Source organism: Streptomyces sp. NPDC004788 (genome assembly GCF_053601115.1).
Window position 1 is genome coordinate 1 of the sequence record NZ_JBSGBF010000005.1, and the last position, 55,491, is coordinate 55,491.

The following is a 55,491-nucleotide window of genomic DNA, read 5'->3' on the forward strand; positions in this document are numbered from 1 at the left end:
CCGCGCGGGGGGGGGGCGGGGGCCGCGCCGCGCCTCCCGTTAACACCTCTTTCCTCTGGGCTCGGGCTGGGGCCCCGCTCCCGGGTTCGCACGAACCGGGGAGCGGGCCCCTTCACCTGTCCGGAGTCCGGCTGGTCCGGATGCCCGGACCCGTCCGGCTGGGCGTCCATCCGGCTGGGCGTCCATCCGGTTGGGCGTCGGTCCGGCTGGGTCCCGGTCCGGCTGGGCGTCGGTCCGGCTACGCGTCGAACTTGGTGTCCCGGCCGACCTTCTCCCAGGCGTCCAGGTCCGCCCGGACCTGGTCCAGGTGGGCGTAGAGCGTGTCGATCGAGTCGTCGCCGAGCGCGAGGCGCAGCGGCGTCTCGTCGGCGTTCAGCGCCGCGAGGACGGCCGCCGCGGCCTTCGCCGGGTCGCCGGCCTGGCCGCCGTCGCCGCCCTCGACGAAGGCGCGGGTGGCCCCGACCGTGTCGGCGTAGTCGGCGATGGTGTCGGTGCTGAGGCTCTTGCCGCTGCCGAAGAGGGACGTGCGGAAGGCGCCCGGCTCGACGATCAGGACGCGGATGCCGAGCGGGCCGACCTCGGCGGCCAGCGCCTCGGACATGCCCTCCAGGGCGAACTTCGTCGCGCTGTAGGCGCCGAAGCCGGCCATCGACATCTGGCCGCCGACGCTGCTGAGCTGCACGATCGCGCCGGAGCGGCGGGCCCGCATGTGGGGCAGGACGGCCCGGGTGAGGGCGGCGGGACCGAAGACGTGGACGTCGAAGAGCGAGCGCAGCTCGGCGTCGCCGGTCTCCTCGACCGAACCGACGTGGGTGCGGCCCGCGTTGTTGACCAGGACGTCGATGCGGCCGTGCCGCTCGGCGACCTCGGCCACCACGCGGTCGATCGCGGCCGTGTCCGTGACGTCGAGGGTGACGGCCTCGACCTGGTCGGGGTGGGCGGCGACCAGCTCGTCCAGGGTGCCGGCGCGGCGCGCGGCGGCGACCACGACGTCCCCGGCGCCGACCGCCGCCTCGACGAAGGCGCGTCCGAAGCCGCTGTTGGCGCCGGTGATCAGCCAGACCTTGCTCATGTTCGTTGATTCCCCTCGTTCGTTGTGCAACTAGCGTGCGCCTGAAGGGCGTTGCCCGTCCAAGATCCCTCGTGATAGCCCATGGTTATGGATGTGAACGGGCACGTGGACGTGAGTCGGCTCCTGGACGCGCACGGGGTCGTGGACGTGCACGGGCGGGATCTGCGCTACTTCCTCGCCGTCGCCGAGGAGCTCCACTTCACGCGCGCCGCCGAGCGGATGTACGTCTCGCAGCCGGCGCTCAGCAAGCAGATCCGGGCGCTGGAGCGCCAGCTCGGCGCCCCGCTCTTCGACCGAGACCGGCACGGCGTCCGCCTCACCGAGGCCGGTACGGCGCTGCTGCCGCACGCCCGCGCCGTGCTCACCGCCTGGACGGAGGGCCACGCCGCGGTACGGGCCGCCCGGGAGGCCGCGGACGGCACCCTGGTCGTCGGGATGAGCACCAGCCCGGGCCGCGGCGGCCTGCTGCCCGCGATCCGCTCCCGCTTCACCGCGGCCCACCCGCGGGCCCGCACCCGGCTGCGCCAGGTCGGCTGGGAGGACCCGACGGCCGGGCTCGCCGACGGCTCCAGCGACGTGGCCTTCGTCTGGCTGCCGCTCACCGGCGCCGAGCGCTTCCGCTGGATCGTCGTCGCCACCGAACCCCGCCTCGTCGCCCTCCCCGCCGACCACCCGCTCGCCGCCCGCGACCGCCTCGCCTTCGCCGACCTCCTCGACGAGCCCTTCCTCGCCCTCCCGCCCACCGGCCCCGAGCTCCGCGACTACTGGCTCGCCCTCGACGCCCGCGCCGGCCGCCCCCCGGTGGTCGGCGCCGAGGTCGCCAGCGCCGACGAGACGTACGAGGCCCTCGTCGGCGGCCTCGGCATCTGCCTGGTCGCCACCGGCAACGCCCCGCTCCTCGCCCGCGACGGCGTCGTCACCCGCCCCGTCGACGGCATCTCCCCGTCCCGCTTCGCCCTCGCCTGGCGCGCCGACGACCCCCGCGGGCTGGTCCAGGACTACGCGAGGGCGGTGGCGGAAGTGGCGGGAGCGGTGGCGGCGGGGACGGGGCCGGGAGCGGTGGCGGTGGGGACGGGGCCGGGAGCGGTGGCGGCGGCCGAGCCCGCCTAGGTGTGCTGTCCGGCGGGCTACTCGCGGACGAACTCCCCCGGCTCGCCGTCCGCGCTCATGCCGTAGACCTGGAGCAGCTCCTTGCCCTGGTAGTGGGCGATCCGGAGGTTGCTGGAGCCCTCCTCCACACACTCCGGGTCCCAGCTGTCCGGGTCGCGGGTCTGCGGGCCGACGACGAGGAGGCCGCCGACGCCGCCGACGAGCGCGGTGGCGGTGCAGTGGACGTCCTCGGAGGTCAGGTTGCCGTCCTTGTCGGTGCGCGGGTAGATCTGCTCGAAGCGGACCAGCGGGGCGCCGACCGGGCCCTGGGTGACGGTGACGCGGTAGCTCCAGCGGTCGGGCTCGGGCTGAGTGACGGTGGCCGGGTTCTGCTTCCAGGTGCCGAGGAGGGCGGCGGGGACGACGCTCGCGCCGGACGCGGTCCGCTGGAAGGTGGCCTTGGCGACGCCGGAGCTCCATTCGACGACGTCGTTCGAGCGCAGCCGGAGGGTCTGGCGGGCGGCCGGGGTGCAGCGCTGGGCGGGGACGCTCGCGGTGACCTCGGCCTCGCCGAGGACCAGTTCGGTGTCGGTGGCGGAGACGAGGGCGGCCCGGCCCATGCACAGCTGCTCGCCGGTGACATGGGTGTAGACGGCCGTCCGGGCGCCCGCGGGGCCTTGGGTGATCTCGATGCGGCTGGTCTCGTAGGGGGCGTCGGCCGAGCCCCGGAGGACGCCTTCCCAGGCGCCCACGAACGCGGCCGGGACGATCCCGGCGGCCCGGGCCGAACCGGTGCCCGCGCTCGCCCCCGTACCGCCGCGGGCCTTGCCGTCCGGTCCGGCGGTGCCCGGGGCGGGCCAGTAGGCGTACGCGAGTCCCGCCGCCGCGGCGGCGACGGCGAGCGCGGTCGCGGCGGCGAGCAGCTTCTTGCGGCGGCGCCGGGGTGCGGCGGGAGCCGGGGTGGGGGCCGGGGTGGGGGCCTCGGCGGGCGGCTGGGGGCCCTGGTCCTCGGTGTCGAGGAGCCGGGCGGCGTGGCGGCCGAGCCGGGCCAGGACGTCGGCGGGCAGCCACGGGTCGGTGACCTGGAGCGTGTCGACGAGTTCGGTCGCCGAGGGGCGCGCGGCCGGGTCCTTGGCGAGACAGGCCCGGATCAGGCCGGCGAGCTCGGGCGCGAGGTCCGTGAGGTCGGGCTCGTCGTGGGCGATGCGGAACATGGTGGCGTGCACCCCGCTGTCGGCGCCGCCGAACGGCGAGCGCCCGGTCGCCGCGTACACGAGCACCGAGCCCAGGCAGAACACGTCGGAGGCGGGCGTGAGCTTCTCGCCGCGGACCTGCTCGGGCGACATGAAGCCGGGCGAGCCGACGACCGCGCCGGTGCTGGTCAGGCCGCCGTCGGTGACGGTGTCGAGGGCGCGCGCGATGCCGAAGTCGATGATCTGCGGTCCGTCGACGGTGAGCAGCACGTTGGACGGCTTGAGGTCGCGGTGGACCAGGCCGGCGGCGTGGATGTGGGTGAGGGCCTGGGCGAGCCCGGCGGCGAGGGTGCGCACGCTGGCGGGCGGCAGCGGCCCGTACTCGTCGGCCACGACCGTACGCAGCGAGGGCCCGGGTACGTATCCGACGGCCACCCACGGCAGCTCGGCCCCGGTGTCCGAGCCGAGCACGGGCGCGGTACCGGTGCCGCCGACCTTCTCCAGGGCGGCGACCTCGCGGGCGAACCGCAGCCGGAACTCCTCCTGCGCGGCGAGCTCCGGATGCACGACCTTCACCGCGACCGCCCGGCCGCCCGCCGACCGGCCCAGGTACACCCGGCCCATGCCGCCGGTGCCGAGCCGTCCGATCAGCCGGAAAGGCCCTATGACGACCGGGTCTTGCGTGCTCAAGGGATCCACGAGGTCAGAGCATGCCAGAGCCGGATTCGGCGCGGAGCGGTACGGGGCGGTGCGGACCTCGGCTAACAGTCCGGTTCCCCCGAGCCTCCTTCACCTGTTGCCGGGGGTGGCGGGCCTGGGTCTAATGGCGACGAGGGGGCTGCCGCAGGAGGAAAAACCCCATGCGTGTCGTCGAAGTGACCGCCTACGGCGGACCCGAGGTCCTGAGGATGGCCCGCCGCCCCGAGCCCGAGCCCGGGGACGTGCCCGGCAAGGTCCGGGTCCGGTTGAAGGCGGCCGGTGTGGCCGTCGCGGACATGAGGATCCGCGCGGGTTACTACGCCGACGAGCTGGAGCCGCTGCGGCCCCCGTTCGTCCTCGGCACGGACTTCGCCGGCCGGCTCCTCGATCCCGCGCCCGGCCCGGCGGGCACCCTTCCGGCCGGTACCCGGGTGGCCGGCTTCGTGCCCTGGTTCACCGAGCGGACGGGCGAGGGCACCTACGCGGAGGTCATCCGGGTCGACCCGGAGTGGCTGGCGCCGATCGCGGACGACATCGACTTCACCCAGGCGGCCTCCGTCCCCCTGGCCGCCGTCACCGCCCAGCAGGGCCTCGGCGTGCTCGACCTCCCCCCGGGCTCGACGCTCCTCGTCACCGGCGCCAGCGGCGTCGTGGGCCGCTTCGCCGTCCAGTTCGCCTCGGCGGCCGGCCTGGAGGTCGTCGCCGTCGCCCATGAGGGCGACGAGAGCGAGCTCAAGGTCCTGGGTGCCAAGCACTGCGTCACCCGCGGCGAACCCGTCGACGTCCTCAACCAGCTCCTCGCGACCGTCCCCGACCGCGTCGACGGAGTCTTCGACGGCTCCCTCGTCGGCAGCCCGGTCCTCCCCGCAGTCAAGGACGGCGGCGTCTTCGTCGCCCTCGCGAAGGACCGCACCCCCGTCTCCGAACGCGGCATCCGCGTCGAGACCGTCTTCGGCCGTCCCGACCCCGTCGAGCTGGCCGCCATCTTCCAGATGGTCGCCGACCGGCGGCTCATCACCCGTGTGGCCGACGTCATGCCCCTCGAAGAGGTCGCCGAGGCCCACCGCCGCGCGGAGGCGGGCCGCCGCCCCGGGCGGATCATCCTGATGATCTGAGCCGGCCTCGGGCCGCCTCGTGCGGACGATCCGCCCGGTCCAGGGCTACTTCGCGAAGTAGCCCTGGACGTCGGCTATGACGTCGACCGAGCCGGCGTGGTTGTAGAGAGTGATCCGGCCGTCCTTGACGGGCACGACCACCAGGTTGGACACGGTCTTCCCGGCGGGCACGTTCAGGTTCGAGACGCCGGGGCGCGCTGTGCCGTACGGATAGGCGGACAGGTACGTGCCCGCGGTCACGTTCGTCGCGGTCAGGTTGAGCACGACCGCGGTGACGTCGGAGCTGGTGACACCGCCCCTGCTCGCGACGGGCAGGTCGAACGTCTGGCCCGCTCCGAGCTTGAACGTGCCGAGGACGGGGTCCGAGCGGCTGTCCAGGAGCCGGGCCGGGGTCAGCGGCTCGAACCACGAGCCGGGACCGTCCACGTAGTAACCCTGCACGTCGGCGATCAGATCGACCGCGCCCGCGTTGTTGTACAGGTGCACCTTGCCGTCGACCACCGGGGCGACGACGAGGTTCGACACGGTCTCCCCGGCCGACGGGTTCAGGAGCGACGTCCCGGACCACGAGGTGAGACCGCCCTGCGGGACGACGGCCACGGTGGTGGCGGTCGCCGGGTCGGTCGCGGTCACGTTCAGCACGACCGACTTCGCCCCGGTGGGCACTCCGCCGCGGCCGGCCACGGTCAGCGACAGCGTCCGGTGCCCAGGGAGCTTCGCCTTCGGCGCGCCCAGTCCACTGCGGGTGTCGAGCAGCCGCGCAGGGCTCAGCGGCTGGTACAGATCGCCCGCGTCGGGAGCGTAGTAGCCCTGGACGTCGGCGATCAGATCGACGGTGCCGGAGTTGTTGTAGAAGGTGACCTTCCCGTCCTTCACCGGGACGACGACCATGTTCGGCACGGTCTTCCCGGCCGGCACGTTCAGGTTCGACGCGGTCGGCCGCGTCGTGCCGTACGGGTAGGCCGTGACGTATGTGCCCGCGGTCGCGTTCGTCGCGGTCAGGTTGACGACCACGGCGGTGACGCCGGTGGCCGGGACCCCGCCCCGGCCGGTGACGGGCAGTGAGACGGTGCCCTGGGGGCCCACCTTGGCCTTGGGAACGCCGGTCCCGGTGCGGGTGTCCATGAGACGCGACGGAGTGACGCTCCGGTACGCCTCGGTGGCGGTGCGGACCGAGTTGACCAGGCCGGCCTCGCCGATGACGCTGCCGTCCGGCCCCACGCCGTCGGCCGGCTTGGCGGCCAGGGTCCACCGGTAGACGCTGTTGGGCATCGGGTTGCCCGCCGCGTCACGGCCGTTCCACTTGGGCGCGATGACCCCGCGTGCCGGCCCGCCGCTCGCCACCTCGTACGTCGTGCCCGTGTCGCGGTTCCGCGCGCGCAGCGTCCACGAGGCCACCGGCTTGTTGAAGGTGATCGACACCAACGGGGCGGCGGGCGCGGCGCCGTCGACGGTCTTCTGGTCCCGGTAGTCCACGTAGCCGAGACGCTGGGTGGCGACGCCCGAGGGAACGAGGTGCACCTGCTCCTGGGCGTCGACGTAGGCGACACCACCGCCGAAGCGGTCCACGCTCCAGCGGACGTGCCGCTGCGAGACCCCGCTGTCGGGAAGCTCTCCGACCACCCGGCTGACAGGCTGAGCGGGGTCGAGTCCGGTCAGGACGAGCGTGCCTGCGGCCTTGTCGTGGGTGACGACGAATCCGTCGCCGAGCAGCGCCTCGCCGGCGGGCACGCGCTGCGAGGTGCGCTTCTGGAGGTCGTAGGCGCCGGCCGGACCGTCCGGACCACAGTTCCAGTACAGCCAGCGCTGGCTGGCCTGAAGTTCCTGCGGGACGCAGGGGGCCACGTTGTCGTACGAGGTGCTGTACCAGCCCGAGACCGTCCGCGTGCTGATCCGGCCCGGCACGGTGCGATCGGCCCTGAAGAGGACGGAGCCCCACAGCGCGGCGGCCGGGGCCTGACCGAGCGCGTGGCTTCCGCTCTCGGTCGCGTCGTAGGCCACGAGCGCGCTGTCGGGATCGCGGAAGAGCAGCTGGTTCGGGGCGGCTTCGAGGAGGCGGCTGCCCCGTGCGGGGGAGACGAGCCTTCTGTCGCCGGGACGTCCGACGTCGTACTGCTCGACGACGTCCACACCGCGCAGATGGGCGGCGAAGCGGCCGTCGCCCAGGTCCTGCAGGCGTGGGTCGCAGTCCGTGTCGTTGACGGCGCAGTCCGGGAGTGGTCCGAGGAACGCAGTGCGCTTGTCGAACTCCGCGCTGCCGACCCCGCCGGAGCGGAGGTAGGCCCGGTTGCTCTCGTCGCTGTCGTCGACGACGGCCAGCTCGCCCTGGGCCAGCGCGATGCCACGGATCCTGGCGGGCAGCGGTGCGAACCGCTTCACGAGCGTCACCGTCGCCTTGCCGTCGGTGCCGGCGGTGATGCGGCGGACGCCCCAGTCGTCGGCGCCGGAGCCACCGATGACGACGGCGGTGCCGTCGGAGCCGGTGGAGACCCCACCGGTCGACCTGCCGACGAGCAGGACGGCATCGCCGCCGCCGATCGGCTTGGCCCACACCTGGTTCTGGACATCGGTGTAGAGCAGCTGGTCGCCGACCACGGCGGCATTGTCGAAGTGGAACGTGCCCTCGCCCAGGTCCACGGTGACGGGCGGAGCGGAGAGATCGGCCCGGGAAAGGAGCGTGATCTTGTTCGTGGTGGCCACGGCGGCCGGGTCCCGCAGGGCGATGTACTTCGACGAGACCGCCATCGGGTACAGCTCCGGCGTCGGCGTGGCGAGCTGGGCGACCTTGCCGGTCTCCTTGTCGACCAGCGCGACCCGGGTGGACTTCCCGTCGGGTGCCTCGTCGGTCATGACGAGGTACGTGCCGTCGTAGTCGAACGGCACGCCCGGGAAGGCGGCCCCGTCCGCGTCGGTGACGAGCACGTCCCGGGTGGAACCGTCGGCCCGAGCGGTCAGCAGATGGGTTTCGACGGTGTACGTGCCCGTGCCGTCGGGCTGGGCGGCCGTCTTGTGGCCGACGACCGTCGAGCCGAAGACCTTCACGGAGTCGAGGCCGTCCGGCACGGCGACCTTCTGCGAAGTGCCGTCCGCGTGACGGAGCTCGACCTCACCTGCTCGCAGATAGGCGAGGGTGTCGCTGCCGGTGGCCTGGACGGAGGTCCACGGCGTGCTCGGTTCCGTGACCGCGACGGAGCTGCCGTTCGCGTAGCGGGTCCACTGGACGCCCTTGAGGCCCTCTTCGGTGTGGAAGACGCCCTCGGCGCCCGCTCCGTCGAGCCCCCGGAAGCGGGACTGCTCGGCGAGGTAGGGCGTGCCGCCGCGCGGTGTGGCCTTGAAGGCGGCCGGTAGGACCGTCTCCTGCGTCATCGGTGTGTCGGCCGCCGGTGCGGCCATGGCCAGCGGCGTCAGACCGCCGACGGAAAGTGTCAGACCCATCGCGGCGGCGAACGCGCCCCGCGCCAGGGTGTGGCGAGTCACTGAAGTCCCTCCCCGTGTCCCAGACCCTGCCGTGCCCCCCACCGCAGGGTGGGCCGGAGCCTACAAGCGCTTGCAGGCTCCGGCCCGCAGATTCCTTCCGGTTCCTACTCCGCGTAGAAACCCTGCACGTCAGCGACCAGATCGGTCGTGCCGCCGTGGTTGTAGAACGTCACCTTGCCGTCCTTCACGGGGACGATCACCAGGTTGGAGACCGTCGCACCGGCCGGCACGTTGAGGTTCGACGCGCCCGGACGGGCGGTGCCGTACGGGTAGGCCGTGATGTAGGTGCCCGCCGTGGCGTTGGTGGCGGTCACGTTGAGCACGACGGCCGTGGCGCCGGTCGCGGGTATGCCGGCCTGGCCGGCGACGGTCAGGGTGACCGTACGGCCGGCGCCGATCTTGGCCTTGGCGACGCCGGTGCCGGTGCGGGTGTCCATGACCCGGGCCGGGGTCAGCGCCTCGTGGAGGGAGCCCACCTGGGCGCTGGTGTAGTAGCCGGCCACGTCGGCGATGAGGTCGAGGGAGCCGGCGTGGTTGTAGAGGTCGATGCCACCGTCCTTGACGGGGACGACCACCAGGTTCGAACGGGTCTCGCCCTTGCCGGGGTTGAGGTGCGAGCCGACCACCGGGGCGCCGGTGGGCAGGGCGGTGACGAAGGTGCCGGAGGTGCCGCCGGTGGCCGTGAGGTTCAGGACCACGGCGGTCACGTCGGCGCCGCCCACGGCCGTGCCCGCGAAGGACAGGTGGGTGCGCGAGCCGGCCTGGACCCGGGCCTTGGGCGCGCCGAGGCCCGTGCGGGTGTCGAGGGCCCGCCACGGGGCCATCGGGCGGAACAGGGCGCCGTTGTCGTCCCACAGCGTGTGCGAACCGGCGAGGTCGGCGATGAGGTCGACCGTGCCCGCGTGGTTGTAGAAGACGGCCTTGCCGCGCTCCACCGGGACGATCACCAGATTGGAGACGGTCTTTCCGGCGGGCACGTTGAGGTTGGACGCGGTGCCGCGCTCGGTGCCGTCCGCGTAGGCGGAGACGAAGGTGCCCGATGTCGCGTTCGTCGCGGTGACGTGCAGGGCCACGGACGTGGTCGTGTACACGTTGATACCCGGGACGTTCGACAGGTCAAGCGTGATCGTTCCCCTGGGGCCGACCTTCCCGCGGGGCACGCCGGTGCCGTCGCGGGTGTCCAGCACGCGCCGGGGCGGCAGGCTGGTGAAGGAGCTGTGTGCCGGTGAGGCGCCGCCGCGCAGGACGGTGCTGCCGGTCAGCTTCACCTCGGCTCCCGTGGCGCCGTCCGGCCGGGTGCTGAGGGCCCAGGTGTACTCGCCGTTGGGCAGCAGCGTGCCGGCCTTGTCCTTGCCGTCCCAGGTCGGGCGCAGCCAGCGCCCGTCCGCGCCGGAGGCCAGCTCGCTGACCTTGCCGGTGCGGGTGTGGCGGGCCGTCAGGATCCAGCCGCCGAAGGGCCGGGACGGCACCAGGGAGGTGAGCACGGTCGGGTGCTCGGTGTCCCGGGCGTGGACGACCGGGGCGTCCTCCCGGGACAGGACGGACAGCGGCTGGGGCGCGATGCCGCTGGGGACTATGTGGATCTGTTCCTCGGCGTCGGCGTAGGCGAGGTGGCCGCCGAACTTGTCGACGGTCCAGCGGACGCGGCGCTGGGAGGTGCCCGTGTCGGGAAGGTCGCCCACGACGCGGTCGGCGGGACCGTCGGCCGCGGCGCCGGTGAGGACGAGCTTGCCGGCGGCCTTGTCGTGGGTGACGACGTAGCCGTCGCCGAGCAGGGCCTCGCCGGACGGGACGGACCGGGAGGTCTTGGCCGTACGGTCGTAGACCCCGGCGGGCCCGTTCGCGCCGCATGACCAGTAGAGCCAGCGGCCGGCGGCCTGGAGCTCCTCGGGCACGCAGTCGGCGCCGGTGTTCAGGGACTCGACGGCCTTGCCCGTCTTCAGGTCCTTCGCGGCGACCTCGCCCTTCTCGGCGCCGGCGCTCCACAGCCACGAGCCCCACAGGGCGGACGCGACCGGCGCGCGCTCCTCCAGGACCTGGGTGTGCGCGTCGTCCACGCCGAGGAGCAGGACGCGCTGCTTGGTCCCCGTCGGCTTGGTGGTGTCCACGACCAGATAGGGGCCGCTGAGGTCGCGGATGCGGGACGAGCCGCCCAGGTAGGCGGAGAGGAACCCGCCCTGCTCCCAGCCCTGCACGACGGCGTAGGCGTCGCTGCCCCCGATGTGGCTCAGATAGCGGCCGTCCCCGGTGGGCCAGTACTGCTCACAGGCCGCGTCGCCCGCAGGGCAGGCGTCCACGATTCCCGCCTTGGCGGACCGCTCGCCGACCGTGAGGGGGCCGCTCGTGCTGAGTTCGCGGGCCCAGGACTGCCGGTTGGCCGACCACTCGTCGCTGTGGTCGACGACCTTCAGCTGCCCGTGGTCGAGGGCGAGCCGCTCGACGGGCACGACCGCGCCGGAGGTCTCCCGATGTGTCGGCGGGACGACCACCTCCTGCGGCACCGTCGGCCCTTCGGTCGCCGTGGCCGGTGCGGCGAGCGGGATCAACCCGCCTGTGGATACTGCGAGTCCGAGCGCGGCGACGGTCGCCCTCCGCGCGAGGGCATGACGAACCACCTGGTTCCCTCCCCGTTTCCCCCGGGCACCCTGGGGCCCTCCGCGGGCCCGGGTCCCCTGGTGTTGCTGTGCTTGCCTGTTGCAGCTGCTGGTCTTCTGCAACGTCCCCCATTGCAGGAGAACGGAGCGTAACAGCGAGTGCGGACACTCAGCCCGCCGGTTTCCTGGGCCGTCAGGCGATCAGGCGTCAGGCGTCAGGCGTCAGGCGTCAGGCGGCCAGGCGGCCAGGCGGTGAGGCGGTCAGGCGGTGAGGCCGTCAGGCGGTCAGCGCTGCGAGCTCCGCGTTGGCCCGCTCGGTCACCAGCGCGAGCACGCGGCCGGCGGCGGCGAGGTCCTCGGTGGGTATGCCGCCCCAGACCCGGGCCGAGACGGGGGCGCTCTCCGCGGCGAGGGTGGCGAGCAGCTCGCGACCCGCGTCCGTCGGGAGGAGGTGGGCGCCGTCGGTGACGAGCAGCTTCCGGGCCTCCAGCTCGTCGAGGGTGGTGCGGATGTCTGCCGGGTCGGCCTTGAGGGAGCCCCTGACCTGGGCGATGAGCTCGTCCGCCGTCTGCGGGGCGTCGGCCGTGACGGCGGCGCGCAGGGCGATCTGCTGCTGGAACGTGGCGCCGTGCCGGCCCAGGACATGTTCCAGGACGCCACGGGCGGCGTAGTGGGCCAGGCCGAGCGCGCGGGCATCGGCGAGGGGAGCGGCGGCCGGGGCGGCGGTGGCGCTGATGGCGCCGGCGGCGTTGACGGCATCGGTGTGCACGGGCATGCTCATTCACTCCTCTAACGTTCAGGCGACTAACGTTTGTGCCACTAACGACAGTAGATCGTTCGTGCCACTAACGCAAGGGGTAATCTGCACCGCATGAGCGAGACTCCCGAGCACCCCGAGACCCCCGAGACCCCCGAGATGCCCGAGGTCACCGACCTCCCCGACCGCCTGCGCGGCCTGCCCAGCCGCCTGCTCGCGCTCACCTCGGCCCGCGCCGACCGCGTGGTGAGCGAGCGTCTCGCCGCCGAGGACGCCCGCAAATGGCACTACGCGGCGCTCGCCTCACTCGCCGAGTACGGCCCCACCAGCCAGGCCGGCCTCAGCCGTCGCACCGGCATCTACCGCAGCGACCTCGTCGCCGTCATGAACGAGCTGGAGGCACAGGGGCACGTCGCCCGCACCCCCGACCCGGCCGACCGCCGCCGCAACGTCGTGACGATCACCTCGCAGGGCCGCCGGCACCTCCGGCGCCTCGACGAGATCCTCGCCGACGCGCAGGACGAGTTGATGGCCCCGCTGTCGGTCGCGGAACGGTCCCTGCTCGTCAGCCTGTTGGAGCGGATGCTCGCGCGCTGAGCCTCAGCTTCCGCCGTCGAACAGCGCGATCAGAAGGCCCCCCAGCGCGGCGACCGGGATCCCGAAGGCCGCGCAGAACTTCAGCACGCCGGTCTCCGAACGGTACTTCGCCAGCACCGTCTTCTCCGTCCCGAGCATCGCCCGGCCGGGCCGGCGCGGGTCGTACACGACCGTCGCCACCGACCCCACCGGCTCCGGCTCGGTCACCTGGAGCTCGTAGAACTCACCACTGCGGCCGCCGTCCACGTGGATCCGGTAGTGCACCCGGAACTTCCGGTTCATCCAGTCGTGGTGGTACGACACCGCGTCGCCCTGCACGCCGTGCCGCACCAGCGCGCGCAGCTTCAGCCACAGCACGAGGTTGCCGGTCACGGCGATCAGAGCGAACAGCCCGATGACGACGAGCAGCGCGCCTATGACGGCGAGGGCCCTGTCCATCAGTTGCCGCCGCTGCCGTCGCTGTACGAGGACGTGAACCAGCTCGGAGTGGACTCGCTCATGATCGTTCTCCCGCCAACCGCTCGATGAGCGCCAGTGATTCGCGAACACTCAGGGTCTGTGCTCGGATCTTCGCACAGCGCTGGGCGTCTGTACTCCCCTTGGCGGCTAGGTGATCAGCATGCTCTCGTCCTGGATCTCCAGGTGGACGACGTGACGGTGGTCGCACGCCTCCGCCACGGTCAGAACGCCTGCTCACGTGGTCTCCGGGCATGAGGATCGGTGAGGCCTCCAAGGTCAGCGGCGTGAGCCGCGCGCTCGTCCAGCGGTCGCACCGAGGCCCCGAGGACCTGGTCCTCACGACCGACCGCCGCCGCCCGGTCCCCGGCCCCGGCGAGTACCTGGTCCGGGTCGCCGCCGCCGGAGTCAACTTCGCGGACGTCATGCAGAGCCACGGCACGTACGGGGGAGGCCCCGAGGCGCCGTACGTGGCCGGTTTCGAGGCCGCCGGGGAGATCGTCGGGGCCGGGCCGGGGATCGACAGCCCGCTCCCGCTCGGCACCCACGTCGTCGGCACCGGTTGGGCGCCTTCGCCCAGTACATGACGATGCCGGCCGCGGGCGTGCCCCCGTTCCCGCCGGCTGGAGCGACGCCGAGGGCCTTCACCGGGCGGGTCGTCGTGTTCGGCGCCGCGTCCGGCGACGCGAGCCTCAGCACCCACGACCTGGTGTTCACCCACCACGCCCAGATCAAGGGCCTGCACGTCGGCGCGCTCGCCGCCGAGGCGCCGGCGGTCTTCCGCTCGCTGCTCGACGAACTCGCCGCCCTCATCGGAGCCGGCGTCTACCCGCCGGGCGCCCCCGAGGTGCACCCCCTGGCCGACGGCCCGGAGGTGCTGCGGCGGCTCGGCACCCGCCGGACCCGCGGCAAGCACGCCCTCGACCCCTGGCGCTGAAGGCCGCCGGACGTCCGTCGGGGAACCCCGCCCAGCAACCTGTCTCGTCCGCCCCGGTCTCGGTGGACAAGATGGTCATGGCCCGCCCCACCTGCGGTTACCTACCCTTCGACCCATGACCCCTCATGTCGAACCCGACCCCCAGGCCGGTGCTGCCGTCAAGGCCGCCGACCGCGCGCACGTGTTCCACTCCTGGTCCGCCCAGGGCCTGATCGACCCGCTCGCCGTCGCCGGCGCCGAGGGTTCGTACTTCTGGGACTACGACGGCAACCGCTACCTCGACTTCACCAGCGGCCTCGTCTACACCAACATCGGCTACCAGCACCCCAAGGTCGTCGCCGCGATCCAGGAGCAGGCCGGGAAGCTCGCGACCTTCGCGCCCGCCTTCGCCGTGGACGTGCGCTCGGAGGCCGCTCGCCTCATCGCCGAGCGCACGCCGGGCGACCTGGACAAGATCTTCTTCACCAACGGCGGCGCCGAGGCCGTCGAGAACGCCGTCCGCATGGCCCGGCTGCACACCGGCCGTACGAAGGTGCTCTCGGCCTACCGCTCGTACCACGGCGCCACCTCCACCGCGATCAACCTGACCGGTGACCCGCGCCGCTGGGCCTCCGACACGGCCTCGGCCGGCGTGGTCCACTTCTGGGCGCCGTTCCTCTACCGCTCGCCGTTCTACGCCACCACCGAGGCGGAGGAGTGCCAGCGCGCGCTCCAGCACCTCGAGGACACCATCGCCTTCGAGGGCCCGGCGACCGTCGCCGCGATCATCCTGGAGACCGTGCCGGGCACGGCCGGCATCATGACCCCGCCGCCCGGCTACCTGAACGGCGTGCGCGAGATCTGCGACAAGTACGGGATCGTCTTCATCCTCGACGAGGTGATGGCGGGCTTCGGCCGCACCGGCAAGTGGTTCGCCTCCGAGCACTTCGACGTCGTGCCCGACCTGATGACCTTCGCCAAGGGCGTGAACTCCGGGTACGTGCCGCTGGGCGGCGTCGCCATCAGCGCGGAGATCGCCGCGACCTTCGACACCCGCCCGTACCCCGGCGGTCTGACCTACTCCGGGCACCCGCTGGCCTGCGCCGCCGCCGTCGCCACCATCAACGTGATGGCGGAGGAGAAGGTCGTCGAGCACGCCGCCCACATCGGCGAGACGGTCCTCGGCCCCGGCCTGCGCGAGCTGGCGGAGCGCCACCCGTCGGTCGGCGAGGTCCGCGGCATGGGCGTCTTCTGGGCGCTCGACCTGGTCAAGAACAAGGAGACGCGCGAGCCGCTCGTCCCGTACAACGCGGCCGGCGAGGCCAACGCGCCGATGGCCGCCTTCGGCGCCGCGGCGAAGAAGAACGGCCTGTGGCCGTTCATCAACATGAACCGCACCCACGCCGTCCCCGCCTGCAACGTCAGCGAGGCGGAGGCCAAGGAGGGCCTGGCCGCCCTGGACGCGGCGCTGAGCGTCGCCGACGAGCACACGGTGTGACCTCAAGGGAGTGACACCACCGTGATCGGCCCCCTCCCCACCCTGGACTAGGGTGTCCCGGAACCGGACGGACCGGACGGAGGGGGCCGATCACATGCCCGCGAGCGGAGCTGTCACCCGCAACACCCTGCGACAGCAGATCGCGGACGCGCTGCGTGACGAAGTCCTCGCTGGGCGTCTCCAGCCGGGCGAGGAGTTCACGGTCAAGCAGATCGCCGAGCAGTACGGCGTCTCCGCGACGCCCGTGCGCGAGGCCCTCGTCGACCTCTGCGCGCAGGGGCTGCTCGACTCCGACCAGCACCGCGGCTTCCGGGTGCACGAGTTCTCGGTCGACGACTACCGGGGCATGGTCGAGGCCCGCATGCTCGTCGTGGACGGCATCTTCCGCCGGAAGACGCCCTCCCCCGAGCCGCCCGCCGCGCCCTCCTCCGAGCCGCCCGCCGCGCCCTCCCCCGAGCCGCCCGCCGACGCCGCCGCGCCCTCCTCCGAGCCCGACCTCACCTACGGCGTCACCCTCGTCTCCATACGCCGCCGGGGCGAGGCCGCCGCCCGCGCCGCCCGGGCCGGGGACCTGGACGTCCTCATCGGCTACGACATCCGCTATTGGCGCGAGCTGGGCCGGCTCGTCGCCGCCAACGACTACATCGCCGACTTCCTGCACCGGCTGCGCGTCCAGGCGTGGGTCTTCTCGGTCCCGTACCTGCGCTCCGACCGCGATCTGGTCGGCTGGCTGTGGAGCGGCCACGTCGAGCTGGTCGACGCGATCACGCGCGGTGACGCGGACGGCGCGGTGGCGGTCGTACGGGACTACAACGCGCGGTCGCTGGAGTGGGCGGACCGGCTGGAAGCGCGCTCCCGGCGTACGGGTTGAGACGTACGGGTTGACGGGCGGCCCGGGCGGGCAGGCACCCAGCGGGTAGGCGGGGCCGCGCGGCCCCACTAACCTGGCCACCCCTGCAACTGACGGAGAGCGAGCCTCCCTTGGCCTGTGACCTGTGGCTGGTCCCCCTCGTCGACGTGCTGTGCCACAGCGCCGACAACCCCTTCGCCGAAGAGATAGCCACCTTCGACCAGGCCCTGACCGAGGCCGGCCTGCCCACCGTGCCCGTCTACGCCTACATGCCGGGGCTGACCGGCGACGTCGCCCCGGTCGCGGGCTTCGACTACGAGGCCCTGCACTTCCTGCGCCGCGCCTATCTGCTGCAGATGTGCGGGCTGCCCGTCGAACCGGTCGGCGAGCTCGGCGGGGACTACGAGCAGCTCCTGGAGATGTTCGAGGCGACCGCCCAGCAGTCGCACCTGGTGTGGCACTACGACCACGCCGGCGCCTACGTGCCGGTCGACTTCCCCGTACCGCTCTCCAACGACGAGCTCCTGGAGGGCGGGGGTCCGCTCGGCTCCTCGCACGGGCTCCTGCGGGAGCTGGAGTTCGTCGCGCCTTCGATCGGCATCGACCCGGCGAACCCGCCGGCCGCGCCCGCGCCCCCGGACCGGCCCACCAGCCTGGAGGAGCCCGCCGCCCCGGCCCCGTACCAGGACGACAGCCCCTTCGCCCGGGAGCGGCACGTCTGGCTGGGGCTGCACGCGGCGGCGACCCGCAGCCTGGCACAGGGCTCGATGATCATCCTCAGCTAGTACGGGCCCTCGGAGGGCGGTGGCGTACGGCGCTCAGCGCGGCTCCGGCGGGCGCTGGCGCGGCATGTTGGGCCGGGTGCCCGGCGGCAGCGGGAAGCGGCCCGAGGGGTGGCCGCCCTCGGGGCGGGCGCCCGGGGGCGTGCCGACGGCCTGCAGGGCCAGCGGCGCCGGGCCGGAGCGGAACTCGACCATCCAGTCCGTGGTCTCCGCCCGTACCAGCTCCGTCACGTCCTCCGAGAAGCGGCGCAGGATGCCCAGACAGCGCTCGGCGGCCTCGCTGGCCGTGCCCTCCGTCGGGCCGAGCACCTCGCGCACGCTCTCCGAGGCCCAGTCGAACTGGAGCGCCTGGAGCCGGCGCTGCACGGCCTGCGCGGTGGCCACGTTCCTTATCCAGCCCGACGTGATGCCGAAGTACCGGTCGCAGGCGAGGCAGGCGGCGCCGAGGAGCAGCGAGAGATAGCCCCAGCCGGCCAGGCCGTCGGCGACCCGGGCCAGATCGAGCAGCGGCAGCGCGGCGCCCGCGATCGCGCCGAGGGCCGTGCCGACGCGCAGGAGGCGGGCGCAGCGCCGCTTCCAGACGCGGTCGGAGAGGTACCACTCGGCGGTGCGCAGCGCGTTCGACTCCACCCAGCGGTAGAGCTCGTCGAGGCGCTCGGCGGGCTCGCCCCAGTCGCCCAGCGGGAAGGGCGCCCCGGTCAGGTCCGGGGCTCGGTCGCCGAACCGGTCGCCGTTCCGGCCTCTGCGCCCGGCTCCGCCCCTGTCTCCGCTCCTGTCTCCGATCCGGTCTCCGGCCCGGTCGCGGTGCGCGGCCGGGCCTGCGGGCTCGCCGGAGTTGCCCGGGCCTTCGGGGTTCCCCGGCTGCGGCTGCATGTCCGGCTGCTGGCTCACCGGGGGACTCCTCTGTTCAGCTCAGCGCTCGTGTCCTTCTGTGACGTGCGGTGCACGTGGTGCCTGCCCTTCCTACCGCCGAATGGTGGGCTGTGGGCCCGGAATCCCGGGATTTCCGCCCGCAAGAGGGTGTTGATCAGGTAGAGGAGCCCGCAGTTTCTCACTCGAAAGAGTTGCGTCGGCGTGGGGGTCGACGACCACGTAGGCTCGTTTTCACCAAGTTCCGAAACCTGAGGAGTGACCGTGATCCCCGGTGGTGGCCAGCCCAACATGCAGCAGCTCCTCCAGCAGGCCCAGAAGATGCAGCAGGACCTCGCCCGCGCCCAGGCGGAGCTCGCGGCGACCGAGGTCGACGGGCAGGCGGGCGGCGGCCTGGTCAAGGCCACCGTGACCGGCTCGGGCGAGCTGCGCGGCCTTGTGATCGACCCGAAGGCGGTCGACCCGGAGGACACCGAGACCCTGGCCGACCTGATCGTGGCCGCCGTCAAGGCCGCCAACGACAACGCGCAGCAGCTCCAGCAGCAGAAGCTGGGCCCGCTGGCGCAGGGCCTGGGCGGCGGCGGCCTGCCGGGCCTGGGCTTCTGAGACCGGTCCCCGGCCCGGGCTGCTGAGCCCCGGCCCCGGCCTGGTCTCCGAGGCCCGGCCCCGGCTCGGTCCGAGACCGGCCCGGCCTGGTTTCCGAGGCCCGGCTCCGCCATCCCTCCGGGTCTTCGACCCGTACATCTTCTGTGGCCGGATTCCAGCCACTACCGTAAGAATCAAGCACTTCCGAGAAGGGCGCCGGCATTGTACGAAGGCGTGGTTCAGGACCTCATCGACGAACTGGGCAGGCTGCCCGGCGTCGGTCCCAAGAGCGCCCAGCGGATCGCCTTCCACATCCTGCAGGCCGAGCCGACCGATGTGCGGCGGCTCGCCCAGGCGCTTCTGGAAGTGAAGGAGAAGGTCCGGTTCTGCGCGGTCTGCGGAAACGTCGCGCAGCAGGAGCAGTGCAACATCTGCCGTGACCCGCGCCGCGACCAGACCGTGATCTGCGTGGTCGAGGAGCCGAAGGACGTCGTGGCGATCGAGCGGACCCGCGAGTTCCGCGGCCGCTACCACGTGCTCGGCGGCGCGATCAGCCCGATCGAGGGCGTCGGCCCGGACGACCTGCGGATCCGCGAGCTGCTGGCGCGGCTCGCGGACGGCACGGTCACCGAGCTGATCCTGGCCACCGACCCGAACCTGGAGGGCGAGGCCACCGCGACGTACCTGGCGCGGATGATCAAGCCCATGGGTCTGAAGGTGACGCGGCTCGCGAGCGGTCTGCCGGTCGGCGGCGACCTGGAGTACGCCGACGAGGTCACCCTGGGGCGTGCCTTCGAGGGGCGGCGACTGCTAGATGTATGACGACGACCGAGTCCGTGCGCACGACGCCGCACTCTCAGAGAGGCTCCTCGATGTCTGACGCCACGCTGCACTCCATCACCCAGGACCCGGACGACTTCGCGGTGCAGGTCGCGGACTCGATCGAGAGCTTCATCGTCGCCACGACGGAGGTCGCCAAGGGCGACGAGCCGGACAGCGCGGTGCCCTTCCTGCTCCTGGAGGTCTCGCAGCTGCTGCTCGCCGGCGGGCGGCTCGGCGCGCACGCGGACATCGTCCCGGACGAGCAGTACGAGCCGGACGCGGGGCCGGACGTGGACGTGGACGACCTGCGCGAGCGGTTCGCGGTCATGCTGGAGCCGGTGGACGTGTTCTCCGAGGTCTTCGACCCGTACGAGCCGCGCAAGGCGCCCGTACCGGCCCGGATCTCCGACAACCTCGCCGACATCGTCACCGACCTGCGGCACGGCCTCGCCCACTACCGGGCGGGCCGGACCAGCGAGGCGCTGTGGTGGTGGCAGTTCTCGTACTTCTCGAACTGGGGCCCCACCGCCTCCGCCACCCTGCGCGCCCTCCAGTCCCTGGTGGCGCACGTCCGGCTCGACCAGCCCCTCGCCGACCTGGCGGGCCTCGACACGGACGAGGACCTGACGGAGGACGCCCTCGCGGAGGAGGCGGGCCGCGTGATGGCGGAGGAGCTGGGCGGCTTCGGCCGCCACGGGGGCTGACGGACGTACGGGATACGCGTACGGGTACGCGTACGAGCAGGCGTGCCGGGTACGCGCGGGCGGTCGGCGTCCGGGCCGCCCGCGTGCGTCCTACAGGCGGCCCGCCTCGACGATCCGGCTCAGGAACCGGCGCGTGCGGTCGTGCGTCGGCGCGCCGAAGACCTCGGCCGACGTGCCGCGCTCCAGGACGACCCCGTTCTCCAGGAAGCAGACCTGGTCGGCGACCTCGCGGGCGAAGCCCATCTCGTGGGTGGCGATGACCATCGTCATGCCCTCCTCCTTGAGGTCCCGCACGACGTTCAGGACCTCGCCGACCAGCTCCGGGTCGAGCGCCGCCGTCACCTCGTCGAGCAGCAGCAGCCGCGGCCGGTTCGCGAGCGCGCGGGCGATCGCCACGCGCTGCTGCTGACCGCCGCTGAGCCGGTCCGGGTACTCGCCCGCCTTGGCGCCGAGCCCGAGCCGGTCGAGCAGCTCGCGCGCCCGCTCCTCGGCGGCCCGGCGCTCAGCCTTGTGGACGCGGCGCGGGGCGAGCGTGATGTTGTCGAGCACGCTCATGTGCGGGAAGAGGTTGTACGCCTGGAAGACCACGCCGATGCGGCGCCGCACGGCGTCGGCGTCGGCGCGCGGGTCGGTGATGTCCTCGCCGTCCAGGAAGATCGCGCCGTCGTCGATCTCCTCCAGCAGGTTGGCGCACTTGAGGAGGGTCGACTTCCCGGAGCCGGAGGCGCCGATGAGGACGGTGACCGAGTGCTGCGGTACGGCGAGGTCGACATCGCGCAGGACGACGGTCCGGGCGGCGCCGTGGCCGTACGTCTTGCGGACCGACTCCAGGCGGAGGACGGGCGTCTGCGTCATACCGTGCCTCCCTGCGACTGGCGGCGGTTCATCCGTGCCGTGACCCAGTCCGTGAACCGGGTCATCGGGATCGTGAGCGCGACGAAGACCAGGGCGGCGACGGTGTACGGCGTGAAGTTGAAGGTCTTGCCCGCCAGGATCTGCGCCGCGTACACGGCGTCGACCGCACCGCCGATGGAGACCAGGCCGGTGTCCTTCTGGAGCGAGACCAGGTCGTTGAGCAGCGGCGGCACGACCCGGCGTACGGCCTGCGGCAGCACCACGTACCGCACGGTCTGCGCGCTCGACAGACCGAGCGAGCGGGCGGCGGCGCGCTGGCTGGGATGGACGCTCTCGATGCCCGCCCGGAAGACCTCGGCCGTGTACGCCGAGTACGTGAGGACGATCGCCGCACCGCCGAGGACGACCGGGTCGGCCGGCACGCCCTGGAGGCGCAGCGCGGGCACGCCGAAGATGATGGCCAGCAGGCAGATGACCAGCGGCAGGCCGCGGAAGAAGTCCACGTACGCGGTGGCCAGGGCGCGGAGCGGGAAGAACGCCGGGCCGCGGACGGTGCGGGCGAGGGCGATCAGCAGGCCGAGGACGAGGGCGGCGGGCCCGCAGACGGCGAGCAGGCCGAGGTTGAGCCAGAGACCGTCGATGACCTGGGGGAGGGCCTGGCGGGCGTACTCCGCGCTGAAGAAGGTCTCCTTCACGCGCGGCCAGCCGGGGGAACCGGTGATGCCGAAATAGAGCACCGCCAGGGTGACGGCGGTGCTCAGGGCGGCGACGGCCGTCGCGCGGCGGGTGCGGGAGCGCTTGTAGCGCTCGCGCTCGATCCGGCGCTGCGACGGCCTGTACATCTCGCCCGGGGTGTCCTCCTGGGGCGAGTCCTCCTTCGTGACGGTCACTTCAGCACCGGCGCGCCGGCCGCCTCGGACAGCCACTGCTTCTCGATCGCGGCGAGCGTGCCGTCCTTGCGCAGCGCGTCCACGGCCTGGGAGACGCAGGAGGTCAGCGCGGAGCCCTTGTCGAGGACCAGGCCGAACTGCTCCTTGGCGCCACCGGTGGTCTCGAACTGGCCGACGACCTTCGCCTCGGGGACCTCGGCGCCGGTGATGTAGAACGCGGTCGGCAGGTCCACGACGATCGCGTCGACCTGGCCGTTCTTGAGCGCGGCCTTGGCGAGGTCGTTCTTCTGGAAGACGGCGGGCTGCTGCTCCGGCTTGATCTGCTGGTTGATCACGTCGAGGCTGGTGGTGCCGACCTGTGCGCCGAGCTTGGCGCCCTTGAGGTCGGCGAGGGTGGTCGCCTTCGCGGCCTTGGAGCTCTTGAGCGCGATGACGGCCTGGCGGACGTCGTAGTAGCCGGAGGACAGGTCCACGGCCTTGCGGCGGTCCTCGTTGATCGACACCTGGTTGACGTCGAAGTCGAAGCTCTTCTCGCCAGGCGCGAAGGCGTTGTTGAACGCGACCTTCTGCCAGACCACGTCACCCTTCGCGAAGCCGAGCTTCTGCCCGACCGCGTAGGCGACGGCGGACTCGTAACCCTTGCCGTTGGCCGGGTCGTCGTCCTGGAACCAGGGCGCGTAGGCGGGCGTGTCGGTGCCGACCGTCAGCTTGCCCTTCGCCTTCGTGGCGAGCGCGTCCTTCGCGCAGGAGGCGGGCGCGCCGCTCTGGGCGGGCTTGCCGCCGGCCGCCTGATCCTGGTGGGCCTCGGGCTGGGGCGCGCACGCGGACGCGGCGAGGGCGACGAGGACGGAGGCCGTGGCGAGCGTGGCGGTGTGACGTGGGCGCATGGCGGGAGAGTGGCACTCGGCCGGGCATCTGTCCAGGTCACGCGCGTGTGGTCTCGTATGCCGAAACGTTTGTGACGGCGGTGTTGCGGCCTCTCCGCGGCCTCCCTGCGGCCTCCCGCGGCTTCTCTGTGGCACCTCACGACGGGGCCCGCAGGCCCCGAGTGATCACCGGTGATCACTCCGTGAGCAGCAAATCTCATCATTCGATATCACCGTGGCGTTTTTCCGCTGCTCGTTAGACTGAGCCGACCGCAGTGAGAAGCTGCGGCAACGACTGAGCGAGGAGCGCACGTGGGCCTTGTCGTGCAGAAGTACGGAGGCTCCTCCGTTGCCGATGCCGAAGGCATCAAGCGCGTCGCCAAGCGAATCGTGGAAGCCAAGAAGAACGGCCACCAGGTGGTCGTCGTGGTCTCCGCGATGGGCGACACGACGGACGAGCTGATCGATCTCGCCGAGCAGGTATCCCCGATGCCGGCCGGCCGTGAGTTCGACATGCTGCTGACCGCCGGAGAGCGGATCTCCATGGCCCTGCTGGCCATGGCGATCAAAAACCTGGGCCACGAGGCCCAGTCGTTCACCGGCAGCCAGGCGGGTGTCATCACCGACTCGGTCCACAACAAAGCGCGCATCATCGATGTCACGCCGGGCCGCATCCGCACCGCGCTCGACGAGGGCAACATCGCCATCGTCGCCGGTTTCCAGGGCGTGTCCGCGGACAAGAAGGACATCACCACGCTGGGCCGCGGCGGCTCCGACACGACCGCCGTCGCCCTGGCCGCCGCGCTCGACGCCGAGGTCTGCGAGATCTACACGGACGTCGACGGCGTCTTCACCGCCGACCCGCGCGTGGTGAAGAAGGCGAAGAAGATCGACTGGATCTCCTTCGAGGACATGCTGGAGCTCGCCGCCTCCGGCTCCAAGGTGCTGCTGCACCGGTGCGTCGAGTACGCACGCCGCTACAACATCCCGATCCACGTCCGCTCCTCCTTCTCGGGGCTGCAGGGCACGTGGGTCAGCAACGAACCGACAGGGGATCTGAAGGTGGAGCAGGCCATCATCTCCGGTGTCGCGCACGACACCTCCGAGGCCAAGATCACGGTCGTCGGCGTGCCGGACAAGCCGGGCGAGGCCGCGGCCATCTTCCGTGCCGTCGCCGACGCCGAGATCAACATCGACATGATCGTGCAGAACGTGTCCGCCGCCTCCACCGGGCTCACGGACATCTCCTTCACCCTCCCCAAGTCCGAGGGCCGCAAGGCCATCGACGCCCTGGAGAAGACGAAGACCACGATCGGCTTCGACTCGCTCCGCTACGACGACCAGATCGGCAAGATCTCCCTGGTCGGCGCCGGCATGAAGACGAACCCGGGCGTCACCGCGGACTTCTTCAAGGCGCTGTCGGACGCGGGCGTCAACATCGAGCTGATCTCCACCTCCGAGATCCGCATCTCGGTCGTCACCCGCGCCGACGACGTCAACGAGGCCGTCCGCGCCGTCCACACCGCCTTCGGTCTGGACAGCGACTCCGACGAGGCCGTGGTCTACGGCGGCACCGGCCGCTGATCACGGTACGGATCCTCCGATGAGCGGCAAGCCGACGCTCGCGGTCGTGGGAGCGACCGGGGCCGTCGGCGCCGTGCTGCTCCGGATGCTCACGCACCACGCGGACGTCTGGGGCGAGATCCGACTCCTCGCCTCCGCCCGTTCGGCCGGCCGCAGGCTGGCCGTGCGGGAGGAGGCGAGCGAGGTCCTCGTGCTGAGCGAGGAGAACCTGGAGGGCGTCGACGTCGCCCTCTTCCTCGTGCCCGACGCCGTCGCGGCGCGCTGGGCGCCGATCGCCGCCGCCAAGGGCACGGTGGTCGTGGACACCTCCGCGGCGTTCCGGGCCGACCCCGACGTGCCGCTCGTGGTCCCCGAGATCAACGCGCGCGCCGTACGGATGCGGCCGCGCGGCATCGTCGCGAGCCCCGGCTGCTCCACCCTGGCGCTGATCGTCGCCGTGGGCGCCCTGCACGCCGAGTACGGGCTCGCCGAGCTCGTCGTCACCGTGCAGCAGGCCGCGAGCGGCGCCGGCCGGGCGGGCACCGCCGCGCTGCGCCACCAGCTGGCCGTCGTCACCGGCAGCGAGCTGGGCACGCACCCCGGCGACGTGCGCCGGGCGGTCGGCGACGCCACCGGCCCCTTCTCCGGACCGCTCGCCCTCAACGTGCTGCCCTGGTCGGGCGAGCTCGCCGCCGACGGCTGGTCCACCGAGGAGCTGGCCGTCCGCGAGGAGGCCCGCAAGGTCCTCGACCTGCCCGGGCTGCGGGTCGCCGCGACCTGCGTCCGGGTCCCGGTGGTGGCCGGGCACTCCGTCTCCGTGCACGCCCGCTTCGAGAAGCCCGTCACCGTCGCCCGCGCGCACGAGATCCTCGCCACCTCTCCCGGTGTGGTGCTGTACGACGATCCCGGCGCCGGCGACTTCCCGACGCCCGCCGACGTCGTGGGCACCGACCCCAGCTGGGTCGGCCGGGTGCGGCGCTCGCCGGACGACACCCGGGCCCTGGACCTCTTCGTGTGCGCGGACAACCTGCGCAAGGGTGCCGCGCTCAACGCCGTCCAGATCGCGGAGTCGATCGTGGGGACGATCTCAACTTTGTAGGATCTGTGAACGCCTTGTGAGCAATTCGGCGTCGGCGGCCTCTTGATCAGGTCAGATGTCCTGGACGACGATGCTGTTCCCTCCCCGCTGCAACCAGCGGTCGGGCGGGAGCGTCTTCGCGTGCACCCAGGACCAGCCATGTGACGCGAAGCACGCCGAGAGCGGGGCATCGGGGAGAACGGGTACGCATGAGGGCAAACGACGCACCGTCAAAAACGGTGGCGTACGCGTACAACCCTGACGGGGGGAAGCGTGTCCAACAGGCGTGGCAGAGGTACTCGACATCGCGGCGGTCATCCCGCTGCACGGCACCGGGGTGCGACCGCTCAGGCGGCCGCGCCCGGTCGGCGGCATGCCGGTGATCGCGCCCGTGCCCCTCAAACCCCGCCCCCTGCGGCCCACCCGTCCCGGCGATCAGACCCCGGGTCAGACCGCCGGTCAGACCGCCGGTCAGAGCACCGGCAGCGCCGGTCAGAGTGCCGCCCAGGGCACCCCGCCGTCGACCGTGAGCGGTATTCCGGCGCCCCGCGGGGGCGCTGACGACGCGATGGCTGCCGGCACCACCGTCGACCACCTCACCGAGACCTACCGCGCCCACTACCGGTCGCTGCTCGGTCTCGCCGCGCTGCTCCTCGACGACACCGCCTCCTGCGAGGACGTCGTGCAGGAGGCGTTCATCCGGGTCCACTCGGCCCGCAACCGGGTCCGCGACCCCGAGAAGACCCTGGCCTACCTGCGCCAGACCGTCGTCAACCTCTCCCGCTCCGCGCTGCGCCGTCGCATCCTCGGCCTCAAGCTGCTCTCGAAGCCCATGCCGGACATGGCGAGCGCGGAGGAGGGCGCGTACGACCAGCTGGAGCGCGACGCGCTGATCAAGGCCATGCGCGGGCTCCAGCGACGCCAGCGCGAGGTCCTGGTGCTGCGCTACTTCGCGGACATGACGGAGGCCCAGGTCGCCGAGACCCTCGGCATATCGCTCGGCTCGGTGAAGGCGTACGGCTCCCGCGGCATCGCGGCCCTGCGCGTCGCCATGGAGGCCACGTCATGAGCGGCGGGCGGCATGATGGGCGCGACGGTGACCGGGACGACCTGAGTGGATTCGGTTTGGTGAACGAAGCGCCGGAGGACGGGGCGGTCGGGTCCGGGGCCACGGACGGCTCCCTCGACGAGCTCGCGTTGCGGCGGCTGTTCCAGGGGGCGGTGTCCGGGATCGAGCCGTCCACGGACGCGCTCGACCACCTGCGCCGGGCCGTGCCCGCACGCCGGGCCCGCAAGCGGCAGGCCGTGGTCGGCATGGCCGCGGCGATCGTCCTCGTCGGCACGGCCGTGCCGGCCCTCGTGCACGTCGCCTCGTCGGACGGCATCAGCACCGACAAGGCCGTCAACGCCGGGCACGGCGAGCAGGCCCAGGGCGGCACCGGAACCGAGACCGGCATCGAGGGCGGCCAGAAGACCGCCGCCCCGTCCCCCGGGGCCACCGCGACCGGTCAGGGCGGCGCCGAGGGCACCACGGGCAGGCCGCCCGCCGCCACGGCGCCCGGCACGGGCGTCGGCAGCGGCGCCAAGCCCACGCCGTCCGTCGCCCCGGACGCCCCGCCGGCCTGTCTGGCCGGCCAGCTCGGCGTCGTCTCGGCCCAGGCCGGCGCGCCGGACGAGTCCGGGAAGGTCTACGGCACCTTCCGCATCGCCAACGTCTCGCCGCGCGACTGCCTGGTCGGCGGCGCCGGGAAGATCACCTTCGAGGCGCACGGTGCGGCCGACCGGACGAAGATCGCGGTGGTGGAACACACCGCGGGCGACGCGGCCGGCGGACTGCCCGACCCCGCCCAGGAGTCGCCGCAGCTGCTGCTCACCCCGGACAACGCGTACGAGGTGAAGTTCGCCTGGGTGCCCAGCGAGACCTGCCCGACCACCGGCACCACCCCGACGCCGACCCCGACCGACCCGACGAGCGGCGGCTCGACCACCGGCGGCACCACCACCGGCGGTTCGGGCGCCGAGCCGTCGGCCAACACGCCCGACACCCAGACGACGGACGGCGCCACGGCCGACGGCAGCATCGCCGTGACGCACACGGCGGACCCGGGCGGCCCGGTGGCCGAGACGACCATCCCCAACGCCTGCGCGGGCACGATCTACCGGACCGGGGTCCTGGACGCCTCCTGAGGCGCCCGGGACCGGCGGCGCCGGTTCAGAGCCCGAGGGCCGCGTCCCGCTGGGTCTCCACCTCGCGGCGGACGAGGCGGAACCACATGAAGACCACGAAGCCCGCGAAGACGAACCACTCGGCCGTGTAGCCGAGGTTCTGGAACGCCTTCATGTCCAGGCTCGTGCCCGCGGCGGCGGCCGCCGGCACGGGCTTGAGCCCGGCGGGGGAGTCGGTGAGCGTGATCCAGGCGTCGTAGACGTCGTCCGGCACCACGTTCACCAGCGACGCGGCGCTGATCAGGCCGAGCTGCCCGGCGGGCAGCCCGCCCGTCGTGCGGACGCCCTTGGTTCCCGGGCCTTCCGAGGCCTGGAGCGCGCCGGTGACGGTGACCGGGCCGGCCGGCGGGGCCGGCGCCGTGGCGCCCGCGGGCAGCCAGCCGCGGACCACCGGCAGCGCCTTGCCGTCGTCCGTCTTCAGGAGCGTGAGGACGTACGAGCCGGTGCGGCCGTCCAGTTCCCGGTCAGGGACCAGGAACTGCTCCCCGTACCGCCCGTCGGCCCGCGCGATGCGACCCGAGGTCTCCTTGTCCACGGGCAGCAGCGCGTCCAGCGCCTCGGCCTTCTGCGTCGCCGGGTCGGGGCGCCGCTCGGCCTCCTCGTGGGAGGCGACACGGTCCTCGAACCTGCCCAGCTGCCAGGTCCCCATGAACACGCAGAACGGGATGGCGAGGAGGACGAAGACGTTGATCCCCCACCAGCGGGGCGTTCTCAGGAACCGGTACACACCCCCACGGTACGGGGGGCGGCTCAGCCCACCTCCTTCCGGGGTCCGGAAGGCCCGGGCGTCCCCAGGTGCCGGGCCGCGAAGGCGAGATCGAGCGCCACCTGCTTGATCCGCTCGTCCACGACCAGCGAGCCGTGCCCCGCGTCGTACCGGTACACCTCGTGCACCGCGCCCCGGGCGGCGAGCCGGTCCACGTAGTTGTCGATCTGGCGGATCGGGCAGCGCGGGTCGTTGACGCCGGCCGTGATGTGCACCGGGGCCCGGACCGCGTCCACGTACGTCAGCGGCGACGAGGCCGCGAACCGCTCCGGGACCTCCTCGGGCGAGCCGCCGAGCAGCGTGCGGTCGAGTGCCTTGAGGGCCTCCATCTCGTCCTCGTACGCCGTCACGTAGTCGGCGACGGGCACCGCGGCCAGGCCCAGCGCCCAGGCGTCCGGCTGGGTGCCGAGGCCGAGCAGGGTGAGGTAGCCGCCCCAGGAGCCGCCGGCCAGGATCAGCTTCGCCGGGTCGGCGAGGCCGCTGGCCACCGCCCACTCGCGGACCGCCGCGATGTCCTCCAGCTCGATCAGACCGACCCGGTGCTTCAGCGCGTCCGTCCACTCCCGGCCGTAGCCGGTCGAGCCGCGGTAGTTGACCCGCACCACCGCGTAGCCGTGGTCGAGCCAGGCCGCCGGGCCGGAGGCGAAGGCGTCGCTGTCGTGCCAGGTGGGGCCGCCGTGCACCTCGAAGATCGTCGGGAACGGCCCCTCGCCCTGCGCCGGGCGCTGCACCAGGGCGTGCACCCGGCCGCCGGGACCGTCCACCCACACGTCCTCCACCGGCAGCGACGGCGGCGCCTTCGGGCCGGGCGGGTCGAGGACGACCGAGCCGTCCGTGGAGCGCACCACCGGCGGCTGGGCCGCCGAGGACCACAGGTACTCCACGGTGCCGTCCGGGCGGGCCGTCGCACTCGACACCGTGCCCGCCGGGGTCTCCACCCGGACCAGGGCGCCGGTCGCGATGTCGTACCGCCACAGCTCGCTGCGGGCCTCGAAGCCGTGCACGATCAGCAGGCCCGAGCCGTCCGGGAACCACTCCGCCGACACGTCGCCCGGCAGGTCGAGCCGCAGGTCGGTCTCGGTGCCCGTGGCCACGTCCCACAGCATCGGCTCCCAGCGGCCGCGCCGCTGGTGCCCGACGAGCAGCCGGGTGTCGCCGGCCACCGGTGCGAAGCCGAGGACGGTCAGGCCCAGCTCCTCCGTACCGCCCTTGGTGTCGTCCAGCTCGGCCACCACGGCCGAGGAGCCGGACGCCGAGGAGACGGGCGCGGAGGAGGCGGACGCGGAGGAGCCGGGCACGGAGGATCCGTGCCCGGAGGAGCCGGACGACGCATCGGCGGCGGCATCCGCTGCGGCGTCGGCGCGCAGCACACGGATCGCCGAGTGCATCGCGTCCCCGTGCTCGGTGTGCTCGATCGCGATCAGGGAGCCGTCGTACGACAGGTCGCCGACCCCGGCCGACTCACGGTGCCGGTAGATCTCCACCGGCTCGGTCGCGCCCGGCCGCAGCAGGTGCACGGTCGAGCCGTCCTCGTCCGTGGAGCGGCCCACCACGACCGTGCCCTCCCGGCCGAGGGCCAGGCCGGCCGGGTAGGAGGCGTCGAGCCCGGGCACCGCGGGCTCGTCCGCGCCCCCCTCGAAGGGCTGGCGCATCCACACGCCGAACTCGTCGCCGTCGGTGTCCGCGAACCACCAGATCCACCGGCCGTCCGGGCTGAGCGTGCCGTCCGTCGTCCCGTTCGGCCGGTCGGTCACCTGGCGCTGCGCGCCCGTCGCCCGGTCCCACGCGTACAGCTCGAACGTCCCCGTCGCGTTCGACACGAACAGCGAGCGGTCCGGGGCCTCCTCCGCCCACTCGGGCAGCGAGACCCGCGGCGCGCGGAACCGCTGCTCCCAGGCCGGGGCGCCGGCGAAGTCCGTAGGCCTGCTCGGTTCGGTGCTCGGTTCAGTGCTCTGGTCAGTGCTCTCGGTCATGGAGCCATGATGCTCCGCGCCGCCGACAAATCGTTCGCCTCGCCCCCAACCTGTGGATAACCTCGCGGGCATGTACGCACCGACCCCCGACGACTGGCACGAGGCCAACCGCGCACGCTGGGACGAGCGGGTGCCGATCCACGTCGCCAGCGACTTCTACGGCCTCGACGACTTCCGGGCCGGCAAGGACGCGCTGCGCGACTTCGAGCTCGCGGAGGTCGGCGACGTCACCGGCCGCTCGCTGCTCCACCTCCAGTGCCACATCGGCCTGGACACCCTGTCCTGGGCCCGCCACGGTGCCGCGCGCGTCGTCGGCCTCGACTTCTCCGAGCCGGCCGTCGAGACCGCGCGCTCGCTCGCCGCCGACCTCGGACTGACGCCCGAGCGGGCCGCGTTCGTCGCCGCCGACGCGTACGACGCCGCCACGGCGGTGCCGGACTCCGCGTACGACATCGTCTACACCGGCGGCGGAGCGCTGAACTGGCTGCCCGACCTTGACCGCTGGGCCGAGACGGCCGCCTCGCTCGTCGCGCCCGGCGGCTTCCTCTACGTCGCCGAGTTCCACCCCATCACCGACTCCTTCGACGACGAGACCGCCACGCGGCTGGTCAACGACTACTTCGTGCGCGAGCCGTGGGTGGACACCTCGTCCGGCACCTACGCCGACCTGGACGCCGCCACCATCCAGAACCGCAGCGTGGAATGGGTGCACCCGGTCGGCGAGGTGGTCACGGCCCTCGCCAAGGCGGGGCTGCGCATCGAGTTCCTGCACGAGCACGACGTGACGCTGTACCCGCGCTTCGCCTCGCTCGAGCGGCAGGACGACGGCTACTACCGCTTCCCGGCCGACCGGCCGCGGATCCCGCTGATGTACTCCATCAAGGCGTCGAAGGCCCGGCAGCCGGCCCGGTGGACGGCGTCAGCCTGATCACGGCGCGCCCGCCCGCCAGATCCACCGTGGAGCGGTGCGGCGGGGCGCCGTCCTCCTCGTCGTCACGCAGCACGAGGGAGCTCTGCCGCTCCTTCAGCTCGTTCTGCTTGCCCGGCGAGAAGGTGGCGTGCAGCTGCTCGAAGCCGGTCGCGGAGACCTGGCCGGTCCGCTTCCCGCGGCCGGTGGCGCGCAGGATCTGATCGCCGAACGCGAGCAGCGTCAGCAGGATGACGAGCCCGGGCAGCGTCACGAACACGGCGAATCCCATGCCGCCATTGTGCCCGGGGCCCGGAAACGGAGGATTCCGTCGGCCTGTCAGAGGCCATGTCTACGATTGCGGAATGGAGTTCGCCTTCGTCGTAGCAGCAGTGTTCCTCCTGCTCTTCGGGGCCGGTGTGCTGCGCGACCGGCGCCGCTTCAGCAACGCCGTGTATCTCGGTCTGGCCGTCACCTTCCTCGGCCTCGGCCTGCTCGCCGGCATCGACGACGCCCCACCCGGCGTCGGCGAGACGGTGATGGTCGTCGTGCTGCTCGTGCTGGCGCTCGGCCCGGTCGTGCTGGCCGGACTGCTGTGCGCGAACGGCGTGAAGATGGTCCGCAAGGAGGGCAGACGCCCCGCGAACCTGCTGGCGCTGCTCGCCGGGCTCGGCATGTTCGGCGTGATGGTGCTGATGGCGGTCGCGTTCGTGACCCGCTCGGTGCGGCTCGGCGTGGTCGTCGGCACGCTCCTGCTCGTCCTCGGCTATGTCTCCTTCCTCTTCCTCTGCTTCATCGGCTACGCCTTCCTCTACGGCCGGATGGGCATCCGCCGCGACGCCGACTACGTCGTCGTGCTCGGCTCCGGCCTGATAGGCGGGAGCCGGGTGCCGCCGCTGCTCGCGAGCCGCCTGGATCGGGGCCGGCAGGTGTACGAGAAGCTCGCCGAGCTCCGTGAGGTGGACCGCCCGCCGGTGCTCATCACCTCCGGCGGCCAGGGGCCCGACGAGCAGCTCCCCGAGTCGCACGCGATGGCCGACTACCTCGTCGAGCGCGGCTTCCCGGCGGACCGGGTCGTGCGCGAGGACCGCTCGCGCACGACCGAGGAGAACATGCTGTTCAGCCGCGAGCTGATGGAGGCGGAGCGGCCCGGGGCCGAGTGCGTGATCGTCACCAACAACTTCCACGCCTTCCGGGCCGCGCTGCTCGCCCGGAAGACGGGCGTGAAGGGCCAGGTGGTGGGCTCGCCCACCGCCGCGTACTTCTGGCCGAGCGCCACGATCCGCGAGTTCGCCGCCGTGTTCCTCCAGTACAAGGCGGTCAACCTGGGGATCTGCGGGGCGCTGATGCTCATGGGCGCCCTGGCCCTCGCCGCCACTTCCTGACCCGGTCCCGACCGGCAGGGAGTACTACCGCAGGTCGGATGGCGTGGGCCGTCCTACGCTGGAGGAGGCCGATACGGGCGGAGGCGACGTCATGAGAGCTCGGCACCACTTCCATATCGAGTACCGGGGCCACTCGGTGAGCGCCACCGTCCAGACCGGGCACCGGCCGGTCGTCGAGATCCTGGTCGACGGCAAGGAGACGGGCCACGCGACGACCGAACACGACCGTCCGGTGACGCTCCACATCGAGCTGCCGACCGAGCCTCCGACGCCGGTCACCGTGCGGGCGACCCCGGGCCCGGGTGTGCCGCGCTGCCTGCTGCTCGGGCCGGAGGAGCAGGAGCCGCATGTGATGGCCCCGCGTATCTACTGATCCCGGCACCTATCCCAGTACCGATCCCGGCACCTATCCCAGTACCGATCCCGGCACCTATCCCAGTACCGATCCCGGCACTAATCCAGGCACTGTTCCCGCCACTGATTCCTGATGGATCTTCTCCGCCCGGTCAGCTGAGCCAGGCCATCCCGATCAGCAGGAAGACGACGAAGGCGACGGCCCCGGCGACGGCCGCGGTACGGCGCGGGCGACGCCGTGAGATGGCCGCGATCGGGTTCTCGGCGGGCGCGGCCGCGCGCCGCGAACGGGGTCCGGGCGAGGAGGGGCCGGGGGCCGGTCTCGGAGGCGCGGAGTGCGGTGCCGAGTGCGGTGCGGAGTGCGGTGCGGACCGCGGTGCCGAATGCTGTGCGGGGTTCGGCACGGGCTGGGGACGCTGCAAGGGCTGGGAATGCGGCGCGGGCTGGGTTCGCGGCGCCGGCTGGGAATGCGGCACGGGTACGGCCTGCGGCAGCGGCTGCGGCTGGTCGCGCCACGAGCCGGAGGCGAACCAGTCGGCGATGGCCTGGGCCGGCGGCCGCTGCTCCGGCTGCTTGGCGAGCAGTGTGAGCAGGAAGTCCTCGAAGGCAACCGGTATCGGCACGCCGAACTGCCGCGGCGGCGCCGGAGCGGTGTCGATGTGCTGGTAGAGCAGCGCGGTCGCGGTGTCGGCACGGAACGGCGGCTGGCCGGTGAGCAGTTGGTAGAGCACGCAGCCGAGCGAGTAGACGTCCGAGGCGGGCGAGGCAGGCTGCCCCAGGGCCCGCTCCGGCGCCAGATAGAGCCCCGTGCCGACGATCTGGCCGGTCGTGGTGAGCGCGGCCGACGGATCGTCGACGAAGCGCGCGATGCCGAAGTCGGCCAGCTTGACGGTGCCGTGGGAGTCCATGAGCAGGTTGCCGGGCTTGATGTCACGGTGCACCACACCCTGCCGGTGCGCCGCCGCGAGGCCCGCCGCCGCGTGCGCGGCGACGGTCGCGACCTGCTCGGCGGAGTACACCGTCGAGTGGTTCCGGTCGCCGGCGAGGCTGTCGCCGTCGACCAACTCCATGACGAGGTACAGCTTTCCGTCCCAGGTGCCGAAGTCGAAGACGCCGACGACGTGCGGGTGGCTCAGCCGTGCCGCGGTCTGCGCCTCCAGCCGGAACCGGTCGGCCGCCGACGGGTCGTGCTCGTGACCCAGCATCAGCTTCACGGCCACGTCGCGCCCGAGCACCTCGTCGGTCGCCCGCCAGACCTCGCCCATGCCGCCACGTCCGACGCACACCTGGAGCCGATATCGGTCCGCGACCAGCACCTGAGACCCACCCTTCTCTTGATGACTCATCGTAGAGCGGGTTATCCGTGGAGTTTCCTCAAGCCCCGCGCTTGGGGAAGCCGTGGGTGCGCGCGCCGACGACCACGAGCAGCACCGGCACCAGGAGCAGCAGCACGCTCCACGGGAAGGACGCCGGGCCGAGGGTGTCGAGGAGGACGCCGCCGGTCACGCCGCCGCCCGCCATCAGAGTGTTCCAGACGGTGACGAGCAGGGCCTGGCCCCGGTCGCCGCCCGCGTCGGTGACCGCCGTCTGCAGCAGGGTGGCGAGCCCGCCCCAGCCGAGGCCCCACAGCACCATGGAGCCGTAGACGACGACCGGGTGGTCCGCGAAGGGGATCAGGAGCACGGCGGCGAGCAGGAACAGGACCGTGCTGCCGATGGTGAGTTCGCGCAGCCTGCGATCGATCAGAGCGCCGGTGACGAGGATGATCGCCATCGACGCGAGGCCGAACACCAGGAGGACGCCGTCGCGTTGGCCGCCCATGCCGTACACGTCGAGGAACGAGGCGATGTACGTGTAGAAGGTGTTGTGCGCCAGTACGCAGGCGGCGACGACGAACAGCACGGCGGCGACGCCCGGCAGCCGGACGGCCCGCAGGATGGGCTCGCGGCGGCCCGGCCGCTGACCCGGGTGGTCCGGGACCGACACGAGGATCCACCCCAGCAGGAGCACCGACACCAGGGTGACGAGCCCGAAGGTCACCCGCCAGCCGACCAGCGAGCCGAGGAAGGTGCCCGCCGGGATGCCCAGGGAGAGGGCGAGTGGGATGCCCGCCATGGCGATGGCGATCGCCCGGCCGGCGAGGCGGGGCGGGGCGAGCCGGCGGGCGTAGACGACGAGTTCGGCCCAGACGGCGGCCGAGGCGACCCCGGCGACCAGCCGGAACGCCATGGTCAGCGGATAGCTGGCGGAGAGGGCGGTGACGGTGTTGGCGACGGCGAACACCGCCACGGCCGTCACGAGCAGCCGCTTGCGCCGCCAGCCGGCGGTGAGAGCGGCCAGTGGCACGGCCGCGAGCCCGGAGGCGAGCGCGTACACGGTCAGCGCCTGCCCGGCCGCCGACTCGCCGACGGACAGGCCGCGGGCCATCTCGGGCAGGACGCCGGCGGGCAGCGCCTCGGTGAGGATCACCACGAAGGCGGCGGTGGCGAGGGCGAGCAGGGGTGAGAGAGGGAGCTTCTGGTCCGTGTCGACAGGACGTTTCGAGGTACGGGTCGACGTACGAGTCCAGCTACGAGTCGAGGTCGTGGTCGTCATGCCCGACATCGTTAAAGATTCACATTGATGTGAGGGTCAAGCCGAGCGCCGAGCCGAGCGCCGAGCCGAGCGCCAAGGCGAGCGCCAAGCCGACGGTCACGCGGGCATCCACGCACTGACGCAGACGGCGTACGGGGACGTCGTCGTACGGGTCGGGAAGCCGTACGCCGTGAGCGCGGCCGCCGTCCGGGCGGCGGCCTGCGTCGAGCGGTCGGCCGGCCCCCCGCCGTACCCGAAGAACAGGTGCAGCGCCCCGCCGGGCACCAGCACGCGCTCCAGGACGGCGAGCTCGCGGTCCGGCGAGCGGGTCCAGAACACGTTGACGTTGAAGGCGAACACCGCGTTGAACTCGTGCCGTTCGGCCAGGTCGAGCAGGGGCAGCGTGCGGACCTCCGCCCGCCCGGCGGCGATCTGCCCGGCGAGCCGGCGGCGCGCCAGGGCGGTGGCCCTGGCGGAGCGGTCGATCGCCACGATCCGTCCGCCGCCGCCGGAGAGCCGCTCGCACACGAGCGCGGCGGCCGCGCCGTTGCCGCAGCCGATCTCCAGGACGCGGTCGTCGGGCCTCAGATCGAGGACCGTCAGCGCCCAGGCGAAACGCGGGGGAATCGCAGCCATGCGGCCACCTTACGGCGGCGGCCCGCGGCGGAGACACCGGAAGGAATCCGTCAGGCCCGGCCTGTTCCCCTTCACGACACCCTGGCATCGCGGACTGTTCACGGCCCGCTCCTAGCGTCGCTGACACCCGGCTCTTCCGGGTGCGTCGCGCCCGGCACACGACGGGGCCGGGGAGTGACGCCCAGCGTCTAGGAGCATCCGCATGCGCAGATCCGTCAGGATCCTGACGGTCGTCGCCACGACCGGCGCCCTCGCCGCCGGCAGCGCCGTGGCGGCCAACTCGGCGCCCCAGCACGGGGGCAAGGGCAACGAGATACGCAACGTCATCTACCTGCTCGGCGACGGCATGGGCCGCACCCACGTCACCGCCGCCCGTGAGCGGTACTACGGCGCCACCGGCAAGCTGAACATGGAGCGGCTGCCGAACTACGGCGCGGTCGCCACGTACGCCGTCGAGAAGGGCAGCGACCAGCCCTCGCTGGTCACCGACTCCGCCAGCTCGGCCACCGCCTGGTCGACGGGCCGGAAGACGTACAACGCCGCCATCAGCGTCGACGCCTACGAGAAGAAGATGGCGACCCTGATGGAGCAGGCCCACCAGGCCGGCTTCGCCACGGGCAATGTCTCCACCGCCGAGGTCACCGACGCGACCCCGGCCGCGCAGTACAGCCACGCGCTGCTGCGCGGCTGCCAGGGCCCGGTCTACTCGGACGCCTCCTGCCTGCCGAAGAAGGCCGACGGCACCTTCGAGGACAAGCCGGCCGACCAGACCCTGATCACGCCGATCGCCGAGCAGATCGCCCGCAACGGCACCGCCGACGTCATCCTCGGCGGCGGCCTGGCCCGCTTCGAGCCGGACGACCAGAAGGCGCTGCAGGCGCAGGGCTACCAGGTCCTCGGCAGCTTCGGCGACCCGGCACTGCCCGCGCAGACCGCCGCCACCCAGAAGGTCGCCACCAAGGCCGACCTGGCCGACGTCAAGCGCGGCAAGGTCGTCGGCCTGTTCAACCGCGGCAACCTGACCGTCGAGCAGGCCAAGGCCAAGCTGCCGGCCGACGCGCCGCAGCGGCAGGAGCCGACCCTCGCAGAGATGACCAAGAAGTCCATCTCCCTGCTCGACGGCCGCTCCAAGAAGGGCTTCCTCCTCCAGATCGAGGGCGCCCAGATCGACAAGCGCTCGCACGCCAACGACGCGGCGCAGACCCTCGGTGAGATCAAGGCGTTCGACGACGCCGTGCAGGCCGCCGTCGACTTCGCCAAGAAGGACGGCCACACCCTGGTCGTCGTGACGGCGGACCACGAGTGCGCCGGCTTCAACATCATCGAGAAGGGCACCTTCACCAACGCCGAGGCGGCCGCCCCGCCGGCCAACACCGACGCGGGCAACCCGGCGAACAACTCCACGCCGTCGCGTTCCTCCTCGGCCAACGTCAAGGACCCGGCCCGCTCCTCCGGCATCGTCAACGGCGCCGGCGCGAACGACCCGAAGAACTTCGGCCCGGCCACCTTCCGCACCCCGGACGACCCGGCGGACGTGCAGGACGGCAGCCCCGAGGCCAGCCTCTGGCTGTCCTACCTGTCCGGCAACCACACCGGCGCCGACGTCCCGATCTACGCGTACGGTCCGGGCGGCAAGCGCTTCGCCGTCAGCCAGAACAACGTCGAGCTGTACGGCAAGATGTACCGCTCGCTGTTCGGCACGGCTCCGCGCAACGACTGAGCCCGTTCGCGGGGCCGGGGCGCGTCCCACGCGGAGCGCCCCGGCCCCGCGCCTCGTCTTCGCAGGTCCCCACCCTCCCCGGAGTTCGCCGATGAGCCCGCTCACCCGCACCACCAAGGCCGCCGTGCTCGGCCTCCTCGCCCCGGCCGCCCTGCTCGCGACGCTCACCGCCTGCGGCGGCCCCTCGGCGGACGCCGGGCGGGACGCGGCCCCCGAGTCCCGGCCGACCGCCACAGCGGCCGCCCAGGTCACCTTCCCCGCCCCGCGCACCGCCCCGCCCGCCGCGCCGACCCTCTCCCCGGCCCCCGCCAAGGGCGAAGTCCGCGTCGAACAGGGCCCCTTCACCGACCGCGTCCGCCTCACCCGCCTGGCGCTCACGTCCGCTGCCGCCGAGCGGCGGGTCACCGGCCACCTGGCCATCACCTCCGACGTCAGCGACGTCCTGGCCCTCGAACTCCGCGCCGCCTACTACGACGCGCACGGCCGCCTCCTCGGCACCGGCTCCTTCCAGTACCAGGAGGAGGGCGAGGACGCGCACGGCACCGATCACCACGACGGCCCGCGCGCCACCGGTGACGGCATCGACTTCACCATCCCGGCGAAGGGCCTCACGGGGACGCCGGCGGCCGCGGTGGTCTCCGTACCGGTACTGGTCAACGAGTAGCCCCTGAAAACCGTTTGGCGGCCGACGGCACCGCTGCTACTTTTCCGGAAGCCGTGCAAGAGAACGAGGAGGTGGTACCCGTGAACGCAGTATCGACATGGGTGCTCCCCTCCGGGGTCACGGTCGGGCGATAGGTCGTCGTCCGGGAGCGCCGTTTCACGAGCCCTCCCGAAAGGCACGACCATGCACTTCACTTCTGAGCAGCGCTTCGACGACGGCGTCCTCGAGCGCGAATTCACCCTGGGCGAGATCCCCGGCCTCCTGTGGACGCCCGGATCCGCGTCCGCACCCGCACACGGATCCGCGTCCGCACCCGCACCCGGATCCGTGTCCGCATCCGCACCCGCGCCCGGATCCGTATCCGCGTCCGCACCGGCTCCGCTGATCCTGATCGGTCTCCCCCCTCTCGGACTGCACAAGGTGTACTCCCGGGTGGCCGAGCGGGCCCGTTATTACGCGGCGGAGTACGGCTTCGCCTCGGCGACCATCGAGCTCCCCGGAAGCGGCGCGCGGCCCCGTCTGGCCGCCCTCGAACAGGCCCGGGCCGACCTGCGCCGGGCGATGCAGGCCGGCGAGCCGATCGGCGACGAGATCGTCGCCCCCCTCGTCCTCCCGCTGGTCGACCTGGCGGTCCCGGAGTGGCGGGCCACCCTGGACGCCCTCCTGGAGCTGCCCGAGATCGGCGGCCCGGTCGCGTACGAGGGCGGAGTGATCTCCATCGGCATTCGCCTGGCGGCGGTCGAGCCCCGCATCGCGGCCGCCGCCCTCTTCGCCGGGAGTTTCGTGCCCGCCGCCATGTTCGAGGAGGCCCGCCGGGTCACCGTTCCGCTGCAGGTCCTGCTGCAGTGGGACGACGAAGCGAACGACCGGCAGGCGGCCCTGGACCTCTTCGACGCCTTCGGCTCCAAGGAGAAGACCCTGCACGCCAATCTCGGCGGCCACACCGGCGTCCCGCAGTTCGAGGTCGACGCCGGAGCCCGGTTCTTCACCCGTCACCTGAAGTGACACCGGGCCGTTCGCGGGCCTGATCGCCCGCCCCGCAAGCGGTCGAGGCGACTGCCACCACGGTGGCGGTCGCCGGCATCCGCCGCGGCCGGACACGCGGGGAGCGACAGCCACGCGACGTGGGCCCGCAGACACAGACAGGTGAGGCCGGTACTGAATCCAGTACCGGCCTCACCTGCTGTTTCGGCTGTCGGGGTGGCGGGATTTGAACCCACGACCTCTTCGTCCCGAACGAAGCGCGCTGCCAAGCTGCGCTACACCCCGATGTCGCTGTTTCGGTCTTCCCTCGCGGCGACATCGATTACTTTAGCCCACCCGCGCCCAGAGACGAAATCCGGTTCTCGCGGCCCGCCACCGCAGGTCGGAAGCGGTCGGCCGTGACGAGAGCGAGGCCGAGGCCGTAGAAGACGAGACCCAGGACGAGCGCGTTGACGAGGACGCCGGGGTAGCCGTGCGCGGGGACGTCCAGGAAGGGGTACGGGTAGCGGGTCGGGGTGTCGGGGGAGACAAGGGCGCCGCGGGTGAGGGCGAAGGCGAAGTAGGCCGCGGGGGCCGCGAGCCACTGGGCGGCGTGGCGCCACCGGAGGGCGGCCGGGCGGGTGAGGAGGAGCCAGTCGAGGAGCACGCCGATCGGGGTGACGGTGTGCAGGAGCTGGTTGGCGACGGCCCGGGCGCCGGTGAGGCGGGCGAGGGCGTCGACCGCGTTGAACTCGCTCGACGCGTTGTCCAGGACCAGGTGGAAGACGAGCCCGACGACGGTGATGCAGAGGAGCACCCCGCCCGTCCACAGCGGTGGGAGCGGTGGCTCGCGCCGCCATGCCCGCACGGCGCCCAGGCCGAGGACGACGGCGACGGCGGTGTTCGACCAGACCGTGAAGAAGCTGAAGACGACGAGGGGGCTGCCCTCGACGCACTCGAGCACGATGCCGGTCGCCGCGGCCAGGGCGATCAGCGTGCGGAAGACGGCAGTGAGGCGATACGGCATGGGCCTCACCGTATGCGCCGTACGGGTGGCGGCGCAGGCGGCGAGGCCGAAGTCGTACGCCTCGGTCGCCGGCCCCGTACGGCTCAGTCCCGCGCCGTCAGCGTCAGCAGCGTCGCCTCTGGCGGGCAGGCGAAGCGGACCGGGGTGTAGCGGTTGGTGCCGCAGCCGGCGGAGACGTGGAGGTACGAGGTGTGGCCGCCGGCCGTGTGGGTGGAGAGGCCCTTCACGCGGTCGGTGTCCAGGTCGCAGTTGGTGACCAGGGCGCCGTAGAAGGGGATGCACAGCTGCCCGCCGTGGGTGTGCCCGGCGAGGACCAGGTCGTAGCCGTCCGCCGTGAACGCGTCGAGGGCCCGCAGGTACGGCGCGTGGACCACGCCGAGCGTGAAGTCCGCGTCGCGGTCGGGGCCGCCCGCGACGCGCTCGTACCGGTCGCGCTTGATGTGCGGGTCGTCGATGCCGGTGAACGCGAGGTCCAGGTCGGGCAGCTTGAGCCGGCCGCGGGCGTTGGTGAGGTTGACCCAGCCGGCCGCGTCGAAGGCGTCCCGCAGGCCTTCCCAGGGGTTGTGCACGGCGCCGACCGCCGGCGGGTTGCCGTTCAGGCCGTGCTTGCCCTGCACCTTCTCCTTCAGATAGAGCGCGGGATTGCGCAGCCGCGGCCCGTAGTAGTCGTTGGAGCCGAAGACGTACACGCCCGGGAACTCCATCAGCGGCCCCAGCGCGTCGAGCACCTCCGGCACCGCCTCCGTGTCGGAGAGGTTGTCGCCGGTGTTGACGACGAAGTCGGGGCGCAGCCCCGCGAGCGACTGCAGCCAGGCGCGCTTCTTGCCCTGGCCGGACACCATGTGGATGTCGGAGACCTGGAGGACCCGCAGGTCACGCATGCCGCGGGGGAGCACCGGGATGGTCACCCGGCGCAGTCGGAAGGAGCGGGCTTCGAAGCCCGCCGCGTAGACGAGTCCGGCCGCGGCCGTCGCCGCGAGGCCGGCCGTGATCTTCAGGGGGATCCCGTACCGTGCGCGCATCCCCTTATCGTCGCAGACCCGGTGAGCCGAAATGCGCGGGCGGTACGGGCCCGTCACCTGACACACTTGACCCCATGACCACGCTCAAGGCCAAGCTCCAGGACGACCTCACCGCCGCGATCAAGGGGCGCGACGAACTGCGCTCCTCGACCCTGCGGATGACCATCGCCGCGATCAACAAGGAAGAGGTCGCGGGCAAGACCAAGCGCGAGCTCTCCGAAGACGAGGTGCAGAAGGTGATCGCCAAGGAGGCGAAGAAGCGCCGCGAGGCCGCGGACGCCTTCACCCAGGGCGGTCGCGCCGAGTCCGCCGCGCGCGAGCTGGCCGAGGGCGAGATCCTCGACGCGTACCTGCCCAAGCAGCTGAGCGACGAGGAGCTGGAGGCCGTCGTGGCCGCCGCCGTCGAGGAGGCGAAGGCCGCCGGCGCCGAGGGGCCGCGCGCGATGGGCGCCGTGATGAAGATCGTGAACCCGAAGGTCGCGGGCCAGGCGGAGGGCGGCCGCGTCGCCGCCGCCGTGAAGAAGCTGCTCGCCGGCTGACGTCCTCGGCCACAGACAGACGAAGGGCGCCCCTCCCGGTCCGGGAGGGGCGCCCTTCGTCATGCGGTGTCCGGGCCCACGCTCCGCGGGCCCGGGTGTCCGGGCCCTCGGTGTCCGGGCCCGCACTCCGCGGGCCGGTGGCGTCCGGGCCCGCGATGTGCGGCTCTACGGCTTGTGGTGGCCGCGGCCGGTCGTCCCGCCGATCAGGTCCGGCGGGATGACGATGCCGCCCGGGAGCGTCGCGCCGGGCTGCGGGCCGCCCGGCTTGTTGTCGTCGGGGCGCTTGCTCGGGTCCTTCGTCTTGTCCTCGGGGTTCGCGCCGCGCGGCAGGGCGACCGGGACGAAGGACGGGGTCTGGCCGGCGTCGAGCGCGCCGGTCATCGCGATCTTCCAGATCGGGCCGGGGAGGCAGCCACCGCAGACCTTGTCGTAGTACTGGCCGCCGATGGTGATGTCGTACATCGGCCGCTTCTCGCCGACGTCGTCACCGACCCACACCGCCGTGGACAGGTTCGGCGTGTAGCCGACGAACCAGGCGTCCTTGCGGTCGTTGGTGGTACCCGTCTTGCCCGCGTTGTCGCGGTCGCTCAGACCGGCCCGGGTACCCGTGCCGTCCTCGACGACGCCCTTCAGCATCTGGTTGACGGTGTCGGCGGTCTTCTCGCTCATCGCCCGCGAGCACTGGCTCTGAGGGACCTTCAGCTTCTCGCCGTTGGCCGTCGTGATCGACTCGATGATGACGGGGGAGCAGTACGTGCCGCGGTTGGCGAACGTCGCGTAGACGGAGGCCATGTCGAGCGGGGTCGCCTCCTGGCCGCCGAGGGTGATGGAGGGGAGCTCCTTCAGCGTCTTGCCGAGCTCGCTCTCGTACCCCATCTTCTTCGCCATCTGCACCGTCTCGCACAGCCCGGTCATCTGCTCCAGGTTGGCGAAGTACGTGTTGATGGACTTGCCGAGCGCGCTGGTCATGTCCCAGCTGCCGGTCTCGGCCTCCGTCTCGTTCTGCAGGTCCCAGTTGCCGGAGCCGGACGGGGCGCCCGAGCAGGTGGTGTACGAGTTCATCGGCACCGAGATCTTCCACGGCGTCGAGAACGACTGGGCCGGGCTCAGCCCCTTCTCCAGGGCCGCCGCGGCGGTGATCGGCTTGAACGTCGAACCGACCTGGAAGCCGTACGTCGTGCCGCCCATCTTCTTGCCGACGGCGAGGTTGAGCGTCGTCTGGTGCAGCTTCTGGTCGAGGCCGTACGGGCGGGACTGGCCCATCGAAAGGATCTTGCCGGTGCCGGGCTGGACCTGGACGACCGTGGCGGCGACCGGGTCGTCCTTGTCGACCTTGGCGACCGCGGCCTCGTTGGCGGCGGCCTGGGCGCGCGGGTCGAGGGTGGTCCGGATGGTCAGACCGCCCAGGTTCCACAGCTTCTGGCGCTCCTCGGCGGTCTTGCCGAAGACCGGGTCGTTGAGGATCGTCTTGCGGACGTAGTCGCAGAAGAAGCCGGCGCCGTCGACGGCGGTGATGCAGCCGTTCTTCGGTGACTTCACCTTGAGCTTGATCGGGGTGGCCTTCGCCTTGTCGGCCTCCGCCTGGCTGATGTCCTTCACGTCGGCCATGCGCTGCAGGACGATGTTGCGGCGCTTGGTGGCCTCCTGGAGGTCGTTCACCGGGTCGAAGCGGCTCGGCGACTGCACCAGGCCGGCCATCATGGCGGCCTCGGGGAGGGTCAGGTCGGCGGCGTGCTTGGAGAAGTAGCGCTGAGAGGCGGCCTCGATGCCGTACGCCTGCTGCCCGAAGAACGTGATGTTGAGGTAGTTCTCCAGGATCTTCTTCTTGCCCAGTTCCTCCTCGACCTGGATCGCGAACTTCAGCTCGCGCACCTTGCGGCCCATGGTCTGCTGGGTGGCGAGCGCGACCTTCTCCGGGTCGTCGCCGGCCTCCTCGACGAAGACGTTCTTCACGTACTGCTGGGTGAGCGTGGACGCGCCCTGCGCGACCCCGCCCGACTGCGCGTTGCGGTTGATGGCGCGCAGCACGCCCTTGAGGTCGATGGCGCCGTGCTCGTAGAAGCGCGAGTCCTCGATCGCGACGATCGCCTTCTGCATGTACGGCGAGATCTTCTCGATCGGCACGACCTTGCGGTCGCGCGAGTACACGGTCGCGATGTGGCCGCCCTCGGAGTCGAGGATCGTCGTGCGCTGACTCAGCGGCGGCGTCTTCAGGTTGGACGGGATCTCGTCGAACCCCTCGACCGTGCCCTTGGCGGCCAGTCCGAGCGCCCCGGCCGCGGGCAGGGCGATGCCCGCCAGCACGGCTCCGGAGAGCACACTGACACCGAGGAACTTGGCGGCTTGCTGGGTCCGGGTGAGACCACCGCCCGAGCGCTTCTTTGCCATGGGGGCAGCCTACGTTCTCATTCGCCGGACACACGTATATGCCTTGGCCTAAGCTGCTCCCAACTGTCACAGCAGTGGGGTCCCGCATCAAGACCCGTGCGTGACATCGGCGTGAAAACCGGCCGTGACCGGCCTGATCGGCGTGAGATTCCGCGTACCCGAAGCGCGGGACGTTCATGTCCGAATCCGGGTCATGTCCGGAAAGGGAGTTATGTCCCTCGATCACTCCCCTGGGTGATCTCACGCGCACGCATAGTCCGTTCGGGCCATTCAAGATTGGGCCCGAAGGGGGTGTTGCGCTGTCGCCACCTTCCGTAACGTCCCAACTGGCAGCGGTGAATATGCCGCTACCGCCGTGGGGGAGCCTCGATTCGGGAGAGGACGGCGCCGGTATGGGCTGGGTAGCTGACTGGAGTGCGCAGGCGGCCTGCCGCACTACCGATCCGGATGAACTTTTCGTGCAGGGTGCGGCGCAGAACAGGGCGAAGGCGGTGTGCACCGGATGTCCGGTGCGGACCGAGTGCCTCGCCGACGCCCTCGACAACCGCGTGGAATTCGGCGTGTGGGGTGGCATGACGGAGCGCGAGCGGCGCGCCCTGCTGCGCCGCCGACCCACCGTCACCTCGTGGCGCCGGCTGCTGGAGACCGCGCGCACGGAGTACGAGCGGGGAGCGGGCCTGCTGCCCGTGGCGATGGACGACGACGCGACGTACGAGACGTACGCGGCGGTGGGTTAGCCCCGCCGGTCGACCCCGCCGGGCGCACCGAGCGGCGCCCGCGGCGGGATCGTGCCTCGGCTACGGTATGCGGCCGACCGTCAGACGGTCACCGATGGCCCGCAGTCCGTCGAGGTCATGTACGTCACCGGGAAGGGCGGCCACTTCTGCGACCGCCACCTCCGGGTGAAGCGCGGTGAAGCGATCGCGCGTGCGCTGTTCACGCGCGAGCACCTGCATCCGCTCGGCATGCAGTCGGAGCAGACCGGCGGTGAGTTCCCTGACGTCCGGATCGCTGACGTCGGAGTCGTGCGTGTCGGCTGTGGGGGCAGCCTCGGATGCGGACAACTGGGACGGTACGGCGGCGGTGGCGAGGTCTGACGGCTCGGGAGCAGTGGCCAAGGGGCCACGCCCAGCAGTCTTCCCGGCGCCCTGATCCACAATGCGGCCCTCGTCAAGATTTTCTGCGGCGGCCCGCGCCCGCTCGGCCGACAGCCGGGCGGCGCCGCTGCCATGGACCCGGTTCAGGACGAGACCGGCCAGCGGCATCTCCTCCGCGGCCAGCCGCTCCACGAAGTACGCCGCCTCGCGCAGTGCGTCGCGCTCCGGCGTGGCGACCACGAGGAAAGCCGTGCCCGGCGCCTGGAGCAGCTTGTACGTGGCGTCCGCGCGGGTCCGGAAGCCGCCGAACATCGTGTCCATCGCGGCCACGAACGTCTGCACGTCCTTCAGGAACTGACCCCCGAGCAGCTTCCCCAGCGTGCCCGTCATCATCGACATGCCGACGTTCAGGAACTTCATCCCGGCCCGGCCGCCGACCTTCGCCGGGGCCATGAGCAGCTTGATGAACTTCCCGTCCAGGAAGGACCCGAGCCGCTTCGGCGCGTCCAGGAAGTCGAGCGCCGAGCGGGACGGCGGAGTGTCGACCACGATCAGGTCCCACTCGTCCCGGGCCCGCAGCTGGCCCAGCTTCTCCATCGCCATGTACTCCTGCGTACCGGCGAAGCCGGCCGACAGCGACTGGTAGAACGGGTTCTCCAGGATCGCCCGGGCCCGGTCGGCGTCCGCGTGCGCCTCGACGATCTCGTCGAAGGTCCGCTTCATGTCGAGCATCATCGCGTGCAGTTCGCCGCCGTCGCTGCCCTTGATGCCGTCCACCTTGCGCGGCACGTTGTCGAGCGAGTCGATGCCCATCGACTGGGCGAGCCGGCGCGCCGGGTCGATGGTGAGCACCACCACCCGCCGGCCGCGCTCCGCCGCCCGGACGCCGAGCGCCGCCGCGGTCGTCGTCTTGCCGACGCCGCCCGCGCCGCAGCACACGATGATGCGGGTGGCCGGGTCGTCGAGCAGCGGGTCGAGCTCCAGGACGGGCGCGGTGTCGAGACCGCCCGCCCCCGGGACGGCCTTCCCGTTCCCCGCCGCCGTCTTGTCCTCCGCTCCGTCCGCGGTCCCGCTCGTCGTCTCGTTCTCCGTCCCGTCCGCGGTCCCGCTCTTGGTCCCAGCCTTCGCCCCGGTCTTCGTCCCGGTATTCGCTCCGGTCTTCGCCCCGGTCTTCGTCCCGGTCACCTTGGCCGCCGTCACGCGCCCACCCCTTGTCCCCGCAGCTCCTTCGCCAGCCGGTACAGGCCGGCGATGTCCGCCCCGTCCCCCAGGAAGGGGAGTTCGTACGTCGGCACGCCGATGGCGTTCAGCGCCTCGCGCTGGGTCCGCTCCAGCTCCACCCGCTGAGCGTGCTCCGCCGCCTGCTCCAGGAGCGGTTCGACCAGCCGCGTACCGCCCTTGATGCCGACGGACGCCAACGCCCCGGCGACGGCCTCCCGGTGGGCGCCGGAGGCGGCCCGTACCGCCGCCTCGTCGAGGACGTGCGGCCGGACCATGTTCACGATGGCGCGGCCGACGGGCAGCCCCGCCTCGCGCAGCTCCGCGATGCCGTCGGCAGTCTCCTGGACCGGCATCTCCTCCAGCAGCGTCACCAGGTGCACCGCCGTGTCCGGCGACTTGAGGAAGCGCATGATCGCCTGGGCCTGGTTGTGTATCGGGCCGATCCGGGCGAGTCCGGCCACCTCGTCGTTGACGTTCAGGAAGCGGGTGATGCGGCCGGTCGGCGGCGCGTCCATCACCACGTAGTCGTAGGTGAAGCCGCCCTGCTTCTCGCGGCGGCGCACCGCCTCGCACGCCTTGCCGGTCAGCAGCACGTCACGGACGCCCGGCGCTATCGTCGTCGCGAAGTCGATCGCGCCGAGCTTCTTCAGGGCCCGGCCCGCGCTGCCCAGTTTGTAGAACATCTGGAGGTAGTCGAGGAGGGCGCGCTCGGCGTCGATGGCCAGCGCGAACACCTCGCCGCCGCCGGGCGCGACGGCGATCTTGCGTTCCTCGTACGGCAACGCCTCCGCCTCGAAGAGCTGCGCGATGCCCTGCCTGCCCTCCACCTCGACCAGGAGGGTCCGCTTTCCCTCGGTCGCGAGGGCGAGCGCGAGTGCGGCGGCGACCGTCGTCTTACCGGTACCGCCCTTGCCGCTGACGACCTGGAGCCTGCTCACGTCTTCGAGCCTAACCACTGGCGGCCCGCAGCAATCAGAGGGCCGCCCCGGAGAAGCCCCCGAGAAGCCCCCGAGAAGCCCCGGAGACACCCCCGAGACGCTCCCCGAATGAGCCCCTACGGGAACGGGGCGCCTCCCCGCAGCGGCTACAGTCGGCTCATGACCAAGTGGGAGTACGCGACTGTGCCGCTGCTGGTGCACGCGACGAAGCAGATTCTTGACACCTGGGGCGAGGACGGCTGGGAGCTCGTCCAGGTCGTGCCCGGGCCGAACAACCCCGAGCAGCTCGTGGCCTACCTGAAGCGGGAGAAGTCCTGATGAGCGGGGCCGTCGAGGCGAAGCTCGCCGAACTGGGCCTGACCCTGCCGGACGTCGTGCCGCCGCTCGCCGCGTACCAGCCGGCCGTGCAGTCGGGCGTGTACGTCTACACCTCGGGCCAGCTTCCGATGGTCGCGGGCAAGCTCGCGCTGACCGGCAAGGTCGGCGCCGAGGTGACGGCCGAGGAGGCCAAGGAGCTCGCCGCCACCTGCGCGCTGAACGCGCTCGCGGCCGTGAAGTCGGTCGCCGGTGACCTGGACCGGATCAAGCGGGTCGTGAAGGTGGTGGGCTTCGTCGCCTCCGCCCCCGACTTCACCGGCCAGCCCGGCGTCGTCAACGGCGCCAGCGAGCTGCTCGGCGCCGTCCTCGGCGACAAGGGTGTGCACGCCCGCAGCGCGGTCGGCGTGGCGGTCCTCCCGCTCGACGCCCCGGTCGAGGTCGAGGTCCAGGTGGAGCTGGAGGCCTGAGGCCCGAGCCCGGCCCTTCCACACGTGTGGAGCCGGTTCCTCCCGTCCAGGAGGAATCGGCTCTCGTGCATTTCGATGCTTGCGCATAGCATCCGGCCATGTCGAATGGTCAGTCGAATGGTCAGTGGTACCCACCGGAATGGCCCGACCGCATCCGCGCCCTCGCCGCCGGTGAGCTCGTGCCCGCGGCCCCCAAGCGGGCGGCCACCGTGCTGCTCCTGAAGGACGGTGCGGACGGCCCCCTCGTGCACATGCTGCGCCGCCGCGCCTCCATGGCCTTCGCGGGCGGCGCGTACGCCTACCCGGGCGGCGGCGTCGATCCGCGCGACGAGCACCCGGTGCGCTGGGCGGGCCCGTCCCGCGAGGAGTGGGCGGCCCGGCTCGGCCTCGCCGACCCCGCGCAGGCGCAGGCCGTCGTCTGCGCGGCCGTCCGTGAGACGTACGAGGAGGCGGGCGTCCTGCTCGCCGGCCAGACGCCGGACTCGGTCGTCGGCGACACGACCGGCGACGACTGGGAGAAGGACCGGGCGGCGCTCGTCGCCCGCGAGCTCTCCTTCGCCGACTTCCTGGACCGGCGCGGCCTGGTGCTGCGCTCCGACCTGCTGGGCGCGTGGGCCCGCTGGATCACGCCCGAGTTCGAGCCGCGGCGCTACGACACCTGGTTCTTCGTGGCGGCGCTCCCGGCCGGCCAGCGCACCCGCAACGCCTCCACCGAGGCCGACCGCACCGTCTGGATCCGCCCGCAGGACGCGGCGGCCGGCTACGACCGCGGCGAGCTCACGATGATGCCGCCGACCATCTCCACCCTGCGCGGTCTGCAGCGGTACGGCACGGCCGCCGAGGCCCTCGCCGCGGCCCGGGGCCAGGACATGACCCCCGTGCTCGCGCAGGCGCGCCTCGACGGCGACGAGGTGATCCTGAGCTGGCCGGGGCACGATGAGTTCACGAAGCACATCCCCTCGGCCGGACGCGAAGGAGGGACGATATGAGCGACGCCCACGCGCTTCCCGGGCAGCCGCGCGGGGCCGTGGTCTCCGGGCCGGCGACCGCCCGCGCGGTCAACGTCCTCGCGCCCAACCCCTCCGCGATGACCCTGGACGGCACCAACACCTGGATTGTCGCCGAGCCCGACGCCGACCTCGCCGTCGTCATCGATCCCGGACCGCTCGACGAGGACCATCTGCGGCGGGTGGTGCAGACCGCCGAGAAGCTCGGCAAGCGGATCGGGCTCACCCTGCTCACCCACGGCCATCCGGACCACGCCGAGGGCGCGGCGCGGTTCGCGGAGCTGACCCGGACCACGGTGCGGGCGCTCGACCCGGCGCTGCGGCTCGGCGACGAGGGCCTCGCCGCCGGTGACGTGATCACCACCGGCGGGCTCGAGCTCAGGGTCGTACCGACGCCGGGCCACACCTCCGACTCGCTCTGCTTCCACTTGCCGGCCGACCGCGCGGTGCTGACCGGGGACACCATCCTGGGGCGGGGCACGACGATGGTGGCCCATCCGGACGGGCGGCTCGGGGACTACCTGGACTCGCTGCGGCGGCTGCGCTCGCTCACCGTCGACGACGGCGTCCACACGGTCCTGCCGGGCCACGGGCCGGTCCTGGAGGACGCGCAGGGGGCCGTGGAGTTCTATCTGGCGCACCGGGCGAGCCGCCTCGCCCAGGTGGAGACGGCGGTGGAGGCCGGATACCGGACGGCTCCGGAGGTGGTGGCCCACGTCTACGCGGACGTGGACCGCTCGCTGTGGCCGGCCGCGGAGCTCTCGGTGCGGGCGCAGCTGGACTACCTGCGCGAGCACGACCTGATCTGATCGGCCCCTGATCCGTTCGGCCCTTGATCCGTCCGACCTCTGATCCGATCGGCCCCTGATCCGTTCGGGCCCCTGATCCGTCCGACCTCTGATCCGATCGGCCTACGATCCGATCGGCCTCTGAACCGATCGTCCCCATGAACTGACCGGACCCTGGAACCCCTGGGCTGCGGCGGGTGTCTTACGCTCCGCTTACATTTGGCCGTAGCTCTCGGGGGGAAGCCCGTGTTCGTCATAGCCATCCTGCTGGTCATCACAGCGGCGGTGCTCTACTTCGTCGGCCGCGCGAACGACACCCGCGGCCTCAAGCTGGGTGCGCTCGGCGCCCTGCTCGCCGGCCTGTTCTCGCTGGTCACGAGCATGACGTACGTCGTCAGCGCGTACGAGGTCGGCGTCCCGGTCGCCTTCGGCAAGGTCGGCTCGCCGCTCTCCTCCGGCCTGCACGTGGTGTCGCCGTTCACCAGCGTGACGACCTTCTCGACGCGCCCGGTGGACCTCAACCTCTCCGACAAGGAGGTGGTCGAGGTCCGCTCCTCGCAGGGTGGCGTGATGTACGCCGAGGTCACCGTGAAGTGGGCGGTGCATCCGTCGCAGGCCGTCGAGCTGTACCGGCTGGCCGGCAGCGAGGACGCCATCCAGCAGCGGCTGGTCTACCCGGACAGCCGTGAGATCGTCCGCAACGTCTTCGCCCGCCACACCAGCGAGGAGGGGTACGCCTCCGACCGTGAGGGGATCAACGCCGAGATCGCGGCCCTCATCAAGCAGCGGCTCGCCCCGCGCGGCATCCAGGTCACCACGGTCAACCTGCGCAACGTGAAGCCGTCCGACGCCCTGCAGGACCAGATCGACCGCAAGATCCAGCAGCAGCAGGCCACCGAGCGCGCCCTGGAGGCATCCCGCACCGCGAAGGCCGAGGCCGACCGGCGTCGTATCGAGGCCGAGGGCATCGCCCGCGCCAACAAGATCCTCAACGACTCGCTGACCGACAAGGTCCTGATGAACCAGTGCATCGACGCCTACCGGGAGGCCTCGGCCAAGAACCCGGTCTACGCGGTGCCCTGCGGCGGTGGCGGCTCGAACCCGCTGATCGTGGACGGATCGAAGCGCTAGAAACAGAGAGCGTCGCTCTCCATACGCAGACGAAAGGGGGCCGCCCGGATCGACCGGGCGGCCCCCTTCTCGTACGTACGACTCGGCTGAGAGCGCTGAGTGCGCTGACTCCGCTTACCGCGAGCGCTTCGCGAGGCGCTCCACGTCGAGCAGGATCACGGCGCGGGCCTCCAGGCGCAGCCAGCCGCGCTGGGCGAAGTCGGCGAGCGCCTTGTTGACCGTCTCGCGGGAGGCGCCGACCAGCTGGGCCAGCTCCTCCTGGGTGAGGTCGTGGACGACGTGGATGCCCTCCTCCGACTGCACGCCGAAGCGGCGCGACAGGTCGAGGAGCGCGCGGGCGACACGGCCCGGGACGTCGGAGAAGACCAGGTCGGACATCTGGTCGTTGGTCTTGCGCAGGCGGCGGGCGACGGCGCGCAGCAGGGCGCTGGCCACCTCCGGGCGCGCGTTCAGCCAGGGCTGGAGGTCGCCGTGGCCGAGGCCGAGCAGCTTGACCTCGGTGAGCGCGGTCGCGGTCGCGGTGCGCGGGCCCGGGTCGAAGAGGGACAGCTCGCCGATCAGCTCGCCGGGGCCGAGGACCGCCAGCATGTTCTCGCGGCCGTCGGGCGAGGTGCGGTGCAGCTTGACCTTGCCCTCGGTCACCACGTAGAGCCGGTCGCCCGGGTCGCCCTCGTGGAACAGTGCGTCGCCACGGGCGAGCGTCGCCTCACTCATCGAGGCGCGCAGCTCGGCGGCCTGCTCGTCGTCGAGCGCCGCGAACAGCGGCGCGCGTCGCAGAACGTCGTCCACGAGTTCTCTCCTATGTCGACCTCAGGTGCGATCAATCACAACAAGTTTGACTCACCGGAGGGCCTTTCCGTACGTCAGGGGCCCGATTGGGTCGTGATCGGGTGCGCCCGGGGCGGATGTCGGCGGCGGCCCCTAGGCTGGCCGGGTGTCCAACTCGCCGGTGAGAGCACAGGCCAAGGGGGCTGGAAGAGTGCGGGACGAAGCTAATTCCGCTGTGGGCGAACGCGGTGTGTCGAAACAGGCAAATGCGACAAAACGCTCATCGCGGGGCGCGGCTGGCACGTCGAAGAAGACGACTGCAGCCGTGAAGAAGGAGACGCCGCACAAGGCGGCGGAGAAGGCGGCGGAGAAGGCGGCGGAGAAGGCGGCGCAGGAGCCGGCGCAGGAGTCGGCGGGCAAGGTGGCCGCCGCCGGGCAGGCGGCTGCCGCGAAGCCCGGCGCGAAGGCCGCCAAGAAGACCGCGAAGAAGGCCGCCGCCAGGCCCGAGTCGCACCTCGGCATGGTCCGGCGGGCCCGGAAGATCAACCGGGAGCTCGCCGACGTCTATCCGTACGCCCATCCCGAGCTCGACTTCCGCAACCCCTTCGAGCTCCTGGTCGCCACGGTCCTGTCCGCCCAGACCACCGACCTGCGGGTCAACCAGACCACTCCGGCGCTCTTCGCGGCGTACCCGACCCCGGAGGACCTGGCCGCCGCCGTCCCCGAGGAGGTCGAGGAGCTGATCCGGCCGACCGGCTTCTTCCGGGCCAAGACAAAGTCGATCATGGGCCTGGCCGCCGCGCTCCGGGACGACTTCGGGGGCGAGGTCCCCGGCCGCCTGGCGGACCTGGTCAAGCTGCCCGGTGTGGGCCGCAAGACCGCCTTCGTCGTGCTCGGCAACGCCTTCGGGTTTCACCGTTCGGGACTACGGTCCGAACATGCCCCTGACCTGTGCATTCCCTAGGGTTCGCACAGATCAGTACGACAGACAGGCAATCGGCTTCCTAGTCCCCAGGTGCACAGCCCCAACGGGCTCACGGCACCTACGAGACAGGGAGGCCCCCCGTGGTCCCGCCTACCTTCGCCCCCGCACGCCCGGCAGGCTTCGACGCCTTCGAGCTTCCGCAGATCGAAACGATCGCTGCCAGCTACGTACGGCAGTCCTCCGCGAAGTCGGACAAGACCGAAGCGTCCCCCATGGTTCAGCGGGACACGAACGAAGCCGAAGCCGGCAAGCGCGAAGCACGGTTCTTCCGCCACTTCGAAGACATCGGCGTCTCAGGCTGGGACCCAGACGCCTACCGTGAGGGCTTTGAGGCCATGCTCACGGCGGCCCGCAACCGGCTCTTCAACATGCTCGTGGTCTACGACGTGAGCCGCTTCTCCCGCCGGGAGGTAGCCGACGCCATACCGATCGTCACGGAGCTTCACCGCCTGGGAATCACGATCGTCAGCGTCATGGACGGCGTGTTTGCCCCGCGCGACACCATGGCGTTGATCTACCTGATCATGCGGCTTGACGCCGTACACCAGGAGTCCCAGAAGAAGAGCAAGAAGGTTCGCGACGTGAAGGCGGCCCAGCGTGCTCAAGGGAGCTGGCTGGGCGGTCAGACGACGTACGGGTTCCAGTCGGAGAAGTTCTTCAGCCCGGACAGCAAGTACCCGCTCTACCGGCTCGTGCACGTCCCCAAGGAAGCGGCGAACCTCCGCCGCATCTGGGCGACGATCAAGGAACACATGCACATCCCGATTCAGCCCAGGAAGGCGCACCCCGGCTCCCTCTCCGGCATTTGCACCGACATGAACGAGCGGGGTGTTCCGACCCGAGGCCGAAACAAGGGCAAGGAGCGGAAGAACTCCCAGTGGGGCGTTCGGACCCTCAAGGGCATCCTCATGAACCCGGTGATCGCTGGTATGAGCGCTGAGCCCGTCTACCGGGTCAAGGAAGACGGCACCCGAACGAGCACGCTGATCGGGTACCGCATCAATCGGGACGACGATGGGCGCCCCGTCATGATCTGTGAGCCGATCATCCCGCCCGCGGAGTGGTACCAGCTTCAGGACTGGTTGAACGGGCGCGGACAGGGTGAGGGGCTGGCACGGGGTGAGTCGCTTCTCTCCGGCCTCCGGGACGCGGAGAAGAAGCCCGTCTCCGTGTGTGAGTGCAACCGCCCGCTCAAGGGCCTCAACAGCGGGCCGAAGCCGCGTTACAAGTGCACCCGGGATTCCCAGGCGAAGCCGGCGAAGGGCGAGCACACGAGCGGCAACAGCGCGATGCAATCGCACGTCGATGACCACGTTGCCCGCAAGGTCTTCGCCTTGATCCAAGACGCAACGCGGAGCGACCCGGCTCCGGAGACCGTCCTTGCGGTTCGCGCGGCAACGCTGGTCTTCTCACAGGGTCAGGAAGACCCGAAGACAGCCGCTGAACGGGCGGAGCTGAAGGCGGAGCGGGCGGACGCTCAGCGGGCCGTGGAAGAGCTGTACGACGACCTTGAGGCGGGTCTCTACGACGGGCCCGTTGGGCGGGAGCGCTTCAAGAAGCGCAAGGAGAACATAGAAGCGCGCATCGAGCGGGCCACGAAGGCGTTGGAGGGCCTGAGCGCTCCGGAGTCCGTAGAGCTGCCCCTTGCGGCATGGCTTCACAACGATGGCGATTCGACGGACCCCCTGGGCGAAGGCTCGTGGTGGGCCTCCGCCGATCAGGACGAGCGCCGGAAGCTCATTGCTCTCTTCGTCCAGCGGGTCAAGATCAAGCGAACGGGGAACGCGCACGGCGGACGAGTCCGCGGCGGCTACAAGATTGATGATCGGGTCGTTGTCGAGTTCGTGAAGCTCGTGGACGCGGAGGCAGAGACGGACGCCTTCGAGCTGAGCGCGTGACAGGGAGGGCCGGGCCGGGTGGGTCCGGCCCTCTTTGCGTGTGCCCGGGACCTTCGGCGGAGGGGCGGGGCGCAGATTGCCCAGAACCAAGCCACTACACAGAGTCAGGCAATCGGACACCCAGTAGTTACCAGTGACGAAGTGACGAAATGACGATTAGGTCCAATCCACTCTACGGAGATCCAAAAACCTATCTGTAGGGGTAACCCGGACCGGCCCGCCACTTCGTCACTTCGTCACCGGGCCCGCCACGAGCCTCCGCCCGACCGGCCTCCGCCCGGCCCCCTCCGGGCAATCCACGCCCTAGATACAGGGTGAGGGCAGGGGATACCGCGCACCCTTCCGGCTACGCGCCATCTGGCGGACTGAGTACCCGCCCTCACGCCCGTGCGGCTCCCCGG

General features: G+C 71.9%; 51 protein-coding genes, 1 tRNA gene and 1 pseudogene. 30 read left to right on the top strand and 23 right to left on the bottom strand.

The features are described from left to right. Positions 1 to 238: 238 nt before the first annotated feature. On the bottom strand, positions 239 to 1,072 hold the full coding sequence (locus tag ACWEJX_RS04115; protein ID WP_451605980.1) for an oxidoreductase: 834 nt from the start codon (positions 1,070 to 1,072) through the stop codon (positions 239 to 241). Positions 1,073 to 1,165: 93 nt separating this feature from the next. Here ACWEJX_RS04115 and ACWEJX_RS04120 point away from each other — a divergent pair, with 93 nt between their 5' ends. Next, entirely contained in the window at positions 1,166 to 2,182 is a 1,017-nt protein-coding gene (locus tag ACWEJX_RS04120) for a LysR family transcriptional regulator (protein WP_451605981.1), read from the top strand. A 17-nt stretch (positions 2,183 to 2,199) separates the two neighbouring features. Here the strand turns inward: ACWEJX_RS04120 and ACWEJX_RS04125 are convergent, their stop codons facing one another. Then, positions 2,200 to 4,053: a serine/threonine-protein kinase gene (locus tag ACWEJX_RS04125; RefSeq protein ID WP_451605982.1), complete on the bottom strand. Its 1,854-nt coding sequence runs from the start codon at positions 4,051 to 4,053 to the stop codon at positions 2,200 to 2,202. A gap of 161 nt (positions 4,054 to 4,214) precedes the next feature. Between ACWEJX_RS04125 and ACWEJX_RS04130 the strand changes: the two genes are divergently transcribed. Next, positions 4,215 to 5,168 (top strand): NADP-dependent oxidoreductase, encoded by a 954-nt coding sequence (locus ACWEJX_RS04130; protein WP_451605983.1) that lies wholly within the window; start codon positions 4,215 to 4,217, stop codon positions 5,166 to 5,168. Positions 5,169 to 5,213: 45 nt separating this feature from the next. On the opposite strand, the gene ACWEJX_RS04135 is transcribed toward ACWEJX_RS04130, so the two are convergent. The 3 genes from ACWEJX_RS04135 to ACWEJX_RS04145 all read right to left on the bottom strand — a co-directional run bounded on the left by ACWEJX_RS04135 (position 5,214) and on the right by ACWEJX_RS04145 (position 12,014). After that, complete coding sequence (locus ACWEJX_RS04135; protein ID WP_451605984.1) at positions 5,214 to 8,645, bottom strand: hypothetical protein; 3,432 nt, start codon at positions 8,643 to 8,645, stop codon at positions 5,214 to 5,216. Between the two features lie 104 nt (positions 8,646 to 8,749). After that, the gene (locus ACWEJX_RS04140) at positions 8,750 to 11,191 is read right to left on the bottom strand and encodes a hypothetical protein (RefSeq protein WP_451605985.1); all 2,442 of its coding nucleotides are present in this window, start codon (positions 11,189 to 11,191) and stop codon (positions 8,750 to 8,752) included. 325 nt (positions 11,192 to 11,516) lie between these two features. After that, positions 11,517 to 12,014 (bottom strand): MarR family transcriptional regulator, encoded by a 498-nt coding sequence (locus tag ACWEJX_RS04145; RefSeq protein WP_451605986.1) that lies wholly within the window; start codon positions 12,012 to 12,014, stop codon positions 11,517 to 11,519. Positions 12,015 to 12,155: 141 nt separating this feature from the next. Here ACWEJX_RS04145 and ACWEJX_RS04150 point away from each other — a divergent pair, with 141 nt between their 5' ends. Further along, entirely contained in the window at positions 12,156 to 12,593 is a 438-nt protein-coding gene (locus tag ACWEJX_RS04150) for a MarR family winged helix-turn-helix transcriptional regulator (protein WP_451606115.1), read from the top strand. Positions 12,594 to 12,596: 3 nt separating this feature from the next. Here ACWEJX_RS04150 and ACWEJX_RS04155 read toward each other — a convergent pair whose 3' ends face one another. Continuing rightward, entirely contained in the window at positions 12,597 to 13,031 is a 435-nt protein-coding gene (locus ACWEJX_RS04155) for a hypothetical protein (protein WP_451605987.1), read from the bottom strand. Positions 13,032 to 13,303: 272 nt separating this feature from the next. On the opposite strand from ACWEJX_RS04155, the gene ACWEJX_RS04160 reads away from it, so the two are divergent. The 5 genes from ACWEJX_RS04160 to ACWEJX_RS04180 all read left to right on the top strand — a co-directional run bounded on the left by ACWEJX_RS04160 (position 13,304) and on the right by ACWEJX_RS04180 (position 17,098). Beyond that, positions 13,304 to 13,636 carry an alcohol dehydrogenase catalytic domain-containing protein gene (locus ACWEJX_RS04160; RefSeq protein ID WP_451605988.1) on the top strand — a complete coding sequence of 111 codons (333 nt, stop codon included), beginning with the start codon at positions 13,304 to 13,306 and terminating at the stop codon, positions 13,634 to 13,636. Next, positions 13,633 to 13,986 (top strand): hypothetical protein, encoded by a 354-nt coding sequence (locus tag ACWEJX_RS04165; RefSeq protein ID WP_451605989.1) that lies wholly within the window; start codon positions 13,633 to 13,635, stop codon positions 13,984 to 13,986. The genes ACWEJX_RS04160 and ACWEJX_RS04165 overlap by 4 nt, the downstream gene beginning before the upstream one ends. Positions 13,987 to 14,101: 115 nt before the next feature. Then, positions 14,102 to 15,463 (top strand): aminotransferase class III-fold pyridoxal phosphate-dependent enzyme, encoded by a 1,362-nt coding sequence (locus ACWEJX_RS04170; RefSeq protein ID WP_451605990.1) that lies wholly within the window; start codon positions 14,102 to 14,104, stop codon positions 15,461 to 15,463. Positions 15,464 to 15,557: 94 nt separating this feature from the next. Further along, positions 15,558 to 16,334, top strand: coding sequence for a GntR family transcriptional regulator (locus ACWEJX_RS04175; protein ID WP_451605991.1), 777 nt, complete (start codon positions 15,558 to 15,560; stop codon positions 16,332 to 16,334). Positions 16,335 to 16,444: 110 nt separating this feature from the next. Beyond that, complete coding sequence (locus ACWEJX_RS04180; RefSeq protein ID WP_451605992.1) at positions 16,445 to 17,098, top strand: hypothetical protein; 654 nt, start codon at positions 16,445 to 16,447, stop codon at positions 17,096 to 17,098. A 33-nt stretch (positions 17,099 to 17,131) separates the two neighbouring features. On the opposite strand, the gene ACWEJX_RS04185 is transcribed toward ACWEJX_RS04180, so the two are convergent. Then, positions 17,132 to 17,968, bottom strand: a complete 837-nt coding sequence (locus tag ACWEJX_RS04185; RefSeq protein WP_451606116.1) for an SLATT domain-containing protein — start codon at positions 17,966 to 17,968, stop codon at positions 17,132 to 17,134. A gap of 261 nt (positions 17,969 to 18,229) precedes the next feature. Between ACWEJX_RS04185 and ACWEJX_RS04190 the strand changes: the two genes are divergently transcribed. The 3 genes from ACWEJX_RS04190 (at position 18,230) to ACWEJX_RS04200 (ending at position 20,076) form a co-directional block, all read left to right on the top strand. Beyond that, entirely contained in the window at positions 18,230 to 18,571 is a 342-nt protein-coding gene (locus ACWEJX_RS04190) for a YbaB/EbfC family nucleoid-associated protein (protein ID WP_403793926.1), read from the top strand. 201 nt (positions 18,572 to 18,772) lie between these two features. Beyond that, entirely contained in the window at positions 18,773 to 19,372 is a 600-nt protein-coding gene (gene recR, locus ACWEJX_RS04195) for a recombination mediator RecR (RefSeq protein ID WP_265865201.1), read from the top strand. Positions 19,373 to 19,422: 50 nt separating this feature from the next. Beyond that, positions 19,423 to 20,076 (top strand): DUF5063 domain-containing protein, encoded by a 654-nt coding sequence (locus tag ACWEJX_RS04200; RefSeq protein ID WP_451605993.1) that lies wholly within the window; start codon positions 19,423 to 19,425, stop codon positions 20,074 to 20,076. 90 nt (positions 20,077 to 20,166) lie between these two features. On the opposite strand, the gene ACWEJX_RS04205 is transcribed toward ACWEJX_RS04200, so the two are convergent. From ACWEJX_RS04205 to ACWEJX_RS04215, 3 genes are read right to left on the bottom strand one after another with little or no spacing between them, the layout of a single operon-like run. Further along, complete coding sequence (locus ACWEJX_RS04205; protein WP_451605994.1) at positions 20,167 to 20,931, bottom strand: amino acid ABC transporter ATP-binding protein; 765 nt, start codon at positions 20,929 to 20,931, stop codon at positions 20,167 to 20,169. Then, positions 20,928 to 21,773, bottom strand: a complete 846-nt coding sequence (locus ACWEJX_RS04210) for an amino acid ABC transporter permease (protein WP_451606117.1) — start codon at positions 21,771 to 21,773, stop codon at positions 20,928 to 20,930. The genes ACWEJX_RS04205 and ACWEJX_RS04210 overlap by 4 nt, the downstream gene beginning before the upstream one ends. Before the next feature lie 44 nt (positions 21,774 to 21,817). Next, a complete protein-coding gene (locus tag ACWEJX_RS04215; RefSeq protein ID WP_451605995.1) occupies positions 21,818 to 22,708 on the bottom strand; it encodes an ABC transporter substrate-binding protein in 891 nt (296 codons plus the stop codon). A gap of 291 nt (positions 22,709 to 22,999) precedes the next feature. On the opposite strand from ACWEJX_RS04215, the gene ACWEJX_RS04220 reads away from it, so the two are divergent. From ACWEJX_RS04220 to ACWEJX_RS04235, 4 genes are all read left to right on the top strand, one after another. Continuing rightward, complete coding sequence (locus ACWEJX_RS04220; RefSeq protein WP_451605996.1) at positions 23,000 to 24,271, top strand: aspartate kinase; 1,272 nt, start codon at positions 23,000 to 23,002, stop codon at positions 24,269 to 24,271. A gap of 19 nt (positions 24,272 to 24,290) precedes the next feature. Beyond that, positions 24,291 to 25,349 (top strand): aspartate-semialdehyde dehydrogenase, encoded by a 1,059-nt coding sequence (locus tag ACWEJX_RS04225; RefSeq protein WP_451605997.1) that lies wholly within the window; start codon positions 24,291 to 24,293, stop codon positions 25,347 to 25,349. Between the two features lie 265 nt (positions 25,350 to 25,614). After that, the gene (locus ACWEJX_RS04230; RefSeq protein WP_451605998.1) at positions 25,615 to 26,397 is read left to right on the top strand and encodes a SigE family RNA polymerase sigma factor; all 783 of its coding nucleotides are present in this window, start codon (positions 25,615 to 25,617) and stop codon (positions 26,395 to 26,397) included. Between the two features lie 59 nt (positions 26,398 to 26,456). Next, positions 26,457 to 27,515, top strand: a complete 1,059-nt coding sequence (locus ACWEJX_RS04235; protein WP_451605999.1) for a hypothetical protein — start codon at positions 26,457 to 26,459, stop codon at positions 27,513 to 27,515. Positions 27,516 to 27,540: 25 nt separating this feature from the next. On the opposite strand, the gene ACWEJX_RS04240 is transcribed toward ACWEJX_RS04235, so the two are convergent. Both ACWEJX_RS04240 and ACWEJX_RS04245 read right to left on the bottom strand, forming a co-directional pair. Then, entirely contained in the window at positions 27,541 to 28,281 is a 741-nt protein-coding gene (locus ACWEJX_RS04240; RefSeq protein WP_451606000.1) for an SURF1 family protein, read from the bottom strand. A gap of 23 nt (positions 28,282 to 28,304) precedes the next feature. Then, complete coding sequence (locus ACWEJX_RS04245) at positions 28,305 to 30,293, bottom strand: prolyl oligopeptidase family serine peptidase (RefSeq protein WP_451606001.1); 1,989 nt, start codon at positions 30,291 to 30,293, stop codon at positions 28,305 to 28,307. Between the two features lie 70 nt (positions 30,294 to 30,363). Between ACWEJX_RS04245 and ACWEJX_RS04250 the strand changes: the two genes are divergently transcribed. After that, positions 30,364 to 31,221 (top strand): class I SAM-dependent methyltransferase, encoded by an 858-nt coding sequence (locus ACWEJX_RS04250; protein WP_451606002.1) that lies wholly within the window; start codon positions 30,364 to 30,366, stop codon positions 31,219 to 31,221. Here the strand turns inward: ACWEJX_RS04250 and ACWEJX_RS04255 are convergent. Continuing rightward, positions 31,172 to 31,492, bottom strand: a complete 321-nt coding sequence (locus tag ACWEJX_RS04255) for a DUF6191 domain-containing protein (protein WP_451606003.1) — start codon at positions 31,490 to 31,492, stop codon at positions 31,172 to 31,174. The two genes, ACWEJX_RS04250 and ACWEJX_RS04255, sit on opposite strands and share 50 nt — an antisense overlap. Positions 31,493 to 31,565: 73 nt before the next feature. Between ACWEJX_RS04255 and ACWEJX_RS04260 the strand changes: the two genes are divergently transcribed. Then, positions 31,566 to 32,585 carry a YdcF family protein gene (locus tag ACWEJX_RS04260; protein WP_451606004.1) on the top strand — a complete coding sequence of 340 codons (1,020 nt, stop codon included), beginning with the start codon at positions 31,566 to 31,568 and terminating at the stop codon, positions 32,583 to 32,585. A 91-nt stretch (positions 32,586 to 32,676) separates the two neighbouring features. After that, positions 32,677 to 32,958 carry a hypothetical protein gene (locus ACWEJX_RS04265; RefSeq protein WP_451606005.1) on the top strand — a complete coding sequence of 94 codons (282 nt, stop codon included), beginning with the start codon at positions 32,677 to 32,679 and terminating at the stop codon, positions 32,956 to 32,958. Between the two features lie 133 nt (positions 32,959 to 33,091). On the opposite strand, the gene ACWEJX_RS04270 is transcribed toward ACWEJX_RS04265, so the two are convergent. The 3 genes from ACWEJX_RS04270 to ACWEJX_RS04280 form a co-directional block, all read right to left on the bottom strand. Continuing rightward, positions 33,092 to 34,255, bottom strand: coding sequence for a protein kinase domain-containing protein (locus ACWEJX_RS04270; protein WP_451606006.1), 1,164 nt, complete (start codon positions 34,253 to 34,255; stop codon positions 33,092 to 33,094). A 58-nt stretch (positions 34,256 to 34,313) separates the two neighbouring features. Beyond that, entirely contained in the window at positions 34,314 to 35,534 is a 1,221-nt protein-coding gene (locus ACWEJX_RS04275) for an MFS transporter (protein ID WP_451606007.1), read from the bottom strand. 96 nt (positions 35,535 to 35,630) lie between these two features. Then, a complete protein-coding gene (locus ACWEJX_RS04280) occupies positions 35,631 to 36,149 on the bottom strand; it encodes an SAM-dependent methyltransferase (protein WP_403793896.1) in 519 nt (172 codons plus the stop codon). A 202-nt stretch (positions 36,150 to 36,351) separates the two neighbouring features. On the opposite strand from ACWEJX_RS04280, the gene ACWEJX_RS04285 reads away from it, so the two are divergent. The 3 genes from ACWEJX_RS04285 (at position 36,352) to ACWEJX_RS04295 (ending at position 39,538) form a co-directional block, all read left to right on the top strand. Continuing rightward, positions 36,352 to 37,869 carry an alkaline phosphatase gene (locus ACWEJX_RS04285; protein ID WP_451606008.1) on the top strand — a complete coding sequence of 506 codons (1,518 nt, stop codon included), beginning with the start codon at positions 36,352 to 36,354 and terminating at the stop codon, positions 37,867 to 37,869. 91 nt (positions 37,870 to 37,960) lie between these two features. Continuing rightward, positions 37,961 to 38,533, top strand: a complete 573-nt coding sequence (locus tag ACWEJX_RS04290; protein WP_451606009.1) for a hypothetical protein — start codon at positions 37,961 to 37,963, stop codon at positions 38,531 to 38,533. 183 nt (positions 38,534 to 38,716) lie between these two features. Beyond that, complete coding sequence (locus tag ACWEJX_RS04295; protein WP_451606010.1) at positions 38,717 to 39,538, top strand: alpha/beta hydrolase; 822 nt, start codon at positions 38,717 to 38,719, stop codon at positions 39,536 to 39,538. A 190-nt stretch (positions 39,539 to 39,728) separates the two neighbouring features. On the opposite strand, the gene ACWEJX_RS04300 is transcribed toward ACWEJX_RS04295, so the two are convergent. From ACWEJX_RS04300 to ACWEJX_RS04310, 3 genes are all read right to left on the bottom strand, one after another. Then, a tRNA-Pro gene (locus tag ACWEJX_RS04300) sits at positions 39,729 to 39,802 on the bottom strand. 37 nt (positions 39,803 to 39,839) lie between these two features. Continuing rightward, the gene (locus tag ACWEJX_RS04305; protein WP_451606011.1) at positions 39,840 to 40,523 is read right to left on the bottom strand and encodes a Pr6Pr family membrane protein; all 684 of its coding nucleotides are present in this window, start codon (positions 40,521 to 40,523) and stop codon (positions 39,840 to 39,842) included. 83 nt (positions 40,524 to 40,606) lie between these two features. Continuing rightward, a complete protein-coding gene (locus tag ACWEJX_RS04310; protein ID WP_451606012.1) occupies positions 40,607 to 41,545 on the bottom strand; it encodes a metallophosphoesterase in 939 nt (312 codons plus the stop codon). Positions 41,546 to 41,619: 74 nt separating this feature from the next. Between ACWEJX_RS04310 and ACWEJX_RS04315 the strand changes: the two genes are divergently transcribed. Continuing rightward, positions 41,620 to 42,084, top strand: coding sequence for a GatB/YqeY domain-containing protein (locus ACWEJX_RS04315; RefSeq protein ID WP_451606013.1), 465 nt, complete (start codon positions 41,620 to 41,622; stop codon positions 42,082 to 42,084). A gap of 165 nt (positions 42,085 to 42,249) precedes the next feature. Here the strand turns inward: ACWEJX_RS04315 and ACWEJX_RS04320 are convergent, their stop codons facing one another. Continuing rightward, positions 42,250 to 44,472 carry a transglycosylase domain-containing protein gene (locus tag ACWEJX_RS04320; protein ID WP_451606014.1) on the bottom strand — a complete coding sequence of 741 codons (2,223 nt, stop codon included), beginning with the start codon at positions 44,470 to 44,472 and terminating at the stop codon, positions 42,250 to 42,252. A gap of 392 nt (positions 44,473 to 44,864) precedes the next feature. Here ACWEJX_RS04320 and ACWEJX_RS04325 point away from each other — a divergent pair, with 392 nt between their 5' ends. Then, positions 44,865 to 45,209, top strand: coding sequence for a WhiB family transcriptional regulator (locus tag ACWEJX_RS04325; RefSeq protein WP_046910200.1), 345 nt, complete (start codon positions 44,865 to 44,867; stop codon positions 45,207 to 45,209). Between the two features lie 60 nt (positions 45,210 to 45,269). Here ACWEJX_RS04325 and ACWEJX_RS04330 read toward each other — a convergent pair whose 3' ends face one another. After that, a complete protein-coding gene (locus tag ACWEJX_RS04330) occupies positions 45,270 to 46,553 on the bottom strand; it encodes an ArsA family ATPase (RefSeq protein WP_451606118.1) in 1,284 nt (427 codons plus the stop codon). A 212-nt stretch (positions 46,554 to 46,765) separates the two neighbouring features. After that, positions 46,766 to 47,728, bottom strand: coding sequence for an ArsA family ATPase (locus ACWEJX_RS04335; protein WP_451606015.1), 963 nt, complete (start codon positions 47,726 to 47,728; stop codon positions 46,766 to 46,768). Between the two features lie 159 nt (positions 47,729 to 47,887). Here ACWEJX_RS04335 and ACWEJX_RS04340 point away from each other — a divergent pair, with 159 nt between their 5' ends. The 5 genes from ACWEJX_RS04340 (at position 47,888) to ACWEJX_RS04360 (ending at position 51,439) form a co-directional block, all read left to right on the top strand. Beyond that, positions 47,888 to 48,046 (top strand): DUF4177 domain-containing protein, encoded by a 159-nt coding sequence (locus ACWEJX_RS04340; RefSeq protein WP_017947820.1) that lies wholly within the window; start codon positions 47,888 to 47,890, stop codon positions 48,044 to 48,046. Continuing rightward, a complete protein-coding gene (locus ACWEJX_RS04345) occupies positions 48,046 to 48,513 on the top strand; it encodes a RidA family protein (protein ID WP_403793880.1) in 468 nt (155 codons plus the stop codon). Before ACWEJX_RS04340 ends, ACWEJX_RS04345 begins: the two co-directional genes overlap by 1 nt. A 98-nt stretch (positions 48,514 to 48,611) precedes the next feature. Continuing rightward, positions 48,612 to 49,502: an NUDIX hydrolase gene (locus ACWEJX_RS04350; RefSeq protein WP_451606016.1), complete on the top strand. Its 891-nt coding sequence runs from the start codon at positions 48,612 to 48,614 to the stop codon at positions 49,500 to 49,502. Further along, on the top strand, positions 49,499 to 50,329 hold the full coding sequence (locus tag ACWEJX_RS04355; protein WP_451606017.1) for an MBL fold metallo-hydrolase: 831 nt from the start codon (positions 49,499 to 49,501) through the stop codon (positions 50,327 to 50,329). Before ACWEJX_RS04350 ends, ACWEJX_RS04355 begins: the two co-directional genes overlap by 4 nt. Before the next feature lie 225 nt (positions 50,330 to 50,554). Continuing rightward, positions 50,555 to 51,439 (top strand): prohibitin family protein, encoded by an 885-nt coding sequence (locus ACWEJX_RS04360; protein ID WP_451606018.1) that lies wholly within the window; start codon positions 50,555 to 50,557, stop codon positions 51,437 to 51,439. A gap of 114 nt (positions 51,440 to 51,553) precedes the next feature. Here the strand turns inward: ACWEJX_RS04360 and ACWEJX_RS04365 are convergent, their stop codons facing one another. Beyond that, positions 51,554 to 52,228, bottom strand: a complete 675-nt coding sequence (locus ACWEJX_RS04365) for a Crp/Fnr family transcriptional regulator (RefSeq protein ID WP_046910193.1) — start codon at positions 52,226 to 52,228, stop codon at positions 51,554 to 51,556. A gap of 145 nt (positions 52,229 to 52,373) precedes the next feature. Between ACWEJX_RS04365 and ACWEJX_RS04370 the strand changes: the two are divergent. Next, positions 52,374 to 53,117 (top strand): annotated as a pseudogene (locus tag ACWEJX_RS04370) (endonuclease III domain-containing protein); the annotation flags it as partial. A 155-nt stretch (positions 53,118 to 53,272) separates the two neighbouring features. Then, positions 53,273 to 55,090 carry a recombinase family protein gene (locus tag ACWEJX_RS04375; protein ID WP_451606019.1) on the top strand — a complete coding sequence of 606 codons (1,818 nt, stop codon included), beginning with the start codon at positions 53,273 to 53,275 and terminating at the stop codon, positions 55,088 to 55,090. Positions 55,091 to 55,491 lie beyond the last annotated feature (401 nt).

Bases quoted from the DNA above. Each gene is read 5' to 3' on its own strand.
- ACWEJX_RS04350 (WP_451606016.1), top strand. From the start codon at position 48,612: ATGTCGAATGGTCAGTCGAATGGTCAGTGGTACCCACCGGAATGGCCC.
- ACWEJX_RS04290 (WP_451606009.1), top strand. From the start codon at position 37,961: ATGAGCCCGCTCACCCGCACCACCAAGGCCGCCGTGCTCGGCCTCCTC.
- ACWEJX_RS04245 (WP_451606001.1), bottom strand. From the start codon at position 30,293: ATGACCGAGAGCACTGACCAGAGCACTGAACCGAGCACCGAACCGAGC.
- ACWEJX_RS04200 (WP_451605993.1), top strand. From the start codon at position 19,423: ATGTCTGACGCCACGCTGCACTCCATCACCCAGGACCCGGACGACTTC.
- ACWEJX_RS04285 (WP_451606008.1), top strand. From the start codon at position 36,352: ATGCGCAGATCCGTCAGGATCCTGACGGTCGTCGCCACGACCGGCGCC.
- ACWEJX_RS04250 (WP_451606002.1), top strand. From the start codon at position 30,364: ATGTACGCACCGACCCCCGACGACTGGCACGAGGCCAACCGCGCACGC.
- ACWEJX_RS04215 (WP_451605995.1), bottom strand. From the start codon at position 22,708: ATGCGCCCACGTCACACCGCCACGCTCGCCACGGCCTCCGTCCTCGTC.
- ACWEJX_RS04115 (WP_451605980.1), bottom strand. From the start codon at position 1,072: ATGAGCAAGGTCTGGCTGATCACCGGCGCCAACAGCGGCTTCGGACGC.
- ACWEJX_RS04145 (WP_451605986.1), bottom strand. From the start codon at position 12,014: ATGCCCGTGCACACCGATGCCGTCAACGCCGCCGGCGCCATCAGCGCC.
- ACWEJX_RS04165 (WP_451605989.1), top strand. From the start codon at position 13,633: ATGACGATGCCGGCCGCGGGCGTGCCCCCGTTCCCGCCGGCTGGAGCG.
- ACWEJX_RS04345 (WP_403793880.1), top strand. From the start codon at position 48,046: ATGAGCGGGGCCGTCGAGGCGAAGCTCGCCGAACTGGGCCTGACCCTG.
- ACWEJX_RS04255 (WP_451606003.1), bottom strand. From the start codon at position 31,492: ATGGGATTCGCCGTGTTCGTGACGCTGCCCGGGCTCGTCATCCTGCTG.
- ACWEJX_RS04265 (WP_451606005.1), top strand. From the start codon at position 32,677: ATGAGAGCTCGGCACCACTTCCATATCGAGTACCGGGGCCACTCGGTG.
- ACWEJX_RS04305 (WP_451606011.1), bottom strand. From the start codon at position 40,523: ATGCCGTATCGCCTCACTGCCGTCTTCCGCACGCTGATCGCCCTGGCC.
- ACWEJX_RS04185 (WP_451606116.1), bottom strand. From the start codon at position 17,968: ATGCAGCCGCAGCCGGGGAACCCCGAAGGCCCGGGCAACTCCGGCGAG.
- ACWEJX_RS04295 (WP_451606010.1), top strand. From the start codon at position 38,717: ATGCACTTCACTTCTGAGCAGCGCTTCGACGACGGCGTCCTCGAGCGC.
- ACWEJX_RS04280 (WP_403793896.1), bottom strand. From the start codon at position 36,149: ATGGCTGCGATTCCCCCGCGTTTCGCCTGGGCGCTGACGGTCCTCGAT.
- ACWEJX_RS04320 (WP_451606014.1), bottom strand. From the start codon at position 44,472: ATGGCAAAGAAGCGCTCGGGCGGTGGTCTCACCCGGACCCAGCAAGCC.
- ACWEJX_RS04205 (WP_451605994.1), bottom strand. From the start codon at position 20,931: ATGACGCAGACGCCCGTCCTCCGCCTGGAGTCGGTCCGCAAGACGTAC.
- ACWEJX_RS04170 (WP_451605990.1), top strand. From the start codon at position 14,102: ATGACCCCTCATGTCGAACCCGACCCCCAGGCCGGTGCTGCCGTCAAG.
- ACWEJX_RS04130 (WP_451605983.1), top strand. From the start codon at position 4,215: ATGCGTGTCGTCGAAGTGACCGCCTACGGCGGACCCGAGGTCCTGAGG.
- ACWEJX_RS04340 (WP_017947820.1), top strand. From the start codon at position 47,888: ATGACCAAGTGGGAGTACGCGACTGTGCCGCTGCTGGTGCACGCGACG.
- ACWEJX_RS04175 (WP_451605991.1), top strand. From the start codon at position 15,558: ATGCCCGCGAGCGGAGCTGTCACCCGCAACACCCTGCGACAGCAGATC.
- ACWEJX_RS04210 (WP_451606117.1), bottom strand. From the start codon at position 21,773: ATGTACAGGCCGTCGCAGCGCCGGATCGAGCGCGAGCGCTACAAGCGC.
- ACWEJX_RS04355 (WP_451606017.1), top strand. From the start codon at position 49,499: ATGAGCGACGCCCACGCGCTTCCCGGGCAGCCGCGCGGGGCCGTGGTC.
- ACWEJX_RS04275 (WP_451606007.1), bottom strand. From the start codon at position 35,534: ATGACGACCACGACCTCGACTCGTAGCTGGACTCGTACGTCGACCCGT.
- ACWEJX_RS04310 (WP_451606012.1), bottom strand. From the start codon at position 41,545: ATGCGCGCACGGTACGGGATCCCCCTGAAGATCACGGCCGGCCTCGCG.
- ACWEJX_RS04160 (WP_451605988.1), top strand. From the start codon at position 13,304: ATGAGGATCGGTGAGGCCTCCAAGGTCAGCGGCGTGAGCCGCGCGCTC.
- ACWEJX_RS04325 (WP_046910200.1), top strand. From the start codon at position 44,865: ATGGGCTGGGTAGCTGACTGGAGTGCGCAGGCGGCCTGCCGCACTACC.
- ACWEJX_RS04150 (WP_451606115.1), top strand. From the start codon at position 12,156: ATGCCCGAGGTCACCGACCTCCCCGACCGCCTGCGCGGCCTGCCCAGC.
- ACWEJX_RS04260 (WP_451606004.1), top strand. From the start codon at position 31,566: ATGGAGTTCGCCTTCGTCGTAGCAGCAGTGTTCCTCCTGCTCTTCGGG.
- ACWEJX_RS04225 (WP_451605997.1), top strand. From the start codon at position 24,291: ATGAGCGGCAAGCCGACGCTCGCGGTCGTGGGAGCGACCGGGGCCGTC.
- ACWEJX_RS04315 (WP_451606013.1), top strand. From the start codon at position 41,620: ATGACCACGCTCAAGGCCAAGCTCCAGGACGACCTCACCGCCGCGATC.
- ACWEJX_RS04155 (WP_451605987.1), bottom strand. From the start codon at position 13,031: ATGGACAGGGCCCTCGCCGTCATAGGCGCGCTGCTCGTCGTCATCGGG.